General features: G+C 46.2%; 44 protein-coding genes, 1 tRNA gene and 1 pseudogene (1 of these 46 only partly in view). 38 read left to right on the top strand and 8 right to left on the bottom strand.

The annotated features are described in order from the left end of the window. Window position 1 precedes the first annotated feature (1 nt). The 15 genes and pseudogenes from CVU62_10050 to CVU62_09980 all read left to right on the top strand — a co-directional run bounded on the left by CVU62_10050 (window position 2) and on the right by CVU62_09980 (window position 16,794). Window positions 2-217 carry a hypothetical protein gene (locus CVU62_10050; protein PKN38042.1) on the top strand — a complete coding sequence of 72 codons (216 nt, stop codon included), beginning with the start codon at window positions 2-4 and terminating at the stop codon, window positions 215-217. Window positions 218-269: 52 nt separating this feature from the next. Beyond that, window positions 270-608 (top strand): annotated as a pseudogene (locus CVU62_10045) (hypothetical protein). A 106-nt stretch (window positions 609-714) separates the two neighbouring features. Next, window positions 715-1,593 carry a CbbQ/NirQ/NorQ/GpvN family protein gene (locus CVU62_10040; GenBank protein PKN38074.1) on the top strand — a complete coding sequence of 293 codons (879 nt, stop codon included), beginning with the start codon at window positions 715-717 and terminating at the stop codon, window positions 1,591-1,593. 10 nt (window positions 1,594-1,603) lie between these two features. Next, window positions 1,604-3,295 (top strand): VWA domain-containing protein, encoded by a 1,692-nt coding sequence (locus CVU62_10035; GenBank protein PKN38041.1) that lies wholly within the window; start codon window positions 1,604-1,606, stop codon window positions 3,293-3,295. 65 nt (window positions 3,296-3,360) lie between these two features. Continuing rightward, window positions 3,361-3,852 (top strand): pyridoxamine 5-phosphate oxidase, encoded by a 492-nt coding sequence (locus CVU62_10030; GenBank protein ID PKN38040.1) that lies wholly within the window; start codon window positions 3,361-3,363, stop codon window positions 3,850-3,852. 121 nt (window positions 3,853-3,973) lie between these two features. After that, window positions 3,974-4,786 (top strand): enoyl-CoA hydratase, encoded by an 813-nt coding sequence (locus tag CVU62_10025; GenBank protein PKN38039.1) that lies wholly within the window; start codon window positions 3,974-3,976, stop codon window positions 4,784-4,786. A gap of 126 nt (window positions 4,787-4,912) precedes the next feature. Then, window positions 4,913-6,481, top strand: coding sequence for an AMP-dependent synthetase (locus tag CVU62_10020; GenBank protein ID PKN38038.1), 1,569 nt, complete (start codon window positions 4,913-4,915; stop codon window positions 6,479-6,481). Between the two features lie 4 nt (window positions 6,482-6,485). After that, the gene (locus CVU62_10015) at window positions 6,486-7,451 is read left to right on the top strand and encodes a 2-nitropropane dioxygenase (GenBank protein PKN38037.1); all 966 of its coding nucleotides are present in this window, start codon (window positions 6,486-6,488) and stop codon (window positions 7,449-7,451) included. Then, on the top strand, window positions 7,448-8,239 hold the full coding sequence (locus CVU62_10010; GenBank protein ID PKN38036.1) for a hypothetical protein: 792 nt from the start codon (window positions 7,448-7,450) through the stop codon (window positions 8,237-8,239). The genes CVU62_10015 and CVU62_10010 overlap by 4 nt, the downstream gene beginning before the upstream one ends. A 526-nt stretch (window positions 8,240-8,765) precedes the next feature. Beyond that, window positions 8,766-9,692 carry a malate dehydrogenase gene (mdh, locus tag CVU62_10005; protein PKN38035.1) on the top strand — a complete coding sequence of 309 codons (927 nt, stop codon included), beginning with the start codon at window positions 8,766-8,768 and terminating at the stop codon, window positions 9,690-9,692. Window positions 9,693-9,814: 122 nt separating this feature from the next. Then, window positions 9,815-11,818, top strand: coding sequence for a carboxylase (locus CVU62_10000; GenBank protein PKN38073.1), 2,004 nt, complete (start codon window positions 9,815-9,817; stop codon window positions 11,816-11,818). A 34-nt stretch (window positions 11,819-11,852) separates the two neighbouring features. Continuing rightward, window positions 11,853-13,418, top strand: coding sequence for a methylmalonyl-CoA carboxyltransferase (locus CVU62_09995; protein PKN38034.1), 1,566 nt, complete (start codon window positions 11,853-11,855; stop codon window positions 13,416-13,418). Between the two features lie 33 nt (window positions 13,419-13,451). Then, entirely contained in the window at window positions 13,452-13,634 is a 183-nt protein-coding gene (locus tag CVU62_09990) for a hypothetical protein (protein PKN38033.1), read from the top strand. 13 nt (window positions 13,635-13,647) lie between these two features. Beyond that, window positions 13,648-15,513 (top strand): acyl-CoA dehydrogenase, encoded by a 1,866-nt coding sequence (locus CVU62_09985; GenBank protein PKN38032.1) that lies wholly within the window; start codon window positions 13,648-13,650, stop codon window positions 15,511-15,513. Window positions 15,514-15,732: 219 nt separating this feature from the next. After that, on the top strand, window positions 15,733-16,794 hold the full coding sequence (locus CVU62_09980; protein ID PKN38031.1) for a C4-dicarboxylate ABC transporter substrate-binding protein: 1,062 nt from the start codon (window positions 15,733-15,735) through the stop codon (window positions 16,792-16,794). A gap of 59 nt (window positions 16,795-16,853) precedes the next feature. Here the strand turns inward: CVU62_09980 and CVU62_09975 are convergent, their stop codons facing one another. Continuing rightward, window positions 16,854-16,997, bottom strand: coding sequence for a hypothetical protein (locus CVU62_09975; GenBank protein ID PKN38030.1), 144 nt, complete (start codon window positions 16,995-16,997; stop codon window positions 16,854-16,856). 272 nt (window positions 16,998-17,269) lie between these two features. Here CVU62_09975 and CVU62_09970 point away from each other — a divergent pair, with 272 nt between their 5' ends. Together CVU62_09970 and CVU62_09965 are read left to right on the top strand one after the other, a co-directional pair. Further along, entirely contained in the window at window positions 17,270-18,004 is a 735-nt protein-coding gene (locus tag CVU62_09970) for a hypothetical protein (protein ID PKN38029.1), read from the top strand. Window positions 18,005-18,017: 13 nt separating this feature from the next. Further along, the gene (locus CVU62_09965) at window positions 18,018-18,740 is read left to right on the top strand and encodes a cobyrinic acid a,c-diamide synthase (GenBank protein PKN38028.1); all 723 of its coding nucleotides are present in this window, start codon (window positions 18,018-18,020) and stop codon (window positions 18,738-18,740) included. A gap of 107 nt (window positions 18,741-18,847) precedes the next feature. Here the strand turns inward: CVU62_09965 and CVU62_09960 are convergent, their stop codons facing one another. Continuing rightward, window positions 18,848-19,606, bottom strand: coding sequence for a hypothetical protein (locus tag CVU62_09960; GenBank protein PKN38027.1), 759 nt, complete (start codon window positions 19,604-19,606; stop codon window positions 18,848-18,850). 218 nt (window positions 19,607-19,824) lie between these two features. Here CVU62_09960 and CVU62_09955 point away from each other — a divergent pair, with 218 nt between their 5' ends. From CVU62_09955 to CVU62_09910, 10 genes are all read left to right on the top strand, one after another. Continuing rightward, the gene (locus CVU62_09955; GenBank protein PKN38026.1) at window positions 19,825-20,616 is read left to right on the top strand and encodes a 2-hydroxyglutaryl-CoA dehydratase; all 792 of its coding nucleotides are present in this window, start codon (window positions 19,825-19,827) and stop codon (window positions 20,614-20,616) included. Next, window positions 20,613-21,425 carry a hypothetical protein gene (locus CVU62_09950; GenBank protein ID PKN38025.1) on the top strand — a complete coding sequence of 271 codons (813 nt, stop codon included), beginning with the start codon at window positions 20,613-20,615 and terminating at the stop codon, window positions 21,423-21,425. The genes CVU62_09955 and CVU62_09950 overlap by 4 nt, the downstream gene beginning before the upstream one ends. 48 nt (window positions 21,426-21,473) lie before the next feature. Beyond that, window positions 21,474-22,871 carry a thiolase gene (locus tag CVU62_09945; GenBank protein ID PKN38024.1) on the top strand — a complete coding sequence of 466 codons (1,398 nt, stop codon included), beginning with the start codon at window positions 21,474-21,476 and terminating at the stop codon, window positions 22,869-22,871. Window positions 22,872-23,033: 162 nt separating this feature from the next. Continuing rightward, entirely contained in the window at window positions 23,034-24,596 is a 1,563-nt protein-coding gene (locus tag CVU62_09940) for an AMP-dependent synthetase (protein PKN38072.1), read from the top strand. 63 nt (window positions 24,597-24,659) lie between these two features. Further along, window positions 24,660-25,109, top strand: a complete 450-nt coding sequence (locus CVU62_09935) for a hypothetical protein (protein ID PKN38023.1) — start codon at window positions 24,660-24,662, stop codon at window positions 25,107-25,109. 37 nt (window positions 25,110-25,146) lie between these two features. Continuing rightward, window positions 25,147-25,896, top strand: coding sequence for a nitroreductase (locus CVU62_09930; protein ID PKN38022.1), 750 nt, complete (start codon window positions 25,147-25,149; stop codon window positions 25,894-25,896). After that, window positions 25,896-26,249, top strand: a complete 354-nt coding sequence (locus CVU62_09925) for a hypothetical protein (GenBank protein ID PKN38021.1) — start codon at window positions 25,896-25,898, stop codon at window positions 26,247-26,249. Before CVU62_09930 ends, CVU62_09925 begins: the two co-directional genes overlap by 1 nt. 23 nt (window positions 26,250-26,272) lie before the next feature. Next, window positions 26,273-27,661 (top strand): hypothetical protein, encoded by a 1,389-nt coding sequence (locus CVU62_09920; protein PKN38020.1) that lies wholly within the window; start codon window positions 26,273-26,275, stop codon window positions 27,659-27,661. Continuing rightward, window positions 27,658-28,842, top strand: a complete 1,185-nt coding sequence (locus CVU62_09915; protein ID PKN38019.1) for a 2-hydroxyacyl-CoA dehydratase — start codon at window positions 27,658-27,660, stop codon at window positions 28,840-28,842. The genes CVU62_09920 and CVU62_09915 overlap by 4 nt, the downstream gene beginning before the upstream one ends. A gap of 24 nt (window positions 28,843-28,866) precedes the next feature. Beyond that, window positions 28,867-30,231: a hypothetical protein gene (locus tag CVU62_09910; GenBank protein ID PKN38018.1), complete on the top strand. Its 1,365-nt coding sequence runs from the start codon at window positions 28,867-28,869 to the stop codon at window positions 30,229-30,231. A 237-nt stretch (window positions 30,232-30,468) separates the two neighbouring features. Here the strand turns inward: CVU62_09910 and CVU62_09905 are convergent, their stop codons facing one another. After that, complete coding sequence (locus CVU62_09905; GenBank protein PKN38017.1) at window positions 30,469-31,392, bottom strand: hypothetical protein; 924 nt, start codon at window positions 31,390-31,392, stop codon at window positions 30,469-30,471. 30 nt (window positions 31,393-31,422) lie between these two features. After that, entirely contained in the window at window positions 31,423-32,517 is a 1,095-nt protein-coding gene (locus tag CVU62_09900; GenBank protein ID PKN38016.1) for a C4-dicarboxylate ABC transporter substrate-binding protein, read from the bottom strand. Window positions 32,518-33,616: 1,099 nt separating this feature from the next. Between CVU62_09900 and CVU62_09895 the strand changes: the two genes are divergently transcribed. The 10 genes from CVU62_09895 to CVU62_09850 all read left to right on the top strand — a co-directional run bounded on the left by CVU62_09895 (window position 33,617) and on the right by CVU62_09850 (window position 45,708). Beyond that, entirely contained in the window at window positions 33,617-34,222 is a 606-nt protein-coding gene (locus tag CVU62_09895) for a hypothetical protein (protein ID PKN38015.1), read from the top strand. Window positions 34,223-34,295: 73 nt separating this feature from the next. Continuing rightward, window positions 34,296-35,444, top strand: a complete 1,149-nt coding sequence (locus CVU62_09890; GenBank protein ID PKN38014.1) for an acyl-CoA dehydrogenase — start codon at window positions 34,296-34,298, stop codon at window positions 35,442-35,444. A 6-nt stretch (window positions 35,445-35,450) separates the two neighbouring features. Next, the gene (locus CVU62_09885; protein ID PKN38013.1) at window positions 35,451-36,701 is read left to right on the top strand and encodes a hypothetical protein; all 1,251 of its coding nucleotides are present in this window, start codon (window positions 35,451-35,453) and stop codon (window positions 36,699-36,701) included. Window positions 36,702-36,783: 82 nt separating this feature from the next. Continuing rightward, window positions 36,784-38,400: a methylcrotonoyl-CoA carboxylase gene (locus tag CVU62_09880; protein ID PKN38012.1), complete on the top strand. Its 1,617-nt coding sequence runs from the start codon at window positions 36,784-36,786 to the stop codon at window positions 38,398-38,400. A 70-nt stretch (window positions 38,401-38,470) separates the two neighbouring features. Beyond that, window positions 38,471-39,958, top strand: a complete 1,488-nt coding sequence (gene accC, locus CVU62_09875; protein PKN38011.1) for an acetyl-CoA carboxylase biotin carboxylase subunit — start codon at window positions 38,471-38,473, stop codon at window positions 39,956-39,958. A 35-nt stretch (window positions 39,959-39,993) separates the two neighbouring features. Continuing rightward, window positions 39,994-40,521 (top strand): hypothetical protein, encoded by a 528-nt coding sequence (locus CVU62_09870; protein PKN38010.1) that lies wholly within the window; start codon window positions 39,994-39,996, stop codon window positions 40,519-40,521. A 95-nt stretch (window positions 40,522-40,616) separates the two neighbouring features. Beyond that, window positions 40,617-40,967, top strand: a complete 351-nt coding sequence (locus CVU62_09865) for a hypothetical protein (protein PKN38009.1) — start codon at window positions 40,617-40,619, stop codon at window positions 40,965-40,967. Beyond that, window positions 40,898-41,341, top strand: a complete 444-nt coding sequence (locus tag CVU62_09860; GenBank protein ID PKN38008.1) for a hypothetical protein — start codon at window positions 40,898-40,900, stop codon at window positions 41,339-41,341. Before CVU62_09865 ends, CVU62_09860 begins: the two co-directional genes overlap by 70 nt. A 47-nt stretch (window positions 41,342-41,388) precedes the next feature. Next, complete coding sequence (locus CVU62_09855) at window positions 41,389-43,176, top strand: exopolyphosphatase (GenBank protein ID PKN38007.1); 1,788 nt, start codon at window positions 41,389-41,391, stop codon at window positions 43,174-43,176. A 132-nt stretch (window positions 43,177-43,308) separates the two neighbouring features. Then, the gene (locus CVU62_09850; protein PKN38006.1) at window positions 43,309-45,708 is read left to right on the top strand and encodes a hypothetical protein; all 2,400 of its coding nucleotides are present in this window, start codon (window positions 43,309-43,311) and stop codon (window positions 45,706-45,708) included. A gap of 120 nt (window positions 45,709-45,828) precedes the next feature. Here CVU62_09850 and CVU62_09845 read toward each other — a convergent pair. The 4 genes from CVU62_09845 to CVU62_09830 all read right to left on the bottom strand — a co-directional run bounded on the left by CVU62_09845 (window position 45,829) and on the right by CVU62_09830 (window position 48,343). Next, window positions 45,829-45,904, bottom strand: a tRNA-Phe gene (locus CVU62_09845). A gap of 155 nt (window positions 45,905-46,059) precedes the next feature. Beyond that, window positions 46,060-46,578: an RDD family protein gene (locus tag CVU62_09840; GenBank protein ID PKN38005.1), complete on the bottom strand. Its 519-nt coding sequence runs from the start codon at window positions 46,576-46,578 to the stop codon at window positions 46,060-46,062. Continuing rightward, complete coding sequence (locus tag CVU62_09835) at window positions 46,575-47,348, bottom strand: hypothetical protein (GenBank protein PKN38004.1); 774 nt, start codon at window positions 47,346-47,348, stop codon at window positions 46,575-46,577. Before CVU62_09835 ends, CVU62_09840 begins: the two co-directional genes overlap by 4 nt. A gap of 50 nt (window positions 47,349-47,398) precedes the next feature. Next, window positions 47,399-48,343 (bottom strand): 50S ribosomal protein L11 methyltransferase, encoded by a 945-nt coding sequence (locus tag CVU62_09830; protein PKN38003.1) that lies wholly within the window; start codon window positions 48,341-48,343, stop codon window positions 47,399-47,401. Between the two features lie 241 nt (window positions 48,344-48,584). Between CVU62_09830 and CVU62_09825 the strand changes: the two genes are divergently transcribed. Further along, window positions 48,585-48,882, top strand: partial view of a 6-phosphofructokinase gene (locus tag CVU62_09825; GenBank protein ID PKN38071.1) — the start only. It continues 800 nt past the right edge of the window; only the first 298 of its 1,098 coding nucleotides appear in the window; the start codon lies at window positions 48,585-48,587; its stop codon lies beyond the right edge, outside the window.

Genomic DNA, 48,882 nt, shown 5'->3' with positions numbered 1-48,882 from the left:
TATGAAATGCGTAGAATGTAATTTCGATGGTCCTCAGGATAAATTCCGTTACCTGTACAATGCCCGGATCGATTCATCGCTCACTTTACGGCAGTGTCCCAACTGCCAGGCATGGCTGGCTGTCGATGAGCTGACCGGTACGATCAAACAGAAGGTTGGTTTGGGTGAAGCTCCCTGGGGCAAGTCGGCTGGCATCGAGGGTTTGGCAACAGATTAAAGTTTGATAAGTTATCGGTTAACTAAGAGTTTCCATACCAGGAGGTGCGGTTATGGATATGACTTGTCATGTTTGCGGCCATACGGCCAGTTATCTTGAGTTCACTTATCTATGCCAAGCCGGGTGACCGGCTTGTGGAGAGTCGGATCTGCGGCGATGTCCAGCCTGCGGAGCCCGATGCCTGTTCTCGCGTGCCGAGGGCTTGGAGAATGAAGAACTTAAGATGCAGGAACTTTCGGAAAGGCTCGCCGGAATAGTCAAGAGCCCGGACCCGCAGGTCATGGCGGAAGCCAAGAACCTTCTCGAACAGTTGTATTCGATGAATAGGCGCTGGAATATTCCGGCTCTGGACCAATTCTTAAAGGAGCGGCAGCGCGATTTATTTATATAAGGACGAGGGGAAGTTCCTGCCTCGTCCTTATAGCACAATCATCATGGCCTCATATAAGGCTATGGATAAGATGCGGCCTCTGGAGGCCGCTGAAGAAGGAGGATGGATGAGCGGACACAAGGCCACATCACAGAAACGAACCGGGCGCTTTGATCCGGGTTTGGCTATACCCGAGGCCGAGGCGCATTTTTTCCTGCCGGGCGAAGTGATCGCTAATTTAAAAATGATAGCCAAACTATCTGATCGTCATCCGGTTAATTGCCTTGTAGCTGGAAAACAGGGTTGTGGTAAGTCGACACTTGTACGACAGTTTGCCGCACGCCAACGAAGGCCGCTGGCAACCTTTCAGGTTGGAATACTTTCCGAACCGGGTCAGCTCTTCGGCGAACACAGGCTCAAAGACGGCAAAACTTATTATCAGGAATTTCTTTTTCCCCAGGCTATTCAAACCCCGGGTTGCGTCATTCATTTGGAGGAAATTAATCGTCCGGAACATCCTAAAGCCTTGAACATGTTGTTTTCGATTCTAGCTGAAGACAGGAGAGTCTTTATTGATGAACTGGGTGAGATCAAAGTGGCTCCAGGTGTTGTTTTCTTTGCTACCTTGAACGAGGGAGAGGAATTTGTCGGAACAGAGATGCTCGATGCGGCGCTAAGTGACCGCTTCTATGTCACTGCGCTGGATTACCTGCCGCAAGAGATGGAGACTAAAGTTCTACATCTCAAAGGCGGTGTAGACGAAGCCACCGCACTCACCATCGTCAATGTGGCAAATCGCCTGCGGGGCAACAAACACGAACCCATGATAATTTCCACCCGGCATACTTTGATGATTGCTGAAATGGTGCATTGCGGAGCATCGGTTAAACAAGCCTTCATCCACAGCCTGCAGATGAATAAAAATATTTTGGAGACGGTACTGCTTTCTCTGCATGTAGAACTGGGTCTTAAGGAACACGGCGGCAATGAGTATCAACCCTATTGAGGAGTCAATAGTGGCAGGTTTAGAATATTCTAATCCCACTAAATCTCCTGTTCAGGAGGGGCTTTCCTCCTACTGGCGGCGTAACACCTCAACCGTAGAGTCTGTGGAGCTGGCCAATCTACTCGGTGCACTGCGCAAAATTACCGGTTATCTGGGAGATAATATAGGTACAGTCGCCTATGCCGGTTTAGCCGGTGGCAATGATTCAACCATCATCGTAGATCCTGATACGGTAATGGGTCATTACCCTGTGCCTGCCGCACAGTTTGACCAGGTGGCTGGCATTGTCATCCATGAGGCTCTGCATCAGGTGGCGTGGACTGAGCATATGTGGCGTTGCCTCAAGCAAGACGATTTGCGAATGGCCGATCTACCGCGTCTGCATAGGCTTGTCGAAACAGCTGAAGATATTTATATCGAAAATACCATCAGGGGAAACTTGGGATTATATCTGGCTGCGGCCAGGGCCAGGCACTTGAGGGTTTCTTTTTCAGGGCGTCCATCGGTCGATGCCTTGATGAAATTATGGTGGGCCATAACCTGGAACAAAAATTGTAAAATAGCGGACGAAGTTTATACAAAGTCTTTGGTGGTGTTGAAAGAATTGACAGAACATCTCAAAGACGTGGCTTGGGACGGCGGGGGAGTTACTCAACGCTGCGAACATAGGGCAAAGCTTTATCGTGCTACTTGGGAACGAGTCGCTCCAATGTTGGATGGATTCATTCTTAACAATAAGCGCATGGCGTGGTTTTCCAATGGAGAGGCGCCCCCGGTAGCGCCTGGCAAAGCTTCTTCAAAGGGAGCAACACCCTTGGAACCGGAATTGCAACGAGCCATTGAGATACAGTTGGCTGCTTCGTCCACAGACATCACAGCACTCATTGCGGAAGCGGCGGGAACACAGGAAGTAGTGCCGACTTCACGTTGGGACTTTCACATCCCGGCTCACCCCGTAATAGACAGGGGACTTGTCGGACGCCTGAAGCTGTTGTTTTTAGGATATTCCGAACGGGAGAAGATAACCAGCCGTGGTTTAAATGCGGGCCGGATTGATACCCGGCGTCTCTACCGTGCAGCCAGTACTGGTCGCTGTTTCAAGGCAATTGAGAGCCGGCCGGCTATGGATTGGAACGTTACACTTCTGGCAGATGCCAGCGGATCGATGACCGGTACAAAATGGCGCATGGTCGAGAATACAGTCGCTGCCATTCATAGCGCTCTGGTCGGCTACCGTAATCATTTCCTCGCCTATGGCTATTTCGAGATGGATGGTGTCCTGATGATTTCCAACTTGATTAAAGGAGACAGGCTGCTGTCATTGCCGCCCTATGGTCAGACTGCTTCGGGCCAGGCCATCATAGCTGCAGCCCTGAGCATGCCTCGGGACAAACGCCGCAAACTCCTGATCCATGTGACAGACGGCGAATCCAATTTAGGGCTGCCTGTACAGGCCGGCATTGATTTTTGCCATCAGGAACATATCACGCTGATCACGCTGGGCTGCGGCTGCAAAGACCTATCTGTTATGCGTGATCAGTACGGTAATACAATCCAATTCATACAGAGTTTCCGGCAGTTGCCCCATGCCGTGGAGAGATTACTGCGATGGTCTTTTATGAAATCGTCCCGGTTGCTCGGCAGTAAAAGCACCCGTGGCAATATTCTTTTAAAAGATGAAAGTTGTGATGCGCCTGAATGAAACTGTGAAAATTATCTAAAATCTTTCGAATATTAATGAATAGGCAGATAAGGTCAAGTTGGTGAATGCAGCCTTCAAAAAAGGCAGCGATAGTAACAATGAAGATTAATCAGCTTCGGCTGACAAACAAGAAAGGAGATAAAGCAATGAAGATAAGTGATACGGTAAAGAAATGCTTGCAGGCCGAAAGTAAGGCCAACCTTCTGGCCACTTCGGATAAATCCGGAAAAGTAAATGTAGCCATGTTCGGTTCATATCAGCTCATGGATGATTCCTCAGTGCTGGTTATGCTGGGCGACAACCGGTCGTTCAGCAACCTGAAAGAAAACCCCCAGGCCGCATGTATAGTGATGCTCCACGGCAAGACCGGTATGGCCACCGAAGGTTGCAGACTCTACATGAAAGTTCGCACTATTCAGGATGAAGGTGAAAAATTTAATGAGGTCAAAGAAAAAATCAGAGCTCGAATCGGGGGCGGGGCCGACATTCTTATGCACCTTGTGTTATTTGATATTGTGGAAGCCCGTCCGATTCTCGACTTTGGACAGGGAATTTAGCAAATTCATAACACATTAGTAATGTTTGAGTTTGTTTCATGTAATAAAACAAACTCATTAACATACTTATCCCGTTTATCGGGGTTTAAAATATATACTTAAAATTGATACGGGAGAATTCATGAACAAACAAGCAATCCTTTTAACTGAATTGAAAGCTGGCATCGGTACACTTACATTTAACAGACCGGAACGGAAAAATTCTCTTTCTCCGGATTTACTTATGATGATCCACAATACGCTTCAAGAATGGAGCAAGTCAAATGAGGTGCGCGTTGTCATCATTACCGGCGGAACAGGAAAAGCGTTTTCCTCAGGATATGAAATTGGATCCATTCCGACCGAAATGCCTACCGATATGAGTCCTGAAACGATTAAACTTATAAGGGCCCATAATCCATTGGAACTGGCAATGAAAAGTGTGGAAGAATTTCCCTGTCCCACCATTGCCATGATGAACGGATATGCATTCGGTGCCGGACTTAACATGTGCATGTGTTGTGACATAAGGATTGCGCAGTCCGATATCAGTGTTGGCATGCCGCCCGCAAAATTAGGCTTGGTCTATCATCCGGATGGTCTCAGACAATTTATCGATGTGGTCGGCATGGCAAGAACCCGTGAAATCTTTTTTACAGCCAGAACATATAAAGGAGCAGAAGTGCTTCAGATGGGTCTGGCCGACCGTCTTGTCAAACCGGAAGAACTGCAAAAAGTTACCTATGAGCTTGCGGCAGAAATAGCGGTCAATGCCCCACTTACGGTTAAAGGTACAAAAAGGATCATGGGCATGTTCAAGGAGCGTATGCGCCTTACGGAAGAACAGACAGCCGAAGCAGACGCTATCATACATGAAGCATTTAACTCTGATGACATTAAAGAAGGTATGATTGCCTTCTTCGAAAAGCGTAAACCAGATTTTAAAGGGAAATAATGATGTATCCCTGGTCTTAATATTTTAGTCAGGGATGCACGGCCAAGTCCCTAGAGATCGGCATTATGTTGCTGATCAAAAAAGTACAAGAAAGAAAATGATAACAAAAGTAAGGAGTAAAGATTCATGTCGGCGGATTGGAGCATTGGATGCATTCCTTATAAAAGAGCATTAACGTCACCCGAAAAAGTTGCAATCATCTTTGAAGATATTCCTGTCACCTATCGGAAGCTGAATGAAGGAATCAACAAGGTCGCACACATGCTGGAGAAAAAGGGCATCAAAAATGGTGACCGGGTGGGATTGGTCATGCTCAACTGTATTGAGTTTCTGGAGGTATATTTTGCATGTGCCAAGCTGGGAGCTGTCCTGGTGCCGCTAAACTGGCGCCTGGTGGGGCCGGAGCTTGAATACCAACTCAATGACAGTGGTGTGCGTTTGCTGGCATTCCATGACACTTTTTTGGGAAGCATTGATCTTATAAGGAGCAAGCTCAAAGTTGAGCAGGGCAAGTTTATCTTTTTGCCCAGCGGAAACAAACTTCCTCCTGGATTCCAGTCCCCACCATGTCCTGATTGGGCGGATGATTACCACAAGATCGTCGATGGACAGCCTGTTTCGGAACCTTGTGTGGAAAATCCGGTAGACTTGGATGACCCTCTTGCCATAATCTATACTTCCGGAGTTACCGGCAAACCTAAAGGCGCTGTTGTATCGCATCTACAGACCTACTTTAAAAACTTCCAGGTGGGAATATATACGGATGGTCAGCCAGAGGATGTGATTATAGCGCAAATGCCTCTGTTCCACTCCGGCGGCTTATTCATTGTTGCGACACCGGCTTTGTGTGGTGGCTTGACAATGATCATGCGAAGAGGATTCGATCCGAATGAATTTGCCGAAGATATTCAGAGGTACAGGGGCACTATTGTTTTTGCACTAACCACTATGTGGCGTCTTATTCTGGAAACCGGTAAACTCGACGAGGTCGATGTCAGCTCAGTTCGTCGTGTGGTAGGTGGAGGAGAGCGTACTCCACCGAGTCTTTTTGAGGAACTTGCCAAACGCAATCTCCATTTGCAACAGGGATTTGGCCAGACTGAAAACTCCGCTATGATGTTGCTGCCCAAAGAGGATATCCAAAGAAAAATGGGCTCCATAGGGAAGCCGGGTTTTTTTACGGATGTCTGGATTAGTGACGGAAACGGTAAACGTCTTCCTCCGGGTGAGATCGGCGAGATATGTGCAAAAGGACCAACCGTCATGAGCGGATACTGGGGTAAACCGGAAGAAACCGCTAGTACGATAGTAAAGGGCGTCCTACATACCGGCGATCTGGGATACGTCGACGAAGAAGGATACTTCTATATTGTAGACAGGGCAAAAGACATGTACCGCAGTGGTGGCGAAAACGTTTATCCGGCAGAAGTGGAAAAAGTATTAATGACTCATCCCATGATATCGATGGCAGCAATTATCGGAGTACCTGATAATAAATGGGGAGAGACAGGGAAAGCGTTCATTGTTACGACTTCTAATGAGACGATCACGGAAAGAGAGATCATCGAATTCTTGAAGGATAAAGTTGCCAAGTACAAATATCCGACAAAGTTCAAATTCATGAAAGAATTGCCGCTCACTGGAACAATGAAGGTGAAGAAATCAGAGCTCAAAGCATTATATTCGGAGGAATAATAAAATGGAAAAAGGTTGGAAAAACCGTATCACGGAATTGCTCGGATGTGACTACCCGATAATATTGGGTCCCATGAGGCTCATAACCCTGGGCAGTATGGCTGCCTGCCTATCGAATGCCGGCGGGTTCGGTGTGATAGGAGCTTCGGGTCTCTCCAGAGAGAAACTAATCGAAGAAATTAAACTGGCTCAATCCCTGACTAATAAGCCCGTAGGGGTAAACATTCCTGTTTACAGATCCAATGCCCTGGATGCTCTTGAAGTATCAATAGACATGGGAATAAAGACAATTTACACCTCTGCCGGAGATCCTGCCAAATTCATAGATAAAATAAAGTCGGCCGGTTTGAAGGTAATTCATAAAGTGTCCAACTTATCAATGGCACGCAAAGCAGAGGCGGCGGGGGTTGATGCTGTCGTGGCCATGGGATATGAAGCAGGGGGACATATCGGACGCGAAGGCATAACGACTTTTTGTCTTATTCCTGTGCTTGCCCAGTCATTGAAAATCCCTGTGATAGCATCCGGCGGTATCGCTGATGCAAACGGCCTGCTCGCCGCGCTCGCTCTTGGCGCGGAAGGCGTCGAAATAGGAACCCGGTTTGTGGCCACCAATGAATGCCCTGTGCCACCATTTTTTAAAGAATCACTCTGCGCTGCGGATCTGACTTCAACCGTTGTTCTCGGCAAGGAGGCTATGCCGATACGGATACTTAAAAATGAAATTATAGAGCAAGCTACTGTAATTGGTGAGGCAAAAACTGATCAGGTTATGGCACAGCAGGGAAATGCAGATGCCCTGTATGTGGGCGAAGGCGGTAATAAGCATACAGCTGTAATGCCATGCGGGCAGGTCGCAGGACTTATCCATGACGTAAGTTCTGTAAGCGAAGTGCTTTCCAAAATGATAAATGGTACAAGGTCAGTTTTGGATGTGCTCAATAAAATGACTTCAGGAGGAAAATTATGAGTTGGGATCATGTACTTCTTAATGTGGCGGATAATATAGCTTTCATCACTCTGAACAGACCTGAAAGGATGAATGCTTTTGGCGGCAAGATGCGCCAGGAGATCGTCGAGGTTCTGGAAGGTGTTGCTGTTGATAAGGATGTTCGGGTTGTGGTGATTACCGGGGCAGGTAAGGCATTTTGCACCGGTGGAGACGTTGGAGAATTTGGGGCAGGCACTACCAAAGCCCTGGCACCTACGGTATCCAATGAGAGACACGCCATGTGCAAAGCGGTGCTTGCAATCAACAGGATGGAAAAGCCGGTTATTGCTGCAGTGAATGGTATTGCCGCGGGAGGCGGCTGCAATCTGGCTCTTTCCTGCGATATCAGATTAGCGAGCGAGAAGGCCAGGTTCAGCCAGATTTTTACCAAGAGAGGGGTACACCCGGACTGGGGAGGTGTCTATTTTCTGCCGCGTCTTGTTGGTTATTCCAAGGCTGCCGAACTTATTTTTTCTGCAGAGATTATTGACTCTGCGGAAGCATTTCGCATCGGTTTAGTCAACAAAGTGTATCCACATGAAGAATTTGAAAATTCAGTAAAACAATTTGCCCTGCGCATCGCCAAGAATGCTCCCATACCCATTGCCTTTGCCAAACGCGGACTCCAGAACTTTCAGCAGTGGGACCTGGCACAGGCCCTTGATTACGAATCGTACGTATTGGAAGTGTGCATGAAGAGTAATGACATTGTCGAAGGATTTGGTGCGTTTCTCGAAAAAAGAGAACCGAACTTCAAAGGGAATTGATTTTTTTATAATTTTAGGCCCATGCGCCCTGCGGTGCATGGGCCAATTTGTTTATTAATTTGGAAATTTCTCTTGGCCGAACAGAAGTAATGTCCAATAACTGGAATTAGTTAATTATACGTATGAGTCTATTGCTAAAAATTGAAATCCGGAGATTAATTCGCAGGGAAAATACATGTAGCTGAATTTGCTTAATTTTTGGAATTAACTGAACTCAAAAATAATATAAACTATCCTTAATTCATATATCTTGTAATTAATCCTATAATTTCTAGGCCTATTAGTCTTAATAAGATAGATAGGGCTTCTTAAGGGACACTTATGACTAATTATTCCCCAATTGGAAACGATCATGCCAAAGATCGTAAAAAGGTCTAAGCTGATATATAAATAAAAACATTGTAAAAAGTGACAATTTATTGGTTGGCACTATCTTTGCTAAGAATATGAGGTTGCATGAAGTTTTTAATAAATATGCTTGTGCAATCTTCGCTTACTGTAAATACCTAAAGAAGGGGGAGATTTAATGAGAAAAAAGGTATCATTTCTTGGCGCAGGAAACGTTGGTGCTACTGCGGCCATGTATCTTGCTGAATTGGACATTGCGGATATAGTGCTCGTTGATATGCTGGAAGATATGACCAAGGGCAAAGCGTTGGACATGGCGGAGGCTGCGCCTGTCTTTAGATTCAACTGCAAATTTACCAATGATTTTAATGATATAAAATGTTCGGACATTGTTGTTATTACTGCCGGTATTCCCAGAAAACCGGGTATGAGCAGAGATGATCTCCTCTTTACCAACCAGGATATTATCAGTTCTTTGGTTAAAAAGGTTGCTCCTATAGCGCCTGATGCCATCTTGATTATAGTGACTAATCCGCTGGATGCTATGTGCCATGTAGCTCATGAGGCCAGCGGGTTTCCCAAGAACAGGATCATAGGTATGGCCGGAGTTCTGGATTCCTCCAGGTTTGCAGCGTTCATTGCCATGGAAATAGGTGTTTCAATTGAAAATATTCAGGCTTTTGTCCTTGGCGGTCACGGAGATACCATGGTGCCACTTCCCCGCTTTACCAGCGTGGCAGGCATTCCCGTGACGAAATTTATTAACAATGAAAGACTTAATGCAATAATAGAAAGAACTCGTAATGGCGGCGCGGAAATTACAAATTTACTCAAGACAGGTAGCGCTTATTACGCTCCTGCCAGCGCAATCAGAGAAATGGCCGAAGCCATACTTAAAGATAAAAAGAAAATCATGCCCTGTTCCGCTTATCTTGAAGGAGAATACGGCATCCGGAACATGTTTGTTGGTGTTCCGGTTAAACTTGGTTCTAATGGAGTTGAAGAAATAATTGAGGTAGAACTCACTGAAAGTGAAAAAGCAGAATTAAAGAAATCTGTAGATAGTGTTAAAGCTCTTGTAGAAGCCATGAAAGGTCGTTCATAAATTTGCCCGCTTGAAGGTAATTCACTCAGATCAAGGCGGGTTTGCTGAAATTTTTTTGTCATACTGATTAAAAAGATATTTACGCACGCGGCAGTTGAAAGGGGGAACATATAGTGAAGAGTATAAATCACGGTAAATTGGCAGCTGGTCTTCTTGACGGTCCCGTTGTTAAGATTGATAATCCGGTCAAAATTCAAGATCTAACATTTAGAGATGGGCATCAGTCCCTTTACGCCACTCGCGGCAGGACAGAGGATTTCATCCCCATTGCCGAGCTATTTGATAGCATAGGGTTTTACTCCTTGGAAGTGTGGGGAGGAGCAACGTTCGACACTATGCATCGTTTTCTCGGTGAAGACCCCTGGGAGCGCATAAGGACATTAAAGAAACACATAACAAAAACTCCCTTTTCTATGCTGCTCAGAGGTCAGAACCTGGTGGGATATCGCAACTATCCTGACGATGTAGCAGAAGCCTTTGTAGACAGGGCGTGTGAAAATGGAATGGATATCTTCAGGGTATTTGATGCGCTCAATGATTTCCGTAATTTCGAAACTGTTGTGCGAGTAATAAAAAACAAAGGCAAACACTTTCAGGGCTCCATTTGTTACTCGCTAACGGAATCGCGAATGGGCGGTGCTGTTTATAATCTGGATTATTACGTAAACAAGGCAAAAGAGCTGGAGAAAATGGGAGCCGATACCATCTGTATTAAGGATATGGCTGGCCTTATCGCTCCTTATGATGCGTATGCACTGATTAAGGCTTTAAAAGAAGGAGTTAAAGTTCCTATTCATCTGCACAGTCACTTCACTTCTGGTATGGCGGATATGTCGTTACTTAAAGCAATTGAAGCGGGGGTGGATATTGTGGATACTTGTCTTTCCACTTGGGCATACCGGACTTCACACCCGGCAGTTGAGCCTCTCGTGGCTACCTTGCAGTATACGAATCGTGATACGGGACTTAATATAGAAAAACTTGCCGAATTAAGTGAGTACCTGGAAAAAATATCACCAAAATATAAGCATCTTCTTGATGAGCGCACATCCATCATCGACATCAATGTCTTGCTGCACCAGACTCCGGGAGGCATGCTTTCGAACCTGGTAAACCAGCTCAAAGAAATGGATCATCTGGACAAACTCGAAGAAGTATTCAGACAGCTTCCCATTGTTCGCAAAGAACTTGGCCAGGTGCCGCTTGTTACTCCTACGAGTCAGATAGTGGGAATTCAAACTGTAAACAATGTGCTTTTCGATACTCCCGATGATCGTTACAAGATGTTGACCGCACAAGTAAAGGATCTTTGTTATGGCCTTTATGGAAAGACTGCAATTCCCATTGATTCCGAGGTACAGAAAAAAGCCTTAAAAGATTATCCGAAGGGCAACAAACCAATTACGACACGGCCTGCTGATGTATTAGAACCGGAGTTAGAGAAAGCGAAAAAAGAAACAGAAGGGCTTGCCAAAGATATTGACGATGTACTTATCTATGCACTCTATCCGATGACCGGTAAACGTTTCCTCAAGTGGAAATACGGCCAGGAAGAAATTCCTGATGAAGTAAAACCAATAACGCTGGAAAAAGTGAAAGCTCAAGATGAATTGGTAAAAAAGGCCAAGGAAGGCCTTCTGTCAGAAAAGTCCGATAAGGGAGATAAAATGGGGCCGGATGCCCGTACGTTCCGTGTTTTACTAAATGACAAGACTTTTGATGTCGAAGTAGAACAGATCGGAGGACAACCACTGATGTTCCAGGGTGCTTCTTCAATTGGACAAAGGAACACGCTCCAGCTCGGTAAACAGGGTGGAGCCGTCAGAACTGCTCTGAAAACAATTCATTCAAAACGCGATATGTCAAAAGAGATAAAATCTGCTGTTTCAGAACCAAGTGAAGGTGAATCGAAAGAGACACCGGTGGTCACTCCTATGACGGGATCAGTCATTCGCTATGAAGTGAAAGAAGGCGATTCGGTTAATGAAGGAGATTTGGTCGTGGTTCTGGAAGCTATGAAGATGGATAATTTTATCACCAGTCCTGCAACAGGTAAAGTTCAAAAGATCCTTATAAAAGAGGGTACGGCAGTTAAAAAGGGCGAGACGCTTGTGTTGATAGCATGACAACATCTGAAAGATTGGAAAGGGGTATAAGTTAATGGACGAAAAATATAAACAGAGGATAGACACTCTAAGACAAATCAAACAACTCTCTCTCTTAGGCGGCGGTCAGGATAAACTCGACAAAATGCGCGAGAGAGGAAAACTTACTGCTCGGGAGCGTATAGAGTACCTGCTGGACGAAGGAAGCTTTGTGGAACATAATCTCATTATCGGTTACAAAGAAGGAATGCCTTATGATGGCCTTATTGCAGGATACGGCAAAATACATGGCCGGCCGGTATGTGTCTATTCCCAGGATCCGACGGTGTCAGGAGGCTCAGTCGGTCCGATGCACGGATTCAAGATGTACCGGGCTATTGAGTGGGCTTTGGATATGGGCGTGCCCTTAATCGGGCTTCATGAGTCCCCCGGTGCACGCATACCTGATGCAACGTCCAAGAGTGTTTTCGGGGAGGCTCTTGAAAGAAATGGTGGTTCGGTTTTTTACGTCAACACCCAGGGATCCGGAGTCATTCCTCAGATTTCAGCGATCATGGGAAGCTGCGCAGGTATAGCGGTATACTCGCCGGCACTGACAGATTTTATCTTTATGGTAGACAAAAAGAGCGAGATGTTTATTACCGGCCCCAAAGTGGTGCAGGCCGTTACCGGAGAAAAACTTTCCAAACAGGACCTGGGCGGCGCGGAAATTCACTGTAAAATATCCGGAGTTGCGGACGGCCGGTATAAGGATGAGCAAGAACTTCTGGATGCCATTCGGGAACTCATGAGCTTTCTGCCGCAGAACGCCGATGAACAGCCGCCCCTGATCGATTTGGGAGACGATCCTGATCGTTTGACCGAAGAACTCTTAGATATCGTTCCATCGGACGCAACCAAAGCTTACGACGTTCGCAAAGCGATTAGATGTATTGCGGATGCCGGAGAATTCTTAGAGATAAAGCCGGAGTTTGCTCCGGAAATAGTTGTGGGATTTGCGCGGCTTGATTGCCGTGTGGTAGGGATTGTGGCCAACCAGCCAAGTTTCCTGGCAGGGAGTCTTACTGTGGACAGTTCGGATAAGCAGGCCCGTTTTATGCGTTTTTGCGACTGCTTCAATATACCTATCATACTGCTGGTCGATACTTCCGCGTATATGCCGGGCAAGGATCAGGAACAACTGGGCATTATTCGCCACGGTGCTAAAGTTCTTTACGCGCTTTGCGAGTCTACTGTGCCGAGAGTAGCAGTTGTTTTACGAAAGGCCTACGGAGGAGGTAATCTTGGTATGGGCATAATCCCGGCCCAGCGAGGTACGGACATGATGTTTTACTGGCCCATTACCGAATTGGGTGTCATGGGAGCAAAGGCAACAGTAGAGCTTTTTATGGGTGAAGTCATCCGAAGTTCTCCAAATCCTGATGAAATGCGCGATATGTTCATTCGGGAACTTGAAGAACGCACCTGCAACCCCATGCGAGAGGCAGCCTATAACCCCTTTATCAATGATGTCATTGAACCCAAGGATACGAGGAAAGTCTTGATTCAGTCGCTGGAATTTTTGTCGACTAAGAAAAAACCTCCGCGATACAGCAAACGTCACGGGAACATTCCGTTATAATGAGAATTTGAGAATCAGTAGCAGGAAGTAGCAATGCAGATCTTGGTGGGAGAGGGGGTAGCAAATCTCAATAAATTGTCACTGCCGGAGACGAAGAATCGCAAGAAACAACGGGATCATAGTTCAAAGATATTCACTCCGGGCGATGGTAATCTTAGAGGAATAACATCTTGGAAATTTTTCAAGCAGCTCGAAGTTTTAAATAATTATTCATAAAGGGGGTGGTCCGATGAGCAACTTGATTTTAGATGAAAGGGACCAGAACTTTGTGTTATTTGAGATGCTGGAGATGGATAAGCTCCTTGGATTAGAGAAATACTCCGACTTTTCCACTGATATACTTAAAGTTATTCTCTCGAAAGCGCAAAAGTTTTCCGTAGAGGAAATATTCCCCACCCTTGCGGAAGGTGACAAAGAGGGATGCAAATTAGAAAAAGGTAATGTCCGCGTACCAAAGTGTTTCCATCGTCCGTACAAGCTCTTTAGCAAAACCGGATGGAACTGCATGGCGCTTTCCAAAGATTATGGAGGTCAGGGACTTCCCCTAATCATGAGGATGGCGGCTCATGAATGGTTCATGCATAATTTCGCATTCTGCTCCTATCCGGTGCTTGTTGAAGGTGCAGCAAAACTTATCCATGCCTACGGCTCAAAAGAACAAAAAGATAAATACCTTCCCAGGATGATTACCGGCCAATGGGGAGCAAGTATTTGTATCACCGAGTCAGGGGCTGGATCAGATATGGGGAACATCAAAGTAAAGGCGGTAAGACAACCTGATGGGACCTTTAAACTTCACGGCACAAAAATATTCATCACAGCCGGTGATCAGGATCTCACTGAAAACATCATTCATATTGTCCTTGCCAGGATTGAAGGCGATCCTGCCCGTACAAAAGGCCTCTCCATCTTCATAGTACCCAAGTACCTGATCAATAAAGACGGGTCACTGGGGGAACGTAATGACTATGAGATTGCCAAGATTGAAGAAAAGATGGGAATCCGCGGAAGCGCCACCTGCCTGATCAACTATGGCAACAATAACGACTGTTACGCTGAATTATTGGGCAATGAGCGGGAGGGCATGAAGACCATGTTTCAGATGATAAACGATGCCCGGATTGCCACAGGGCTTCAGGGACTATCCAGCGCATCGATTGCCTATCTTCACGCACTTAAGCATACGAAAGAAAGGTTCCAGGGTTCGTCACTCCTCGGATTGAAAAATCCTCTTGCGCCTCGTGTTCCTATTATACACCATACCGATGTCCGGCGCATGCTCCTGTGGATGAAATCCAATGTGGAGGGCATGAGAGCCATGACGTACTACACGGCAATTTGCAGTGATATGGCCTCAGGTATCAGTGATCCCACCGAGGCGGAAAAGTGGTTGGGGATAGTGGAGGTGCTCACTCCTATTGTCAAGGCCTATTGTACAGACGTGGGCTTCAGGGTAACTGAAACGGCCATGCAGTGTTATGGGGCTTATGGTTATTGCAGTGAGTATCCGATCGAACAATTTTTGAGAGACGAGAAGGTCTCTTCTGTATACGGTAGTAATGGACTTCAGGCATTGGATCTTGTGGCAAGAAAAATGGTCATGAAGGAAGGCGCATATTTCATGAGCCTCCTTGGTGAGATGAATACAACTGTGGCCAAGTGCGTAGTTATAGCTGTGATCAAAGATCTTGCAGAAGATGTTCAGGCCGCCATAAATACCCTGACTGATGTCATAATGTTCTTCTCTTCCTGCAGCAGAGAAGGTAAATTCTATATTCTTTTAGAGAACGCCCATCCTTTTCTCATGATGATGGGCAAGATAGTGTGTTCATGGTTACTGCTTTGCGAAGCAGCTATTGCACAAGAAACACTGTTGGAGCTATGCAGTATCAAGGGAGTAACCTGTTCAGATCCATCGGATCTTTCCCGCTTTATTAAGAAGAACAAAGATGCTGCATTTTATGATGGTAAGATAAAAACAGCGAAGTACTTCATCAAGAACGTACTTCCCGAAATAAATGGGACGTTAAAGGCTATTAAGAGTGAAGATGTATCTATAATGGAGATCGCGGATGAGAGTTTCGCCTCCTGTTAATTCTATATCAAAGTTGAGTCAAGAAAACCTTATGTAACTAATTTCCCCACCTGCAAGTTTCGCGTGAAGTAGATCAAAAATCAAAAACATTAGAAAAACAGGGGGCACAAAAAGCAAACGGTACTGCTAAATGACAACGTGCCGTAGAAGAAAAGGGGACTAACCGTAAACCGGTATCCCGAATAGAACAAATTTACAGGTTTAGAAAGGAGATTTTTTATGAAACGTAGGATTGTAGGGCTTCTGTGCATGGGGCTCGTTGTTTTTTTTATGGGAGCCTTGTCTCAAGTAGCATGGGGAGCCGATCACGCTAAACTAACTAAAGATGGTAAAAAGATTTATTATTCCAAGATGGGTACGCTGGCGCCGGAAGGAGTCGGCTGGGCTGCTTTAATCAAAGAGATGGTTACACCCGGAATATTAAAGGCGACGAATGGCCAGGTGGTTTTAGATTGGTATTGGGGCGGCACAATGGGAGATGACCAGGACATATTGGCCAAGTTGCGCAATGGACAGTTGCAGGGAGGCGGATTTACAGGACAGGGAATGGTGCTGGCTTGTCCGGAGATGGCCTTACTGGAACTCCCGTTCTTGTTTGACAGTTATGACGAAGTAGAATATGTTTATTCCAAGTTAAGACCGCGCATTAATCAGTGGTTTGAGAAGCATGGATATCACCTCGTTGTATTGGCAGAGCAGGATTTTGACCAAATCTATTCCACGAAAATACCCATCAAGACGCCTGATGATTTCAGGAACAGCCGTGTCTTAACGTGGTACGGTCCGCTGGAAGAAAGAACTTTGAAGGCTTTAAGCGCGAGTCCTTTACCGATTCGTGTGCCTGAGGTAGCCGCTTCCATTCGCACGGGAGTATGCGATACCTTCATAGCCCCGGGTCTCTGGGCGGTCGGCACTCAAATGTATACTGTTATGAAGTACGTCAATCCCATGCACATACGGTATTCGCCGGCTGGCGGCATTGTAACGATGTCGCGGTGGAATACTATTCCAAAAGAATTGCAGAAGGCTATTGATGACTATGCAATATCCATAGAGAAGGATTACAGGCAAAAAATCCGCGCTGGCAATGAAAAGTGCCTGAAAGCCATGTATAAGTATGGTATGAAAGAAGTCAAAATGACACCGGCGGAGATTGACGTTTTGAAGAAGAGACTGATGCCGGTTTGGGATGAATTTGCCGCAAAGGGATACTATTCCAAAGCCGAGTTAGCTGAGGTTAAAAGTATTTTAGCGGAATATAGAAGCAAAAAGAAAAAATAACTTAGTTTGTTTAATTAATTAGCCCTGCGGCCAAAACCGCAGGGCTAATTAGCATGACGTTATTTAAATACAGTGTAATCAAACAACCTGGCTTTAGCCTCCGTTCTTGTTTTGTAGTCTTCAAAACCCGTTAACTCGGTTTTCAATGTATGAAAGAAACTCTCCCTTGGCGCGTCATCCCAACAATTTCCTTTACGGCTCATGCCGCATATGACACCTAAATCGCTTAACAGCTTCTGATAAGATGCCGACGTATGTTGATTTCCCTGAATGGTTTGCTTATGTCATTCATCCAAGGACATGACTCTTTTAAACTACTCCACATCTTGTACCCAGAATCTTGTGCCCAAAATCATCTTGACACGCAATAGTGCGTTTTTTATAATTAACTCCACAAAAAAATTCTTATCAATTCTTATCAATAATTCAATTCATTTTCGCCTCAGAAAGGATGAAGAATTAAGGAATCATTTACATGGAGATTTTCGAGCGCACCTTCAGTGATATTAGAAATTATATAAAAAGTAAGAAAACCGTATCCTTTTCGGTTACTGGAAGAAATTGCGATTGGCCTGGCGGCGCGGAAAGAAATGTTGTACTCGCGGAAGACATGGCCGTAGAACTGGGAAATCCCCAAAATTATTCCACCTCATCTCTACTATGGACGGAGCATCCCGATGGGGTTATGGAAGGCAGAATAACGCTCATCGGTCCAGATATTCCCCTCTGTTCAGGCTCACGCCTGCCGTTCGGAAAAGTTGTGCTTGTACAGGTCAGTGGTTTTGATGAGGGCAACACCTATGAACGCTACAAGGAGATGGAAGCGGTCAGATATTCCATAGATCTGAAGGGATACATGATCAGGGCGGTATCGCAATACCAGAGGGAATGGAGCCGCATCAGCAAAGAAGCCGTGCAAAATGGTTTTTCCTTTGAAATTCTGGCAGAAGCTTTAAGAAATGAATATTTAAAGAAGGATTATATTCATGCTGTCGAATTTCTTTTTGTGACGTCCAGCGCCGACGATGTCGGCGAGCTCCAGGAAATCACGAAAAATGTGAGTCGTAAAATAAGCGCCCTCAATAAAATGTTAAGCGAAATCGATTCTGATTGTGATGAATGTGAATACAATGATGTCTGCGATGAAGTCGAGGAACTCAAAGGCATGAAAAAATCGCGTGATGAAAAAAGGATGAAGAAGAAGGACTAAAAAAACAAAGACAATCGCTTTATGCGGAAAAGGTGGGGTGGGAAAAACTTCAGTATCCGCGCTGATGGTCAAGAATCTTGTTCAAAGAAAAGACCTCAAGGTGCTGGCCATAGATGCCGATCCAGCCGTTGGTCTTTGTACGGCGCTGGGCATACAAATCAATAAGACGGTGGATGACATCAGAAATGATTTAATCAACTCCATCAAGAAAGGAGTAAAGATGGATAAAACCGCCACGCTGAATATGCTCGATTACGAACTTTTCGATGCACTGACGGAGGTCAATAATGTCGGGTTGCTGGCCATCGGCAGACCGGAATCGGAAGGCTGTTTCTGCAAGGTCAATTCTCTTTTGAAGGATATCATCCAGAATCTGGCGAAAAATTTCGATGTGGTGCTCATCGACGGGGAGGCTGGTGTGGAACAGATCAACCGCAGGGTTATGAAAACAGTCGATCACCTGATCATGATCTCCGACACGTCCGCCAAGGGCATCAATGTCGCCAACACCATCAAACATCTGGCTCAGGACAATAAGGCCGTGAATTATAAAAGTATGGGCATGATTTTGAACCGTGTCAGAAATGGGAGCGAAGTACAGGATATCCGTAAGAATGCGCCCGTCAATATCCTGGGATGGCTGCCGGAAGACGACCTGATCAGGGAATTCGATTTTCCCGATTCGGCCGAAGCCTGTCAGACGGTTGACGGCATAATCAATGCGCTGCGCCTGTAAGTGTTGGAACGTTGCCGGAGCAATGCCTGGTAAGGAACCGGATGATAGACATGCTTATGAATCAAATGAGTGTTTTTCAAAGGAAAGGATCAGAACCGATATGCGCGTCACTTACGCGTGACATGAAGTTTGTAGTCGTTCTGAATAATTTTCTGCCTAACCATCTGGCGATTCGCGGACAATATGTCACGATACTTTTCGGCAACTGAATTCACGTCCGTTATGGTTCCTTTGGCATAATCATTCAGGAGAGACATTTTCATTTCAATAAAAGTTTGCAGTTCTTTCCCGCTGACGGCATTAACGAATATTTCGATAATTTTTTTTCTCATCGGACGGGAAGAATTTGACAATAAAAAAATGATGGTGTTGTTGCAGATATCCACAACGAGGTCTTGTTGTTTGATTTCCAATTCAATTACTTTTGCCCTGTTATTAATATTCGCGTACTCCTCATCCAGAAAATTCCGCAAGATTTTTGAATCTTTCAACGACAGGCGCTGAGACGCGAGCTTCAGCATTTCCGGGAAAAACATCATCCAATATTCCCATACCTCGTCGATGAGACATTCATCGATTACATAATCTTCGGTGTTTGCTTCATCCTGGGTAAATAACAGGCTCAAAAAGTCGATGCCGGCGTGCTTCACATAGTCTTTGACATATATGCCGTCGCCCTGCTTAATGTACAAAAGATTCATCGCCTCCAATCGTTTTAAGGCAATGCGCAATGAACTTAAATCTATATGTATTTGTTTTGACAATTCTTTCGCCGACGGCAATTTGGTTCCCGGCTTTAATTTTTTGGTGAAAATATCCTTCATGAGAATACGCACGGCTCTTTCCGGCACTTGTTGATTAGACATTTCCTTTTCACCTTCAAGTTAGAGTATATTGAATTATAAGAAGTATAATCGATTAATGATATCCTGTCAAACAGTTATTGAATTACCAAAATAGATATACAAAATACTTGACATTGTGTAGCTATTTACTATAAATTTATACAATAATGTTTCTGGGATATCGTACCGTTTCGCCGTTTGAGAACATGGAAATTCAGGAATAATAAACAAAGGAATCTATGATTGCAGCAGGTTGCGATGTGGGATCTCTAACCGCCAAAGCCTACATCATGAATGAAAAGGGCCCACTGGCCTCTGAGATCATCCGCGTGAAATCGACAAACATAAACTCGGCCAACGAAGTAATGGAAAAAGCCCTGGCCTCGGCCCGTCTTCGTTTTTCCGATCTGGACTGCTGCTGCAGCACCGGCTACGGACGCTATGAGATTCCTTTCGCGCAAATAAATATGAGCGAAATATCCTGTCACGGCTTGGGAGCCTTCCGCGCTGATCCAAGCATTCGCACGGTCATTGATATAGGCGGACAGGATTGCAAGGTCATTCTGATTGATGCAAACGGCAATATCCGTGATTTCATCATGAACGACAAGTGTGCCGCCGGCACGGGACGGTCGCTGGAGATTCTGGCCAGAACCATCGGCGTCAAACTGGAGGAATTAGGCAATCTGGCCGTCAAATCCAAAAAGCCGATCAATATTACCAACAAGTGCAGCATTTTTATGGAACTGGAAGTTCTCAATCATCTCTATACCCGAAAAAAACTCAAGCATGTCGCCTGTGGGATTGCTGACGCAGTGGCCAAACGAGTGGCGGGTCTCGCCAAAGCCATCGACATCGAAGATAATGTTTGCATCACCGGCGGGGTTTCTAAAAATCCCGGCGTGGTGCGGCAACTGGCTTATCACATGAACAAATCATTTAAAGCGCTTCACGTGGATCCGCAGGTTATCGGCGCGCTGGGCGCCGCCTGTTACGCGATGCAGGCCATCGAGACAGGAGGGCCATCATGATGATCACGGCCGGTATTGATGTCGGAACCCGTTTCATCAAGGTTGGTGTAACCGACGGCGAGAGCCTGCGCGGATATGCCTGCGCGGAAATGGGACCCCGCTTCGACGCCATTATCCGTTCTCTTTTAAAAGAAGCCCGCGCGCAGGCAGGCGTGGGAAGATGGGACATAAAAAAAATCATTGCCACCGGTTTCGGCGGTCATCTGGTAAAAAAAGCGGCGTTCACGCTCGGAGACGCCGCCTGTACGGCAAAAGCCGCCTTTTTTCTCAACCGTGACATTAGAACCGTCGTGGACATGGGCGGGCTTTTTATCACCGTTTCCACGCTCGATCAGAACGGCTTTCTGGAAACTACCCATATCAATGAAAGATGCGCCGCCGGAAGTGGCAAGTTTCTGGAAATGGTAGCCGAGGCGATAAATGTTCCCTTTGATATGATTTCATCATTGGCTTCCCAGTCCGCTCAACCCTACTCCTTTACCAGTAACTGTGCCGTCTTTGCCGAAAGCGAGATAATTTCGCAGGTCAATGCCGGAATGAAATCGGATGATGTTCTCGCCGGCGTCATCAATGCCGTGGCTTCCAAAGCCGCCTCTCTTATCGACGGCGCGGGGGCGCTGGACGGTATTGCCCTGATCGGAGGAATGTCCAAAATTCCGGCGGTCCGGGAAAAACTGGGCGAGTTGACCGGCAGAAAAATGCTGACGTTGTCTATTGATGCGCAGTCGGTTGCCGCTTTCGGCGCCGCTCTGCTCGCGCAAGGAAGAAAAAACCGCGACGGTCTGATCGTCTCGGAAAAAAGAATTTGAAACAAGGCATGACAAACGTGCTTTTAATATGTTCAGCGGGAGTAAATTATGAGAGATGTATATGTCATCGCGGCTCACACTATCAAGTTCGGCAAGTACTTGGAAAAGACTATAACCGATCTGTCGGCCATGACGGTGTTGCCGTGCCTGAAAGAAGCGGGACTGGATAAAAAACATATTCAGGCGCTCTGGTTCTCCAATTCGGCATGGGGTGAATATAAAAGACAGGTCTGTATCCGCGGTCAGGTCGCCCTCCGCCCTTTGGGGATAGATGCCATCCCGATCACGAATCTGGAAAACGCATGTGCCGGCGGCTCGACCGCTCTGCATCATGCCTGGATGGGTGTTGCCAGCGGTTTGTATGACATCACGATGGCCCTGGGAGCGGAAAAAATTTACGACCGGAATCAGTCGCTTGTTTTTTCGGGATTTCTTACCGGTTTAGACGTGGGAAATTTCGGGGAAACTCTGAAAAGATTAGGCGATGTTGCTTTGAGCGACGATGAAAAAAAGGCCATGGCGGCTCACATTGAGAAATACAGGGGCATGGCGAAGAAAGGCTCCGGCAAGGGCAAAAAAAAGACCTTCAAAGACAAGTTCATGACCCAGCGCGACGCCTTTGTCATCGCCATCCGGATCGGTGAAACCATGGGGTATGATATGGTGAAAAAACTGCGGAAAATGGGCGGCGATCATTCTCCATTCATGGATGTTTACGGTTACGAGGCGCGCCAGCATATGAAGAAGTTCGGCAGCACCATTGAACAACTGGCTGTCATCGCCTCCAAGAATCATTTTCATTCTTCCCTGAATCCCAATGCCCAGTATCAGTTCCTCGTTTCCAAGGAAGAAGTGCTGGCGGATCGCCTCGTCACCTGGCCGCTGACCCGTTCCATGTGCGCCCCCATCGGTGACGGTGCCGCTTCGGCGATCCTCTGTGACGAAAGTACGGTCAGACGCCTGGGACTTACCTCTCAGGCCGTGAAAGTGAGAGCCTCCATTCTGGGGTCCGGCATGGCCAGGGAGCGCGACGGGATCGATATCGGTGAACGGCTGAGTCGATTGGCCTATGAAAAAGCCGGCGTGGGACCTGCCGAGATCGCTTTCGCGGAAGTACACGATGCCTCGGCCTATGGCGAGATGCACCAGTGCGAATCGCTCGGCTTTTGCCGCCTGGGTGAAGGAGGAAAGTATGCTGAAAGCGGGGCGACGAAGCTCGGAGGCAAACAGCCCGTTAATCCCAGTGGCGGCCTGGAATCACGCGGCCATCCCATCGGGGCTTCAGGTCTTGCACAGATCCATGAACTGGTGACCCAACTCAGGGGCGCGGCCGGGGCAAGACAGGTGTCCGGGGCGAAAATTGCACTCGCCGAAAATGGTGGCGGCGCGCTTGGTGTGGAAGAGGCTGCCATGTGCATACACATTCTGGAAAAACCCACTCTGTAGCAAGATGGATTAAGGAGATTTACCGTGAATAGAACATTAAGAAAATTTGGTTTGGCGAAAAATGTATTAAAATCTGTTTTTTTGTTTTCCTTGAATGAAATCAGAAGAGGCACTTTCCTGAAAAACATACGCGGCGTTCCCAAGACGGAGATTCGTGAGGAGATGTCCTGGGGGGAATTGATGGAAGAAAAGGCCGCCCGATACAAGGACAGGGTCTTCCTCATGTTCGATGATGAGACCTACTCTTATCGCCAGATGAATGAAAACGCCAGCCGATTGGCCAATTATTTTATTTCTTTGGGTGGCGGTCAGGGCAAGGGCGTTGCAATTCTTATGGACAATTCTCCCCGTTTCCTTGACATTTTTATCGGTATCCAGAAGATCGGTATGTATGCCGTGCCCGTCAACACCTCACTGAAGGGGGATAGCCTCCTCTATATTCTCAACCATTGCGACGCGCAGTATCTTGTTATCGATGACACCTACCTTGAAACCCTGCAGAAGGTTGCCGACCGGCTGGAAAACATTAAGACCATCATTGTCAATCCATCTACCGCAAAGCGGGGGAAATATCCGCAAGGTTATCACGTTCTTGACGAAGCCTACAGGTGTTCGTCTGCAAATCCGGGTATCGGCTACCGCAAGGATGATATTTGCTTTATTACTTATACGTCCGGGACTACGGGACTTCCCAAAGGCGTTGTTTACCGATATCGGAAATCATCCGTGAAACTGCTTTCTCTGGTGGCAGTGATGCTTTTCAAAAAAAGCGATGTACTCTATACGGCAATGCCGCTTTTTCACGGCAATGCCCTGTTTGTAACCGTAACCAACGCGCTTAGTGTGGGTGCCAAGGTTGCTCTCGCGAGAAAGTTTTCTGCCAGCCGCTTCTGGGATGATATCCTGAAATATAATGTTACCACCTTCAATACGATCGGTGCCATGATCCCTATCATGATGAAGCAGCCCGAAAAGATGACCGACAGACAGCACAAAGTCCGTTTCATTATTTCGGCGGCCTGTCCCGCCGATCTCTGGGAAAAATTCGAGAAACGCTTCGGATTGAATATTTACGAAACATACGGCGCCGTTGACGGCGGCGGCAAGACCATCCTGAATCTGGGCACGGCGCCGGTGGGATCCATCGGCAAACCGCCCATGAAGGTCAAGTACCGCATTGTTGATGCCGATATGAACGATGTCCCCGACGGTACGCCGGGCGAGCTGGTCTTTCCGGTCTCCGGCAAAAAGAACTCTTCTTCGGTGGAGTACTATAAAAACGAAAAAGCATCGTCGGAAAAAATGAGTAGAGGATACATTTTCACCGGCGATTTGATAAAACGGGATGCAAAGGGTTATCTTTACTTTATTGGAAGAAATACCGAGTCCATGCGGATCAAAGGTGAAAATGTTTCGGCCTTTGAAGTCGAGCAGGCGATTCAGAAGCATACCGACGTCCTGGAGGCCGCCGTTTATGCCGTACCTTCCGAACTCGCCGAGGACGACATCATGGCATCCATAACGCTTGTGGAAGGCAAAGAACTGAAGGAGAGTGGCCTGATCGAATACCTGAAAGAAAATCTGCCCAAATTTGCCGTTCCCCGCTACGTGAAAATAGTCCCGGAACTTCCCAAGACGGAAACACACCGGGTCAAGAAAAAGGAACTGGAAATTTTGAAGGTTGTATCCGGCACCTGGGACGAAAGCAAAAAGGCCTATGTATGACGGCTTCAGATAAGACCGTATAATAAAAATTGCCATTATTTCATAATAAAGGAGGCAACAGCAATGGGTAACGTGAAAACCGGCTTCTGGCGAAAGATGTTTTTTGTCGGCTCGCTATGGAACATAGGTATCGGGGTAACCAGCCTTTTGTTCACAGATTTTATCATCATGATGATGTTCGGCAAGGCGCCGATGACGGAAAATCTCTCTGCCTTCATCAATGGCACGGTTCCGGTAATAGACAATCTCCAGACCTTGATATTTTTCCGGTTTTTCATGATCGCCGTGATCCTCTTCGGCACAGGATACTATTGGGTCTCTCGCGATCTGCTGGCCAACCGGGCCGTGATCTGGCTGGGACTGGTCGCCAAGCTCATGATCTTTTTCACATTCGCCTATTACTACGCGCTGGGTCAGTCATCTTTCTTTTCCATCCTGATATGTTCGGGCGACTTTATCTTTTCAATTTTCTTTGCCGCCTTCCTCTGGAAGACGAAAGATGGAATTTACTGAACCGTTAAGACCATTAAGGGAAAAAAAGAGGTGAAACATGGCAAAAAAACCGACAGATAATCTTTCCCCCCTCTATACCTACCAGGAGGGGATGGAATGGAATCCCGTGGAAAAAGTCATCATGGAAAGAAGGAGCAACCGGAACTTTAAGAAAAATCCCGTGCCCGACAATCTGATCCGAAGGGTTCTGGAAGCCGGAAGATTCTCTCCCACGGCCGGAAATGCTCAACCATGGAAGTTCGTTGTTATTACCGATCAGGAGCTAATTGCCGAAATGGAACGGGCGACGATCAAAATGTCCAGATTACTCATGTGGTTTGTCGATTATAACAGAAACGCCTTTCGACGAATCTTTCTGACTCCGTACACAAAGTTTCTGACCCGTCTGATGCCCAACAAGATGCATCCCGTTCCTTTCAATCTCCTGCAGCAGATTGCAGCCGAAAAGACGCCGATTTATCACAATGCTCCCGTCATGATTCTCCTTTTGATTGACAAGCGGGGCATAGGAAATCCGGCCCTGGATGCCGGTATTTGCGGACAGAATATTGTGCTGGCCGCGCACAGTCTCGGGCTGGGAACTTGTTGGATCGGCATGATAACCGTTTTAATGATGAATCCCCTCTGGCGGAAAAAGCTGGGAGTGACCGCCCCCTACGAACTCTCCGATTGTCTTGTCCTGGGCTGGCCCAAGGGTGACTATGACGGCGAGGTGGCAAGGGAAGTTCAGATGGTCGAGTGGATAGAAGCAGGCGGAAAGAAAAGAATCGAAAGGCAGGGGGTGTAATGATGCTAAACCTTTCATGGGGGAAAAAAGGGAAAATACCGAACTATTTCAAAGAAAGTCAGATGACTTATGGCATAGTCGATTTCAATAGTGCGCTATGCAACGGCTGCGGCATCTGCGTTTCCATCTGCCCGGCCCGCGGACTGACCATGACAAAAAGAAGCGACGATGCCAAGAAGAAAATTCCTCAACTGATTGAAACAGCGCCGGGCATATCCCTTTGCATGGCCTGCGGAGATTGTGCTGCCGCCTGTCCCGAGGAGGCCATCCGTATCAAACGGGGTTTTAACGCGGGGTTCTTTTTCCGCAAGTTGACACAGCAGCCGGAATTAACCCCGCCGAAAAAATATTAATACACTCATCAAGGAGAACATCATTGAAAAAACCAAAACCCTTTCAGTACCTTAAATGGAGCGCCAGGTTTCTGAATTCCGGATATTACCTTATGACCTTTCCTAATTTTGCCTACTGGGTCCTGAAGCTGACCCGACCGCTCTACGTCAAACGAGAGACTTACTTCAATCACCTGTTCAGATACGCTTTCCTGATCATGGGAGCGGGAATCTTGCCGCCCGAGGAAATCAAAGCCTACCGCTACGGGGCGAAAGCCTTTGTCGATAATATGAAAAAGGCTCTGACAGCGAACGAACAAGGCAAGCCCGTCGTCTGGGTGGAGTGGATTCTTTCCTCTGAAATCGTGAATGCCTTTGACGCCCTTCCCTTTAATCCGGAAGCGCTTAATGTGTTCGGAAACTTGTCCGGTCAAGACGTGCCGTCCCAGCTGATGGAGGAAGCGGAAAGCGCGGGCTTTGCCACCGAATACTGCTCGGCCATCAAGCTGACGGCGGGAGCCTACATGTTGGGGCAAACTCCCAAGCCCGCGGCGATCATTGCGGGTTCGCATCCATGCGACACCAATGTCGCCGCTTATCAGGGCGTGCGTCATCTGACGGGCGCACCGGTGTTCTTTTTTGACTCCCCCTACTGGCGCGATGAGGACGGCTTTGATTACTATGAAAAAAACATGTGGCGTCTCATTGATTTCCTGGAAAAAACCCTTCATCAGAAAATCAACTGGGACCGGCTCAAACAGATTGTTGAAAATGAAAATAAATTCAACTTCTATATGCAGGAAATATGCGAAATGATGCGGGCTGTCCCGTCGCCGGCCTCGATGATCACGCCGATTTTCGCCTGGGTCGTGCGGGAAATCGCCATTGGCGACTCCAACGGCACCGAAATGGCCAAACGCATGTACGAGGTCGTCAAGGATCGTTACGAAAAGGGTATTGGTGTCGTCAAAAAAGAAAATATCCGTGTGTTATGGTGGAACCCACCGATTGCTTTTTTTGCCTACGTCTTCAAGTGGATGGAAGATGAATTCGGCGCCGTCGTGGTCAAGGATTTTATCGGCGACGTCCAAATGCCGCAGATTGATACCTCCTCGGAAAAAACAATGATTCGCGATATGGCCAAAAATCATCTTTACCTGGCGATGGCCAGGCAGTGTCACGGACCGGTGGAATACATATTATCGGAACTGGAACAGGCCATTAAAGAATATTCGCCTGATTGCCTGATTTTCGCGGGACACGCCGGCTGTAAACATGGCTGGGGTGTCATCGGCATTATCAAGGACCTGCTGAAAAAACGGGGTTTGCCTTCGCTGTTCATGAATATGGATATCATGGATCAGAGACATGCGACAGAGGATGACATCAAACGCTGGATAACAGAATTTTTCAGGAGCAACGGATTCGTATGAAAACAATACTCGATGAAACAAGAGAACTGGCATCATCGACCCATAACCATTATCTCGAGGAGGCCAAAAAACAGGGCAAAAAAATTATCGGATATTTCTGTTCGTATATGCCCGAGGAGATTATCCATGCCGCAGGATTTGTGCCCTACCGCATGCGGGCAGTGGAAAGCAAAAGCACGACAAAGGCCGACGCTTATTATTCGTCCATCAACTGCACATTTGTCAAACATTGCTTTAACAAGGCTTTGAACGGCGATTTTGATTTCCTGGACGGTGTTGTTTTCGTGAACGGATGCGATCATTCACGGCGCATGTACGATAACTGGCGTTATGCCGGGATCGGCCCCTCTTTTCTGTACATGTTTTTCGCCCCGCACATGATTAACGAGCCGGCCCTCGAATATTTTTCCCTGGAGTGCAGCAAGTTAAAATCAGCCATAGAGAAGCATTTTCAGATCTCCATCACCGACAAATCGCTTAAAAATTCCATCAGCCTTTATAATCAGAAGCGGCGTCTTCTGGCGGAAATTTATGCGCTGAGAAAAAATAAAAATGTGCCCATAAAAGCCAGTGAGTTATTAGGCGTTATGCTGGCTGTCACGGCGGTCCCCGTGGAAAAGGCCATCGACATCCTGACGGATGTGAAAAAATTTATAGAAGGACGTGTGGTTTCTAAGCCCGACGACATGCGCCTTTTTATTTCCGGGGGCTGTATTGAGGAACTGGAACATCTGGAACTTATTGAAGACTGCGGATGTGTGATCGTGGCTGACAATATTTGTCTGGGAGCGCGTCATTTCCTGGATGAAGTCGGAACGGAAGGGGACCCATTACAGGCCATTGCGCAAAGATACTTAAGTCATCTGTCCTGCCCCAGAATGATGGGCGACTTTCAACGCAGGTTGGACTATCTACTGGGCGTCAGAAAGGAATACGGCATCGACGGCGCCATTATTGAAAAATTAAAGTTCTGCGACATCTGGGGAGGGGAAATGTACCTGTACCGCGTTGAATCAAAAAACAGGGGAATCCCTTTGCTGGCATTGGAACGAGAACTCCACGGCGGCGGGGCCGGACAAGTCAAGACAAGGGTACAGGCTTTCCTGGAAAAGCTTAAAAATAAACAGGCAACAGATGAAGGAATGGTCCAGGCGGCCGGGACCGACTATAAACCGAAATAACCAACAGTGGGGGAGGATATTTTTATGAATAAAGCAGACAATGGATACGAATACATCATCGTCGGAACAGGGCCGGGTGGCGCTCCGGCAGCCAGGGAACTGGCCAAGGCGGGCAAAAAAGTGCTCATGGTGGAAAAAGGCGATTATCACAAAAAGTTTCTGGGGCTTCCTTTCGGCATCAGGCTTCTTGAGCGATATATGCTCTTCGCCCGGTCAATGGAAGGCGTGATTATCGAACGCGGCATCACCGTCGGCGGTTCCTCCATGGTTTATCAGTCCAACGTCATGGAGCCTCCCAAAAAACTGATCGACAATATGGGAATCGATTTCAGCCAGGAAGCCAAGGAGCTTAAAAAAGAGATAGGCATCGAGGTGTTGCCGGAAAGATTTTACCGCAATAACAAAGGGCTTTACCGGATGCTGGAATCCGCCGAAAAAATGGGAATTCCCTTCCGGGAGCAGGAAAAATTCGTTCATGCCGATAAGTGCAAGCTGGGCTGCGACTGGTGTATGCTGGGCTGTCCCGAAAACGCCCGCTGGACGACCCGGGAACATGTGGAAGAAGCCAGATCATACGGCGCGGAACTGATTTATAATTCCCCCGTCAATAAAGTCATATTCAATGCCGGAAAATCAAAGGCCACCGGTGTCCAGCTGAAAAACGGCACGGTCATCAACAGCGATAATGTCATTCTCGCCGCCGGCGGCATCGGTTCTCCCGCAATCCTTTTAAGGTCGGGCGTGAAACGCCTGGGAACGCAGGAAGTGGGAACCAGATTTTTCATGGATCCCATGAATATCATGCTGGGCTACAGCAAGGATCCCGACGGGGGACTTTGGGGCATACAAACCTTTACCCACGCCATCGAATCCATGGCCCAAAGCGAAGGATTTATGATCGGCAACTGTTCCGCTTGGGGAACCTGGGTAGTTTTGTCTTTCTTCCGCATGCAGACCGCCAAAGAAAATCTGCCGAAATTCCCCATCGTGAAAAGAGGCATGGGATTGTTTTTAAAACTTTCCGATGAAGCCCATGGGCAGATCTATCCCAACGAAAAAACGAGCAAGCCTTTTACGGCTGTCGATGAAAAAAAACTGAAAAAAGGAACGGATATTATGCGGGAGATCATCATTAAATCCGGCGGCGATCCGAAGACCATTTCTGTTCTGAAATGGGCCGGAGGTCATCCCGGAGGCACACTGGCCATGGGACAGGCGGTCAACAGGGATTTCTCCACGGAGATAGCAAACCTTTATGTCTGCGACGGCAGCACCATGCCCGTATCACCGGGGGCGCCGCCATCGCTGTCCATCTGCTCCATGTCCTTACTCATGGGGAAGATGCTTTTAGGGAAAGTGAAGGCCGAAGACCGGTTCATCAATAAGTGACGGATTTGCGACTTTTTGCGACGGTATCAAAAGATGAACACCGTCGCCAATATAGTATAAGCGATGATATAAGCCCACGATTGGCTTTGACAGCTGGCTTTGGGTAATGCGCAACAGTGATCAAATAAAAAATTGAAATGTATGGGATATAGACTCCACTTACTGCTTCTCAGCTATTGACATTTCCCAGAATCAGGAGCTTGTAAATAGAGAGAAGCAGGTTGGAATATATTACCTTTAATAACCCATATATCTGACTTTATTTTCCATGTTGTACCGCGCCTTCTGTTTGGCCAGTTCGTTCATTATACACAGATCTTCGCGCATATTACAGTTATCCATCTCTATTACCCGTTTATTCAACTGGTCATACCAGTCTTCATCCTTGAGGAGCGGGCATAGATACCTCGCTACCATTGTATCTATCAATCCAAGATCTCCCTTTTCTACTTTGTTGGCGTTAATAAACGCATCCCTGGATGGTTTCTCCCCACTACCCAAGCCGCCGTAGGATGGTACGACCGCATAAAAGATACCCAGAATGACCCAGTTGGCTCCCCAGGCATAATTCGGATCGAGCTCAGTAGAGCGCTTTGCCGTGGCAATGGCATCCTGAACATCCGTAGTTTCCTCCGGAACAGCCAGTTGTAAAGTCGCCCGTTTGGCAAGATTGATTCCGTACCAGGTAAGACCCTCCAAATCATCCTTCGTCAGTAATTTGGCAGCCTTATAAATAGGAGTTCCACTTTCTACTGCTTTACGAAATTTGCTATTATTGACTTTCATGGCCCGCAAACCATACTCTGTTCCGACCTTGTACAGTGAAATGGCGTAATCTTCATTTCCGTCCTCTATAAACAGACCATAGGCCGCATACAAGAAAGACGTTCTTGCCAGCAGTCTATAATTTGTCGGCGCCATTTCGGTTAGACCAGTAACAATCAGCAGAGCCCCGGGCAGACCATCTTTGATAAAAGCACCATTTTTCGTCCTCAGAAGATTACTAACAAGATCGTCCACCGATGTATCCAGCATGGGAACGGCGGTTCTTTGTGCAGTGTGCCTTATCGTCGCACACCCGGAAAAACCAGCGGCAAGAAAAACGATCAAGCAGAGGATTGAAATACTCTTGAAAAACAGTTTCAATTTTTTTCCCATCATTCCAGTCTCCTTAAGAACTGAACAGACTATTTATTTTTTATGCTTAGCTCGATATTCCGCAACAAGACCCTTAACCTCATTTAACTCAGCCTTGGAATAGTAACCCTTTGCGGCAAATTCATCCCAAAGAGGAAGGACTCTTTTTTTCCAAACCTCAATTTCAGCCGGAGTCAGCTTAGTCTCTATCATGCCGTACTTAATCATCGCTTTAAGGCATTTTTCATTACCGGCGCGGACTTTCTGCCTGAAATCCTTCTCTACTGATATTGCAAAATTATCAATAGCACTCTGAATTTCCTTAGGTAAAAGATTCCATGTCGGTAACATTATAAGACCGGCTGCCGGTGAATATCGTATTCGAACAGGATTGATGTATTTCATTACAGTATACATCTGAGTACCGACCGACCACAGAGCCGGGGTGATGAAGGCATCGCAAACACCTGTGCGGATCGAAGCTGCTACCTCAGGTATGCGAATCGGCAAAGGACTCCCACCCATCGCTTTCAAAGTTCTCTCTTCCAGCGGCCCGTACCATGTTAAAAAGCGGGCATTCTTAAAATCATCAGGCGTCCTGATTTCGTGTTTCGTGGAATAGATTTGATCAAAATCCTGTTCCGCCAACACAATAAGGTGGTATCCTCTCTTTTCATACCACTGGCTAATGCGGGGTCTTAACTTAGAGTAAACATATTCCACTTCGTCATAATTCTCAAACATGAACGGAAGCTCCATCAATGCCATCTCCGGACAAGCCATTACAATTCCCTGTCCGGAAAATGCGCCTCCCTGCAATTGCCCGTTACGCATTTTGGCTAATATGTCCTGATCGTCTCCCATTGTCCCGCCATAATACCAGCTCAAGCTCACTAGACCGTCTGTCACCTTATAAAACCCGGGAGTAATCATATCTTTGATTATGGCAACCCAGCCTACCCCATCAGGAGCGAGCGTTGCGCATTTGACAACATACGTATAATCACCATTTGGCTTGACTTTTTTTAAATGCTTCATGCTCGGAAGATTTGCATATTTTTCCTTAGGCGTAAGTGCATATGCTGTCCCCATAAAAAATACCATGAGTAGTCCAATGCACAGAAACGATACAACTTTTTTACACTTCATAAATACTCCTTCATGTTTTATTTTAATTGTTAATATAATTATTTTCAGTAATCCACAGAACCGAGCTGTCTTCGCGTGATGTATTACCGGCAGAGCTTCAGTATAGAAATTAATCCTGAAAGAAAATTAACTTATAAAAATACTTTAAATTAAGTAGTGATACTTAATTTACATAAACAGTATTGGGAAAATAATACCTGCAGTACGTGCTACCATGTGAGTGAATTCCCTCTAATGTTTTAACATAAGAATACTACTAAACAACAACTGAAATGTGACCTTTTCTTCATCTTTTAAAACTTTAATATTTTTTTGTCAACAAATAATTTTTTACATGACCAGCAGAACTTCAATCTTATTATTTTAAAATATTTTTTGAATAACATAAAAAATAAGTTTAGGCTTAATAGCAAATTTTAGGGCCTAAAATAGGCAGAAAATGTTATGAAGACGTAAAGTTAAGTTAACAAAAATGAAAAAGGGTCTTCCGACTTTGTTGTGCATAAATCAGCCTACTTCCTGTTCTTGAATGAATGACGTAATCACTTTGAGCATAAGATATTCTTGGTTGACCTGTAAATTTGTTCTGTTCGGGATATCAGTTTACTGTTAGCCCCCTTTTCTTCTACGGTACTTTGTTGTTTAGCCGTACCGTTTGCTTTTCGTGCCCCCTGTTTCTACTTGTCTAATAATTCCATCACGATCTTATTATATTAATATTCCGGATTTATTATTCGATTGTCGAGAACAATGATAATTGATTTTGTATTTTGCTTTCTTTTGCCTGCAGAGGGTCAGTTTTAAGAGTATTAAAATTTGATGATTACTATTTGAAATATTCAAAGAGCTGATAGAAGCGATTGGATAATTTTCATAAATTTTTTTATTGACATAATGCAAATATTTTATTATTTAGCAATTGATTGGACGACCAATCAAAAATTTGATATTGATTTAAGTCGATGAAATTTAGTATTTTTTTAAAAAAATATGCGGATATGTTTTATTGCTTCCAGCCGAAATAAGATAATTTTAGTAAGGGTTATTCATGAAAATCCCTTATCAATGAATATAAAAAAAGGAACAGGACGAACACATAATGGAAGATAAGAAGCGAAGTCATATATCGAACATGAGGAGATCACAGCTGACCAAGGCTGCATATAGGGTTGTCAGCCGGAAAGGATATTACAATTTTACAATTAAAGATATCTCCAGGGAAACCGGACTATCCGCTGGTCTGGTTCATTATTATTTCAAAGATAAACATGATCTCCTGCTCAATCTCATCAGGGAAACGAACGCGAACATTAAAGAGATGCTGGTCAGCGAAATGGTCAAGACAGAAGATCCTGTCGTCAAGATTAAAACTTATATTGATCAGGCTTTCGGTCTTGTGGCGAAGGAAAAGGAATATTTTCATGTTATTATCGATTTTTGGTCACAGGTAAACCGCAGTAACCGCATGAAGCAGGCGAATATAAAGCTTTTTCAGAGTTACCGCGATGAGTGCGTTGCGATTCTTAAGGAAGGAATTCAGAAGGGTGTTTTTAAAGAGATGGATGTGAATTATATGTCCATACTGATTCTATCTCTTGTTGAGGGTACGATGATCCAGCATTTTATCGACGAAAACGCGTTTAATTACGGAGAATATTCGGAGAAAATGAGGGATCAAATCATGGATATCATTTTAAAAAAGTAAAAGCAGTTAATTGTTAAGGGCATGGTGCATCGTGCCTTGACGATGGGTTCCACAATCATAAAAGGGGGAGGTTATGGAATTTAATTTTACTGAAGAGCAGTTGATGTTCAGGGATTCGGTTTACCGTTATGGCAAAGAACAAATAGCTCCGTTATGCGAGGCGGCCGACCTTAAGGGTGAATTCAGCCCGGAAATTTGGGGCAAGCTCGCTTCTTACGGCATACTGGGACTTCCGTTTCCGGAGGAACTCGGTGGCGGCGGAGCTGACATAGTCAGCTGTTGTCTGGCAGGAGAGGCTCTCGGCCAAGCGGGCGTCGACGGAGGTACACTTCTGGCGTGGGGCGCACACACATACCTTTGCGCTCACAATATCTACACATTCGGAAACGACGAGCAGAAGAAGAAATATATACCCAAGCTTGCCAATAGCGAGTGGATTGGCTGCATGGGATTAACCGAGCCGGGGTCCGGTTCCGATGCTGCATCGATGCGAACAACGGCAGTAAAGAAGGGCGACCGATACATTATTAACGGATCGAAGACATTCATTACCAACGCACCGGTATCAGACGTGTTCGTCATATTCGCTAATGCCGATCACTCGAAGAAGCACGAAGGCATTACCGCTTTTATTATTGAAAAAGGCACCAAGGGACTTTCCACAGGCAAGCCGTTTCATAAACTTGGATGCAAATGCTCGGCAACTTCAGAGGTCTTTTTTGAGGACTGTGAGGTACCGGAAGAGAACGTACTCGGCGGCGAAGGTAAGGGATGGATTATTGCATTATCCGGTGTCGAGTGGGATAGATGTACGCTTCTTTCACCGATGCTCGGAGCATCCATGCTCGGCCTCGATCTTTGCGCGAAATATGCCAATGAACGTCACCAGTTTGGGCGGCCTATCGGGAGTTTCCAGGCGATCCAGCGAAAGCTTGCGGAGATGAGAGTTTATAATGAAATGATAAAATTAGCGATATACAGGGTGGCTTCCGCCAAGGATAGGGGTCAGATGTTAAATCCTCTTCAGGCCGCTGTCAGCAAGCTCTATGTTGGTGACAGGGGCGTTGAGATGTCATCGGAGGCCGTGCAGATATTCGGTGGTTACGGATTTATGCATGAATATCCTGTAGAAAGAGCGTTTAGGGATTCGAAGCTTGCCACTATCGGAGGTGGCACATCCGATATCATGCGCATGATAGTATCAAGAGTTATGATGATGTAGCGAATATTGCCCGCGGCCAAATGGCACGGATTTTTGCTCTATATCGGAACAAGAAACAATGCGGGATCAAAACGCCTAAAAGCGTCACTTAATGGAGGTTATAATATGGATTATCAACTTTCAGCAGAAGAAACAAAATTACAAGAAAACGTTGCGGCTTATTGCAGGGAAAAAATAGCTCCGAGAGCTAAGATGCTCGACGGCTCTTCGCGCGATGATGCCTGTAAAAATATGAAAGAGAATATTAAACTCCTTGCCGGGGGAGGTTGTTTGAAAATCGGATATTCCGCCGATGCGCTTAATATGGTGGAGATGTATCTGGCAGGCGAAGAGATAGCAAAAGCATGTCCTTCGACTTACCTGAGCTCACGTGCCAGTGCCTTTTTTTGCGCGGGGGCAATAAAGCTCTTCGGAAGCAAAGAACAACAGGATAAATATATCAACGCAATTATTAACGGCGAGAAAATAGGTGCCTTTGCCTATTCTGAGGAGCAGGCCGGAACAGATATCGCCGGAATAACAACCGTAGCAAAAAAAGAAGGTAATAAATGGATATTGAACGGGAAGAAAGACATTGTTGTAAACGCGCCGATTGCTGATATTTTTGTAGTTCTCGCATATAGCGATAAGAATGCGGGTAAAGATAAGGGAATGAGCATGTTCATCGTTGATAAAAGTGCATCTGGGATGAGCATCGGCACTCCGATAGAGACATTAGGACTTCGCGGTTGTCCTATTGCTTCTGTATCGATGAACGGATGTGCTGCCGAGTTATTAGGCAATGAACCGGGCAAGGGACATGAGGAACTCGAAAAATTGTTGAGTATCGGCACCATTGGAATCGCTGCGCTTTGTGTTGGAATAGGGCTTGCCTGCATGGAAGGCGCGAACGCTTATGCGAAAACGAGGACGGCATTCGGTAAGCGCATCGGGATTTTCCAGGACGTCGGTTTTAGACTGGCCGATATGTTCACATACAATGACTTGGGAAGGATGCTTGCCCTCAGGGCTGCGTGGGGAGTCAATCAGTCGGAAAAGAATGCGCGGCTACTATCCTCCTGCGCGAAACTTTTTGCGAGCGAGGCCGTAACGAAGATTGTGAATTGGGGAATGCAGATATTCGCCGGTCACGGGTATATTTCCGGAAGCGATATCGAGCGTTATTACCGCGACGCGAAGTTCGGCGAGATATGCGAAGGCACATCGGAGATGCAGCGCGCGTTTATTTCGAAATATGATCTGGAGAGAATGGCTTAGATCTTTGCATTTGAAGATTGTTAAATAATTCGAATGAATAATTGTTAATGAATATAAGCTGATTTCTGGGGGGTGCGCTATTATGGATATCATAGAAACTAAGGTCGATACAAAATCGGATGAATATAAAAAGAATTATGAGGCGATGGAAGCCTTGGTATCCGAGCTGAAGCGAGAGTTGAAAAAAGCCAGGGAAGATCGACCACAAAAAACCATCGATCGTTTGGCCGCGCAGGGCAAGCTCATGATACGCAAAAAGCTTGATATGCTCCTGGATAAAAATACGCCGTTTTTGGAGATCGCTCCGCTTGCGGCCAAGGGCATGTATGACGGCAACGTGCACGGCGCCGGTAATGTGGTTGGTATCGGTATTGTCGAAGGACGCGAAGTTATTGCGTCAGGAAGCGATGCTACAATAAAAGGCGGTGCCGTCTATCCAATGGGTGTGAAAAAAACTCTGCGCTGTCAGACCATAGCTATGGAAAACCACCTGCCCATGATAAGTCTTCTCGACTCGGCCGGTGCGTACCTGCCTCTCCAATCGGAAATATTCCCGGACGTCGATGACGGCGGTAGAATATTCTACAATCAGGCAATAGTCTCGAAGATGGGTATACCTCAAATAACGGCCGTAATGGGACTATGTACAGCCGGTGGTGCCTATGTCCCTGCTATGTCGGATGACGTTGTGCACGTCAAGGGAACCGGTGCAATATTCCTGGGTGGACCGCCGCTTGTTCTGGCTGCCACGGGCGAAGAAGTAACCGCAGAACAGCTCGGTGGAGCGATGGTGCATTGCGCGGAATCAGGTGTCTCCGATTATTTCGCTGAGGACGAAGCGCACGCGATAACGATTGTCAGAAATATCGTAAAGATGTTGCCGAAAAAAGAAAAAACAAAACTCACGATGATGGATGTAAAACCGCCTCTGTATGATCCTAAAGAGCTCTATGGAATCGTGAGCCGCGACCTCAGGGTGCCCTATGATTGCCGTGAGGTGATTGCGCGTTTGGTGGACGGCAGCGAATTTCTCGAGTTCAAGGAACTCTATGGACCCACCCTCGTGTGCGGTTTTGCTCACATACATGGCTATCCAGTCGGCATATTGGGCAACAACGGCGTTTTATTTTCGAATAGCGCGTTAAAGGGCACTCAATTTATTCAGCTTTGCGACAAGCGCGGAATACCTCTGTTGTTTCTGCAAAATATAAACGGCTTTATTATCGGAAGTCAGTATGAAAAGCTTGGTATCACGAAGGATGGGCACAAGATGGTCAATGCCGTATCCACCTGTACTGTGCCGAAGTTCACGGTTGTTGTGGGCGCGTCATTTGGAGCGGGCAACTATGGAATGTGTGGCAGGGCATACTCTCCGCGTTTTCTGTGGATGTGGCCGAACGCGCAGATCGGAGTAATGGGCGGGGAGCAGGCGGCGGATGTACTCGTGACCCTCAGAAATGATCAGAACGCCAAGGCGGGATTACCTCCTCTGACGCCGGAAGAAGTTGATTTTATCAAAAAGCCGATCGTCGAAGCGGCGCGCAGCGAGATGAACGCCTATCACAGCACGGCGAACATATGGGATGACGGTATACTCGATCCTGCCGAAACACGTGACGTGCTTGGTCTTGCAATATCAGCCTCGCTCAACGCTCCGTTGCGTCATGATGTCTTCGGCTACGGCATCTTTAGAATGTGATGGGTGGAATTTGTAAGAAGTGTAATAAAAAATACAGGTCGGATCGAAACTAAGCAAAAGGTGAGCAGATATGTTCGATAAAATACTCATTGCCAATCGTGGAGAAATAGCCGTTCGCATCATCGCTACGTGCAGGGAGATGGGGATAAAGACCGTAGCGGTATATTCCGAAGTAGACAAAGATTCACTTCATGTCCTCGAGGCAGATCAGGCTGTTTGTCTCGGAAGCGCAGAGCCTTCAGAGAGTTATCTCAATATAGATAAGCTCATCGTTGCATGCCGCAAAACCGGCGCGCAGGCGATTCATCCCGGTTATGGATTTTTGGCGGAGAATGCAGGCTTTGCCGGGAGATGTAAAAAAGAGGACATCGTTTTTATCGGTCCATCACCTCAGGCAATAGAAGACCTCGGCGATAAGACTGTGGCGCGGCGCATCATGAGCAAAAGCGGTGTACCTATTATTCCCGGTATGATGCAACCGGAGACAAATCCGAATGTATTATCGAAAGAAGCTGAAAAGATAGGATATCCGGTTCTTATTAAAGCCGCGGCCGGTGGCGGCGGCAAGGGGATGAGAATTGTCAGGAACAAAAACGATTTTCTTGAGGCCTGTGACGCTGCAGCAAGAGAGGCGAAAAACGCCTTTGGAAATGGCGCGATTTATCTTGAGAAATTTATTGAAAAACCCAGACATGTCGAGTTCCAGATTTTAGCGGACGGCTTCGGGAATGTAATACACCTGTTGGAGCGCGAATGCTCGATACAACGCAGACATCAGAAGATCATTGAAGAGACGCCGTCAACTGCTCTTACACCGAAGCTAAGGGACGAGATGGGCAAGGCCGCCGTTGCAGCGGCGAAGGCCTCCGGTTATGTGAACGCAGGCACGGTGGAATTTATTCTCGATGAGGACGGCAAATTTTACTTCCTTGAGGTAAACACCCGCCTTCAGGTCGAACACCCTGTCACCGAAATGATAACCGGCATCGATCTTGTTCGCCAGCAGCTGGAGATAGCTGCCGGTGGCAAATTAAATATAAAGCAGTCGGATGTAGCAGGGCGTGGTCATGCCATCGAGTGCCGGATTTACGCGGAAAATCCGCTGGAAGCATTCATGCCTTCACCAGGCAAGATTCATTTCGTTCGGGAACCGCGCGGTCCCGGTATCAGGAACGATTGTGGTGTGTACTCCGGTTTTACCGTTCCAATGGAATACGATCCGATCCTTGCCAAGCTCATCGTTTACGCCGAGACAAGGAAAGACTGTATCAGCAGAATGATAAGAGCTCTTAACGATTACGTAATTCTCGGTGTAATGACGCCTATCCCTTTTCTTGTTGATATATTGAAAACGCAGGCTTTTCAAAACGGCGAGACATATACTGATTTTATCGATAAGCACTTTGCTAATTGGAGTCCCACTCTTTCCGGAAAGGACTTGGCGGCCGTCGCCTTTATAGTGGACGCTCTTTCCAACCGCAGAAGGTCTGTCACGGTTACAACGGCAGACGCGGAGGCAAATTCTCCATGGAAGACATTGGGGAATTTCAGACCATAATAAGTGTTCCAAAAGTCTGATGAGGCAGAAATTATATGAACTACACATTAAGAATAGCAGGACAGGATATTCCGATAGAAGCAAACCGTGTGGACGATGAGACGATATCGGCGGTGGTCAGCGGCAGGAGTATTACCGCACGATACAGGAATGTATCTGCCAATCAGTTGTATCTTGAAGTAGACGGCGAGGCGGTAAATACTTTTATATCCGATGACGGCACCGGCAAAATAGTTCACGTGGGCGGCATCGCGTATCTTGTTCAGGATGCGGATGAGTTGGCAAGATCAGCAGGACGCAAAAAAGGCGGCAAGGATATGCCTCAGGAGATTACACCTCCGATGCCGTCGGTTGTCGTATGCGTAATGGTATCGGAGGGTGATGAGGTAGAAAAAGGACAATCTGTAGTGGTCGTTTCCGCCATGAAGATGGAAACCACTCTATCCGCGCCTTTTAAGGCAAAGGTAACCAGGATCAATGTTAAAGAGGGGCAAAAGGTAATGCCGGGTGAGATACTGGTAGACATTGAAAAGTGTGCCGAAGATGAGGTTAAAGCGTCATAGAAGATTGCAAAATATATAGTATCCGGGACGGGGCCGGATTTCCTGTTAGAAATATAAAAAGAAATGTTTTTTTAAATTAGACTGGAGGTTGCGTTATGTCTGAGGAACTTCTCTATAAAGTCGAAAACAGTGTGGCATATATAACAATCAATCGCGAAAAGCAGCGCAATACCATTTCTCCTATAGTTATAAAATTATTTCATGAATATCTGGACGCGGCGGAAAAGGACGCGAATGTGCGCTCTCTCCTGATAACAGGTGCCGGAGATAAGTGTTTTAGCGCGGGCGCACAACTTGCCGGTAGCGAGCCGGTGGAGGGAATGGATGTATTTGCCAAGTACGTGCGCGCGTTAAGGGGTACTGTCTGGCCGGCGGCATGGGATTCATGCTTGCGTGCGATATTGTTGTTGCCGGTGAGGATTCGCAGTTCGGCACACCGGAGGTAAATGTCGGTCTTTGGCCGATGATGATCGGTGCTCTTATATTCCGAAATGTTCCCATGAAGAAAGCCATGGAAATGATTCTGCTCGGCGAAAAGATTGCAGCAAAAGACGCGCTTGCCATGGGTTTGGTCACTAGAGTTGTTCCTGTCGACCAGTTGGACAGCACTGTTAATTCAATATTGAATAATCTGATATTAAAAAGCCCGATAGGCATAAAGATCGGGAAAGCAGCTTTCCATAGTGCAGCGTCCATGTCGCTTGATGACGCGCTTGAATTTCTATCAGGCAAGCTGCTGGAGGTGGCCGCCACAGAGGACGCGAAGGAGGGGATCACCGCTTTCATCGAGAAACGGGAACCGAAATTCTCCGGCAAATAACGGGGCATTAAACAGTGAATTGTTCATAAATACACGGGGGACTTTTTATGGGAGATAGAAACAAAGATAAGGTTATCATAGCAAATTGCAGCGGATTTTTCGGCGATAGATTAAGCGCCGCAAAAGAGATGGTACAGGGCGGACCAATTGACTTTCTCACCGGTGATTACCTCGCAGAGCTCACCATGGCGATACTTTTTAGAACAAAGATGAAGCACCCCAATGGCGGATACGTCCAGACGTACCTCTCTCAGATGGAAGAGGTAATGGGCGAGTGCCTCGATAAGAAAATAAAAATCGTTTCCAATGCCGGAGGCCTTAATCCCAAAGGATTGGCCGCGGAGCTGGAAGCTTTATCCGCCAAACTTGGATTGCATCCCCGGATTGCGTATATTGATGGAGATGACCTCCTGCCGCGGTTGGCTGAACTTCAAGGCATAGGTGAAGAATTTATTCATATGGATAAAAATATACCTCTGAAGGACGCGAAGGGTATGGTGCTGACGGCAAATGCCTATTTTGGGTGCTGGGGCATTGTGAAGGCTCTGGAAGAAGGTGCTGATATTATTGTGGGAGGGCGAATCGCCGACGCCTCTGTTGTTGCTGGCCCGGCCGCCTGGTGGTATAGCTGGAAGGAAAACGAATGGGATAAGCTTGCCGGGGCTTATACGGCAGGCCATATCATAGAGTGCGGAGCGCAAGCGACAGGTGGAAATTATTCCTTCATTGACGATGTACCGGATTTCAGGAAGGTAGGATTTCCCATTGCCGAGGTGCATCCGGATGGTTCGTTCATTATCACGAAACATCCCGATACCGGCGGACTTGTTTCTGTTGATACGGTAAAGGCTCAGCTCATGTATGAGATCAGCACTCCGAGCTATCTTACACCGGATGTCGTAGCGCGCTTTGATACTATCGATATTTCCCAAAACGGGCCGGATAGAGTCCTTGTAAAAAACGTCAAAGGTGAGCCACCGACCGATACAACAAAGGTTTGCATCAATACTCTCGGCGGATACCGCAATTCATCGGTTGTCGTGCTCACTGGCCTCGATATAGAGAAGAAAGCGAAAATAGTGGAAGATGCTTTGTTTGACGCTATCGGCGGCAGGAACCAATTCCAGGTGTGCGATGTCCAGCTTGTCCGTTCGAATAGTGAAAATCCGGCGAGCAACGAAGAAGCTTTCGCGTACCTGCGCCTGTCCGTGATCGATAATGACCAAAAGAAGGTGGATAAATTCTCCGCCAGAGTCGTTGAACTGGCGCTGGCGAACATTCCGGGTTTTACTCTTACGGCTATGCCCGCGAAGGGAATCCCGGCGCTCATATACTGGCCAGCTCTCATGTCAACAAAGCATATTAACCAGCATGTCGTAGTCGGCGGAAACGAGTTTAATATAGAGTTTGTAAAACCGGTTCCGGGCTATGCCTCTCCCGCTCCGCTCAAAATAAAAGTTCCGAAAGTATCGGAAGGTAAAACTGTCAGGGCACCTATGGGCAGAGTGTTCGCAAGCCGTTCCGGTGATAAAGGCGGCAATGCAAATCTCGGCGTTTGGGCAAAGACACCGGAAGGCTACGCATGGCTGGAAAAGTATTTAACTCCTGAAAAGCTAAAAGAAATCATGAAGGATTTGAAGAATTTTGAAATCGAGCGTTATGAACTGCCGAATCTTCTCGCTGTAAATTTCTACATTAGAGGAATTCTCGGAGACGGCGTTGCCTCGTCTCTCCGCATGGATCCTCAGGCGAAAACACTTGGTGAATATTTTCGCGCCAAGGTCGTTGAAATGCCGGAGAACATTGTACAGCGTCAGATTATATTATGTCGATGATTGGTAATAATTGAATTGATTAAAAGCTGTTGGTCTTAAAGAATGTGAGTGTGTAAAATTAAATGGTAACCATGGTTTAAAAAGAACAAATAAATAGTTTTATCTTCAAACAACAAAAGGGGGAAATTATTTATGGCATCTACAGCAAGAAATCAGTTATTACGCGACGACACGCACATCAAAACTTTAGGCCGTGTCGCTGATAAAAGAGCCGTTAAAACAGGAATGAGAATCTGTCTGGAGCGCTCCAGGGTGGCAACCAAGGTTTACAAGGAGACGGAAGGTGAATCCTTCGCTATAAGAAGGGCAAAGGCAATGGCGGAATATCTGGACACGATGACTCTCTATACAAGACCTAATGAGCTTTTGGTCGGATGCTTTGCCAGTACAGAGGCAAGCGTGCCCATCTATCCGGAACTTTACTGGAGATGGCTTTCCAAGACCATCAGAACTCTTCCGGACTACTCCGCGATGCTGAACGATGCAGAGAAGGCTGAACTCGACGAACAGTTCAAGTATTGGGAGCATTGCAGTATTCAGGGAAGAGAGAGGGCCTATGTACCGGATTGGATTCCATGGAAGGTCGGCACACTCCCTTCAGGTGCATGGATGTGGCAATGGGAAATGTGTACTCCGAATTTCGAGAAGGTAATGAAAGTCGGAATGAGCGGGATAATTGCCGAGATAGACAAGAAGTTTGAAGAGGTGATGAACGACATTTCCATCCAAACTGAAAAGCGCATGAACATGCTCGATGAGCTCCGCGCGATGAAGATATCCTGCGAGGCGGTGGCCCGTTGGGGCAAGAGATACGCGAAACTTCTCGAGGATGAGAAAAAGAAGATTAAAGATCCCAAGAGATTAAAAGAACTCGATAAGATGATAGAAGTATGTAATCGCGTACCGGCAGAACCGGCAAGAAATCTACACGAGGCTATCCAGTGTTTTATTTTTATAAACTATATGGTGAACTACATTGACGTTCCTCAGGTAGGAAACGGCATTCGTTTTGATAAGGTATTATACCCGTATTACGAGAATGATCTTAAGAAAAAGGTTATTACAAGAGAGGGCGCGAAGGAATTGGTCGAATCGGTTTGGGTGAAAATGCAGGAGGGCGGATATGTGCAGCCTCCGCAGTGGGTCAACAACGGTGGCGGAGGACTCGGCTGGCAGACGATGACATTGGGCGGACTCGATGATTTCGGCAATGACATGACGAATGAGATCACCTATATAGCGCTTGAGGTAACGGGAGAGCTCCAGACCGTTGCCCCGCAGATAGCTGTCCGTATGCACGACGGAACACCGACGGAACTATTCGATGCCGTTTTTAAATGTGTCCGCACCGGATGTTCGCAGCCGGCAATGTTCAATGACAAGGTGAACGTACCCAGACTCATGGGTATCGGCGCAAGCGTAGAGGATGCAAGAAATTACAGCATCAACAACTGCATGCAGCCTGTAATACCGGGCAAAAACATTCATTATCGGGCAGGCCATACCGGTGCTTTGATACTTCCGATGTGCTTAACTCTGGCACTTAATGAAGGTAATCTCCTCGGAGCTCAAATGAGCGTAAAAACGCCACCCGTATCGACAATGAAAACAATTGACGATGTCTGGAAAGCCTTCTGCAGGCAGATAGAACACGCGATAATGGTGCTGACACAGCTTGCCAATACGGCAGATGTGCTCCAGAAGGTTTACGTTCCCCGCCCGTTCCTGTCTACAATACTCGATGGCAATATTGAGAAGGCATGCGACATGAGGGATTGGGAGTACCTGGGGCTGCGTCACCATCTCGTATTGGGATGCAATAACGCAGCAGACGCTTTTGCCGCGATAAAGATGCTTGTTTTTGAAAAGAAGAAATACACATTAGAGGATTTCGTAAAGGCAGTGGATAACAACTACGAGGGCCAGTACGAGAAGCTCTATAAGATGATTGAGGAGGAGGTGCCGAGGTTTGGTAACGATAACGACTATGTCGACATGTTCTCCAGAGATATCATGGTCAAAGTTAAAGAGGAGTGCGACAAGTCAATCGACATATACGGTAACCGATATATCATGGACGGTACAACCGCATCAGGTCCAATAAATGCCGGAATGCTGATGCCGGCAACCTTTGATGGAAGAAGGGCCGCTGAGCCTCTCCACGACGGAACGATCTCCCCGGTTCAGGGCAGAGACATCAGTGGCCCGACGGCTACGATAAGATCCGTTGCCAAGGTCGATCCTCTCAAGACCGGCAACATGCTCCTCAATCAAAAGTTCATGCCGGTATTCTTCGAACCGGAGAACTATGAGCTCATGAGGGGGTATCTCAAGACTGTGCGTGATATGGGGCTCCATCACGTTCAGTTTAATTGCGTGAGCAAGGCGACTTTGTTGGATGCGAAGAAGAAACCGGATAAATATGAGAACCTCATCGTCAGGGTTGCCGGGTACTCTGCGTATTACATCGACCTGGACAACAAGATTCAGGATGAAATTATCAAGAGAACGGAGCAGTCTTTTAGTTGTTAAACAATTATTTTATCTGAATAATTTTAATCTCACCCCGGCCTGTCGTCCGGGGTGAGATCACAATTCCCCAAAAAAGAAGGGCTGCAAGCTTCTTTAAAACTTACAACCCCTTGATTCTAATGGTGGGTCAGGACAGAATTGAACTGTCGACACTCGGATTTTCAGTCCGATGCTCTACCGACTGAGCTACCGACCCATATTGTTAATTTAATTCAAAAGCAGGCAATCGTCTATAGAATAAGGTTTCTTTTGTCAAGGCTTTTTTGGCTGCCTGCATTTGTTATTTTAAGTCTAATTATCAGTTATTTCAATGTTTCTCCTTGTTCTTAGCTATTTTACGAGGTTGGTATATTAATTAGGATTCTCGGAAATTGATATACCTACAGTATTATTTTGCTGTTCTCTGATAATAACGACCGTCCCGGCTATTTTATCGTGCCATCCCTGCTTTCTTTTGTCAAATGCTGCCCAGATAAAACCAAGGGGAAAGGTAAATAATAAACTTGAAACCAGGTAGCCGACTGTTCTCAAAAAAGCCGTTCCGAAAGAAATCGGTGCTCCGTCAGCAGAAACTACCTGCAAACCGAGAAGCATTTTACCCGGCGTGCGTCCTGTCGCGCCATGGAAATAAGTAAAATAACCAAACATTATAACAGAATAAAGCAGACAGGACATAAGCATTATTGAAAAAGAAGATGTCGGATCAGTTAAATCAACAATCCAGGCGTCACTATTTGAAGAAATCGCACCAAATACATATGCCGTTGCAGCGATTATGCAGAAAACAGAAAAAATTATAGTGACAATTGTGTTGTCGATCATAAAAGCTATCAGTCGACGCCAAAAACCGGCGAATTTGTAAATGGTCATTTTTTTACCTCCGGCAGTCTATTGCTGAAAATTCCTTTTTCGTATTGGATTATGGATATTATTGCTGCTGACGCCGTTTCCACTTTTAAAATTTGTTTGCCCAGGCTAACCGAGATGAATCCTCTTCCTTGGGCCATTTTTATTTCGTCTTTGGAAAAACCACCTTCCGGTCCAATAATGATAAAGAAATTTTTCGTGTCAACAAGAGTTTTATCAGTCAATACATCTTTAATTGTTTTTTGTGATTCTTCTTCCCAGAAAATTAATTTCAACGCATCACTAGAAGCGGCGTTTAGCATATCAGCAAAAGATGAAACTTTCGAGATTTTTGTTATATGACTGCTGTGGCAACAGCGTGCTGCTTCCCCGGCTATTTTTTGCCAGCGCGTTACTTTTAAAGAGCTTTTTTCATCGGCAATTCGGCCAACTGAACGTGCGGCGCCAAAAGGAATAATTACATCCGCTCCCAGTTCGGCTGCGTTTTTCACAATAGTATCCATCTTACCGGCTTTGGGAATTGCCTGAGCCAGCGTGATGCAAATTTCCTTAGTTGTTGCTGGAATTATTTCCCCTAATTCTATAAGGACGGATTTTGCAGAAAAGTCTTTAATTACGGCTTCAAACTCCAGACCGAAACCATCAAATATTTTGATTTTATCACCTTGTTTAAGACGCATTACCTGCTTTAAATACTTTAAATTGTCCGCGCCCAGTTCGCAGATTGTCTTATTCTCCAGAGGCTCCGGGCTGTATATTCGGGGAATGGTCAAGGTTTAATTTTCCTCAAATTTTTGATGTTTCAGTAGTCAGAATGTCACGGTTAAGCGCTGGCGGTTTTCTTGTGGAGAATGTAGCAGACCCATTCTTTTTCCGTGATTACTTGATATATGGTAAGTAGGTCGGCGATAAATTGTTCCTCGATATTTTTGACGTCCTGTTCAATTATGCCCGAAATAATCATGTATCCTTCCGGCAAAAGCAATTGAATAAGGTTTGGGCGGAGAGTTAAAAGCAGTTTTGCAGTAAGATTGGCAATGATTAAATTGCGTGGTTTGTCAATGGCAGCGACATTTTTATTTAGAATACGCAAAGAAGACTTGACATTATTAATGGCCGCATTTTCAGCGGCAATTTCCACAGCCTTTTTATCAACATCCACACAGATGACATCCTGAGCACCCATTTTAGCGGCAGTAATGCCCAGGATTCCTGTGCCGCAGCCAACGTCCAGAACTTTCCATTCTTTGATAGAACGGTCTTTCATCATTACATTTTCAATAGCTTCTATGCACATTCTGGTAGATGCATGCTGACCGGTGCCGAATGCCATTCCGGGATCGATTTCAATGACGATATCGCGGCTGGAAGGCGTATACCTTTCCCACGTCGGTTTAACGATAATATTGTTGCTTACCCGTATGGGCTTAAAATATTTTTTCCATTGTTCACCCCAGTCGGGATCACAGATGATTTCGGTCGTCAGGGATGGCTTTTCAAAATCGGGGAATATTTCCGAGAGGCTTTCTATATATTTATTCAGGTTAGCAATTCTTTTTTCGCTGCGGCTGTCCTGCGGGAAGTAGGCTTTAAGTATTTCTTCAATTACAGGTTCCGGAAAATCTCCGGCAGTATGTTGTGGAGTTGATGATTCCTGGAATACACCTTGAGCGCCGGTTTCTGTGAGAAAATTACCCAACGCGTCCATAAGTTCTGCGGGAGCCGATATTTCAATTTTCAGCCATTTTTCCGGTTCTTTTTCTGTCATGAATAATCCTGTCAGGATATTTTACACATATATATATTCTTTTAGTTAATATTTCAAGCATCCATAACAGGCATAAAATGAGGACAATGATATTTTTACGTTAATATGTTATTGACACAAGAAAGAGTTTCCCTTGTAAAAAATTACCGGAAACTGATAAGATATTTTTATTTATGTCCCTTATAAACCTTGTTGATGTTTTTTTAATTTTCAAAATTTCGGAGAGTAAAAAAATATGAAAATGAAAATAGCGGTATTGACTGGAGGAGGAGATTGTCCCGGATTAAATGGAGCAATCAAATGGGTCACAAAAAGCGCGCTTGATCCCAAAATGGTGGCGAAACGTTCCATATCCTTCGAAGTCATCGGTATTACCGAAGGCTGGAAAGGCATAATAGAGGTTGATCCGGATGATCAAAAAAGCTGCGCGAAGTATATCAAACCTCTCGACGAAGAAATCGTTCGAACTTGGGATCGTTATGGCGGAACAAATCTGGGAACATCGCGAACAAATCCCTTTAATCCGAAAAGTGACCGTT

Source organism: Deltaproteobacteria bacterium HGW-Deltaproteobacteria-2, assembly GCA_002840505.1.
GTDB lineage: Bacteria > Desulfobacterota > Syntrophia > Syntrophales > Smithellaceae > Smithella.
Note: the sequence above shows the minus strand (reverse complement) of the source record. Positions and strands in the feature narration are given on the sequence as shown.

Bases quoted from the DNA above. Each gene is read 5' to 3' on its own strand.
- CVU62_10040 (PKN38074.1), top strand. From the start codon at position 715: ATGAGCGGACACAAGGCCACATCACAGAAACGAACCGGGCGCTTTGAT.
- CVU62_10050 (PKN38042.1), top strand. From the start codon at position 2: ATGAAATGCGTAGAATGTAATTTCGATGGTCCTCAGGATAAATTCCGT.
- CVU62_10015 (PKN38037.1), top strand. From the start codon at position 6,486: ATGGAAAAAGGTTGGAAAAACCGTATCACGGAATTGCTCGGATGTGAC.
- CVU62_09975 (PKN38030.1), bottom strand. From the start codon at position 16,997: ATGAGCCGTAAAGGAAATTGTTGGGATGACGCGCCAAGGGAGAGTTTC.
- CVU62_09850 (PKN38006.1), top strand. From the start codon at position 43,309: ATGGCATCTACAGCAAGAAATCAGTTATTACGCGACGACACGCACATC.
- CVU62_09910 (PKN38018.1), top strand. From the start codon at position 28,867: ATGAATAAAGCAGACAATGGATACGAATACATCATCGTCGGAACAGGG.
- CVU62_10020 (PKN38038.1), top strand. From the start codon at position 4,913: ATGTCGGCGGATTGGAGCATTGGATGCATTCCTTATAAAAGAGCATTA.
- CVU62_09930 (PKN38022.1), top strand. From the start codon at position 25,147: ATGGCAAAAAAACCGACAGATAATCTTTCCCCCCTCTATACCTACCAG.
- CVU62_09880 (PKN38012.1), top strand. From the start codon at position 36,784: ATGGATATCATAGAAACTAAGGTCGATACAAAATCGGATGAATATAAA.
- CVU62_09945 (PKN38024.1), top strand. From the start codon at position 21,474: ATGAGAGATGTATATGTCATCGCGGCTCACACTATCAAGTTCGGCAAG.
- CVU62_09870 (PKN38010.1), top strand. From the start codon at position 39,994: ATGAACTACACATTAAGAATAGCAGGACAGGATATTCCGATAGAAGCA.
- CVU62_09895 (PKN38015.1), top strand. From the start codon at position 33,617: ATGGAAGATAAGAAGCGAAGTCATATATCGAACATGAGGAGATCACAG.
- CVU62_09935 (PKN38023.1), top strand. From the start codon at position 24,660: ATGGGTAACGTGAAAACCGGCTTCTGGCGAAAGATGTTTTTTGTCGGC.
- CVU62_10010 (PKN38036.1), top strand. From the start codon at position 7,448: ATGAGTTGGGATCATGTACTTCTTAATGTGGCGGATAATATAGCTTTC.
- CVU62_09855 (PKN38007.1), top strand. From the start codon at position 41,389: ATGGGAGATAGAAACAAAGATAAGGTTATCATAGCAAATTGCAGCGGA.
- CVU62_09865 (PKN38009.1), top strand. From the start codon at position 40,617: ATGTCTGAGGAACTTCTCTATAAAGTCGAAAACAGTGTGGCATATATA.
- CVU62_09970 (PKN38029.1), top strand. From the start codon at position 17,270: ATGGAGATTTTCGAGCGCACCTTCAGTGATATTAGAAATTATATAAAA.
- CVU62_09955 (PKN38026.1), top strand. From the start codon at position 19,825: ATGATTGCAGCAGGTTGCGATGTGGGATCTCTAACCGCCAAAGCCTAC.
- CVU62_09980 (PKN38031.1), top strand. From the start codon at position 15,733: ATGAAACGTAGGATTGTAGGGCTTCTGTGCATGGGGCTCGTTGTTTTT.
- CVU62_09905 (PKN38017.1), bottom strand. From the start codon at position 31,392: ATGATGGGAAAAAAATTGAAACTGTTTTTCAAGAGTATTTCAATCCTC.
- CVU62_09900 (PKN38016.1), bottom strand. From the start codon at position 32,517: ATGAAGTGTAAAAAAGTTGTATCGTTTCTGTGCATTGGACTACTCATG.
- CVU62_09915 (PKN38019.1), top strand. From the start codon at position 27,658: ATGAAAACAATACTCGATGAAACAAGAGAACTGGCATCATCGACCCAT.
- CVU62_09925 (PKN38021.1), top strand. From the start codon at position 25,896: ATGATGCTAAACCTTTCATGGGGGAAAAAAGGGAAAATACCGAACTAT.
- CVU62_09985 (PKN38032.1), top strand. From the start codon at position 13,648: ATGAGCAACTTGATTTTAGATGAAAGGGACCAGAACTTTGTGTTATTT.
- CVU62_10030 (PKN38040.1), top strand. From the start codon at position 3,361: ATGCAGCCTTCAAAAAAGGCAGCGATAGTAACAATGAAGATTAATCAG.
- CVU62_09830 (PKN38003.1), bottom strand. From the start codon at position 48,343: ATGACAGAAAAAGAACCGGAAAAATGGCTGAAAATTGAAATATCGGCT.
- CVU62_09940 (PKN38072.1), top strand. From the start codon at position 23,034: ATGTCCTGGGGGGAATTGATGGAAGAAAAGGCCGCCCGATACAAGGAC.
- accC (PKN38011.1), top strand. From the start codon at position 38,471: ATGTTCGATAAAATACTCATTGCCAATCGTGGAGAAATAGCCGTTCGC.
- CVU62_09960 (PKN38027.1), bottom strand. From the start codon at position 19,606: ATGTCTAATCAACAAGTGCCGGAAAGAGCCGTGCGTATTCTCATGAAG.
- CVU62_09995 (PKN38034.1), top strand. From the start codon at position 11,853: ATGGACGAAAAATATAAACAGAGGATAGACACTCTAAGACAAATCAAA.
- CVU62_09840 (PKN38005.1), bottom strand. From the start codon at position 46,578: ATGACCATTTACAAATTCGCCGGTTTTTGGCGTCGACTGATAGCTTTT.
- CVU62_09990 (PKN38033.1), top strand. From the start codon at position 13,452: ATGCAGATCTTGGTGGGAGAGGGGGTAGCAAATCTCAATAAATTGTCA.
- CVU62_09950 (PKN38025.1), top strand. From the start codon at position 20,613: ATGATGATCACGGCCGGTATTGATGTCGGAACCCGTTTCATCAAGGTT.
- CVU62_09860 (PKN38008.1), top strand. From the start codon at position 40,898: ATGGGATTCATGCTTGCGTGCGATATTGTTGTTGCCGGTGAGGATTCG.
- mdh (PKN38035.1), top strand. From the start codon at position 8,766: ATGAGAAAAAAGGTATCATTTCTTGGCGCAGGAAACGTTGGTGCTACT.
- CVU62_09890 (PKN38014.1), top strand. From the start codon at position 34,296: ATGGAATTTAATTTTACTGAAGAGCAGTTGATGTTCAGGGATTCGGTT.
- CVU62_10025 (PKN38039.1), top strand. From the start codon at position 3,974: ATGAACAAACAAGCAATCCTTTTAACTGAATTGAAAGCTGGCATCGGT.